Annotated in this window: 45 protein-coding genes, 1 pseudogene and 1 riboswitch (2 of these 47 only partly in view); of the genes and pseudogenes, 17 read left to right on the top strand and 29 right to left on the bottom strand. The window is 73.1% G+C overall.

Annotation, left to right across the window (positions count from 1 at the left end; all coding sequences use genetic code 11):
• The 10 genes and pseudogenes from gatA to ACQ614_RS23535 all read right to left on the bottom strand — a co-directional run.
• Positions 1-325: the 5' end (the start) of an Asp-tRNA(Asn)/Glu-tRNA(Gln) amidotransferase subunit GatA gene (gene gatA / locus ACQ614_RS23580; RefSeq protein ID WP_431680640.1), read on the bottom strand. Its footprint begins 1,169 nt before the window's first position; 325 of the gene's 1,494 nt are visible here — the first part of the coding sequence; its start codon is at positions 323-325; its stop codon lies off the left edge, out of view.
• A gap of 3 nt (positions 326-328) precedes the next feature.
• Entirely contained in the window at positions 329-625 is a 297-nt protein-coding gene (gene gatC / locus ACQ614_RS23575; protein ID WP_033820075.1) for an Asp-tRNA(Asn)/Glu-tRNA(Gln) amidotransferase subunit GatC, read from the bottom strand.
• A 138-nt stretch (positions 626-763) separates the two neighbouring features.
• Positions 764-1,597, bottom strand: coding sequence for a hypothetical protein (locus tag ACQ614_RS23570; RefSeq protein WP_431680639.1), 834 nt, complete (start codon positions 1,595-1,597; stop codon positions 764-766).
• A gap of 210 nt (positions 1,598-1,807) precedes the next feature.
• A pseudogene (locus ACQ614_RS23565) lies at positions 1,808-3,466 on the bottom strand (putative bifunctional diguanylate cyclase/phosphodiesterase); the annotation flags it as partial.
• A gap of 390 nt (positions 3,467-3,856) precedes the next feature.
• The gene (ligA, locus tag ACQ614_RS23560) at positions 3,857-6,115 is read right to left on the bottom strand and encodes an NAD-dependent DNA ligase LigA (protein WP_431680638.1); all 2,259 of its coding nucleotides are present in this window, start codon (positions 6,113-6,115) and stop codon (positions 3,857-3,859) included.
• A gap of 18 nt (positions 6,116-6,133) precedes the next feature.
• Positions 6,134-7,144: a methionine synthase gene (locus tag ACQ614_RS23555; RefSeq protein ID WP_431680637.1), complete on the bottom strand. Its 1,011-nt coding sequence runs from the start codon at positions 7,142-7,144 to the stop codon at positions 6,134-6,136.
• Positions 7,145-7,181: 37 nt separating this feature from the next.
• Positions 7,182-7,871 carry an SDR family oxidoreductase gene (locus ACQ614_RS23550; RefSeq protein WP_431680636.1) on the bottom strand — a complete coding sequence of 230 codons (690 nt, stop codon included), beginning with the start codon at positions 7,869-7,871 and terminating at the stop codon, positions 7,182-7,184.
• 15 nt (positions 7,872-7,886) lie between these two features.
• Positions 7,887-8,414 carry a TIGR00730 family Rossman fold protein gene (locus ACQ614_RS23545; RefSeq protein WP_431680635.1) on the bottom strand — a complete coding sequence of 176 codons (528 nt, stop codon included), beginning with the start codon at positions 8,412-8,414 and terminating at the stop codon, positions 7,887-7,889.
• A gap of 162 nt (positions 8,415-8,576) precedes the next feature.
• On the bottom strand, positions 8,577-9,704 hold the full coding sequence (mnmA, locus tag ACQ614_RS23540; protein WP_431680634.1) for a tRNA 2-thiouridine(34) synthase MnmA: 1,128 nt from the start codon (positions 9,702-9,704) through the stop codon (positions 8,577-8,579).
• An 88-nt stretch (positions 9,705-9,792) separates the two neighbouring features.
• On the bottom strand, positions 9,793-10,974 hold the full coding sequence (locus tag ACQ614_RS23535) for a cysteine desulfurase family protein (protein WP_431680632.1): 1,182 nt from the start codon (positions 10,972-10,974) through the stop codon (positions 9,793-9,795).
• A 134-nt stretch (positions 10,975-11,108) separates the two neighbouring features.
• Here ACQ614_RS23535 and ACQ614_RS23530 point away from each other — a divergent pair, with 134 nt between their 5' ends.
• Positions 11,109-11,924, top strand: coding sequence for an IclR family transcriptional regulator (locus ACQ614_RS23530; protein ID WP_431680631.1), 816 nt, complete (start codon positions 11,109-11,111; stop codon positions 11,922-11,924).
• Here ACQ614_RS23530 and ACQ614_RS23525 read toward each other — a convergent pair.
• On the bottom strand, positions 11,860-12,519 hold the full coding sequence (locus ACQ614_RS23525) for a trimeric intracellular cation channel family protein (RefSeq protein ID WP_363491599.1): 660 nt from the start codon (positions 12,517-12,519) through the stop codon (positions 11,860-11,862). The two genes, ACQ614_RS23530 and ACQ614_RS23525, sit on opposite strands and share 65 nt — an antisense overlap.
• Positions 12,520-12,650: 131 nt before the next feature.
• On the opposite strand from ACQ614_RS23525, the gene ACQ614_RS23520 reads away from it, so the two are divergent.
• Positions 12,651-13,079 carry an FHA domain-containing protein gene (locus tag ACQ614_RS23520; RefSeq protein ID WP_431680630.1) on the top strand — a complete coding sequence of 143 codons (429 nt, stop codon included), beginning with the start codon at positions 12,651-12,653 and terminating at the stop codon, positions 13,077-13,079.
• 36 nt (positions 13,080-13,115) lie between these two features.
• Here ACQ614_RS23520 and ACQ614_RS23515 read toward each other — a convergent pair whose 3' ends face one another.
• From ACQ614_RS23515 to ACQ614_RS23495, 5 genes are all read right to left on the bottom strand, one after another.
• The gene (locus tag ACQ614_RS23515) at positions 13,116-14,390 is read right to left on the bottom strand and encodes a protein kinase domain-containing protein (protein ID WP_431680629.1); all 1,275 of its coding nucleotides are present in this window, start codon (positions 14,388-14,390) and stop codon (positions 13,116-13,118) included.
• The gene (locus ACQ614_RS23510) at positions 14,387-15,538 is read right to left on the bottom strand and encodes a hypothetical protein (protein WP_431680628.1); all 1,152 of its coding nucleotides are present in this window, start codon (positions 15,536-15,538) and stop codon (positions 14,387-14,389) included. Before ACQ614_RS23510 ends, ACQ614_RS23515 begins: the two co-directional genes overlap by 4 nt.
• Before the next feature lie 59 nt (positions 15,539-15,597).
• Positions 15,598-16,377: a ferritin-like domain-containing protein gene (locus ACQ614_RS23505; RefSeq protein WP_431680627.1), complete on the bottom strand. Its 780-nt coding sequence runs from the start codon at positions 16,375-16,377 to the stop codon at positions 15,598-15,600.
• Positions 16,378-16,550: 173 nt separating this feature from the next.
• Positions 16,551-17,345 carry a methyltransferase domain-containing protein gene (locus ACQ614_RS23500; protein WP_431680626.1) on the bottom strand — a complete coding sequence of 265 codons (795 nt, stop codon included), beginning with the start codon at positions 17,343-17,345 and terminating at the stop codon, positions 16,551-16,553.
• Between the two features lie 38 nt (positions 17,346-17,383).
• Entirely contained in the window at positions 17,384-17,833 is a 450-nt protein-coding gene (locus ACQ614_RS23495) for a VOC family protein (protein WP_431680624.1), read from the bottom strand.
• 21 nt (positions 17,834-17,854) lie between these two features.
• Between ACQ614_RS23495 and ACQ614_RS23490 the strand changes: the two genes are divergently transcribed.
• Positions 17,855-18,454 (top strand): CGNR zinc finger domain-containing protein, encoded by a 600-nt coding sequence (locus ACQ614_RS23490; protein WP_431680623.1) that lies wholly within the window; start codon positions 17,855-17,857, stop codon positions 18,452-18,454.
• On the top strand, positions 18,451-18,882 hold the full coding sequence (locus ACQ614_RS23485; protein ID WP_431680622.1) for an SRPBCC family protein: 432 nt from the start codon (positions 18,451-18,453) through the stop codon (positions 18,880-18,882). Before ACQ614_RS23490 ends, ACQ614_RS23485 begins: the two co-directional genes overlap by 4 nt.
• 34 nt (positions 18,883-18,916) lie before the next feature.
• Here the strand turns inward: ACQ614_RS23485 and ACQ614_RS23480 are convergent, their stop codons facing one another.
• The 7 genes from ACQ614_RS23480 to ACQ614_RS23450 all read right to left on the bottom strand — a co-directional run bounded on the left by ACQ614_RS23480 (position 18,917) and on the right by ACQ614_RS23450 (position 27,500).
• The gene (locus ACQ614_RS23480; protein ID WP_431680621.1) at positions 18,917-20,017 is read right to left on the bottom strand and encodes an ABC transporter ATP-binding protein; all 1,101 of its coding nucleotides are present in this window, start codon (positions 20,015-20,017) and stop codon (positions 18,917-18,919) included.
• A 34-nt stretch (positions 20,018-20,051) separates the two neighbouring features.
• Positions 20,052-21,113: an ABC transporter ATP-binding protein gene (locus ACQ614_RS23475; RefSeq protein WP_431680620.1), complete on the bottom strand. Its 1,062-nt coding sequence runs from the start codon at positions 21,111-21,113 to the stop codon at positions 20,052-20,054.
• Positions 21,110-22,108 (bottom strand): ABC transporter permease, encoded by a 999-nt coding sequence (locus ACQ614_RS23470; protein ID WP_431680619.1) that lies wholly within the window; start codon positions 22,106-22,108, stop codon positions 21,110-21,112. Before ACQ614_RS23470 ends, ACQ614_RS23475 begins: the two co-directional genes overlap by 4 nt.
• Before the next feature lie 117 nt (positions 22,109-22,225).
• The gene (locus ACQ614_RS23465; RefSeq protein ID WP_431680617.1) at positions 22,226-23,995 is read right to left on the bottom strand and encodes an ABC transporter substrate-binding protein; all 1,770 of its coding nucleotides are present in this window, start codon (positions 23,993-23,995) and stop codon (positions 22,226-22,228) included.
• A 94-nt stretch (positions 23,996-24,089) separates the two neighbouring features.
• Positions 24,090-25,076, bottom strand: coding sequence for an ABC transporter permease (locus tag ACQ614_RS23460; RefSeq protein ID WP_431680616.1), 987 nt, complete (start codon positions 25,074-25,076; stop codon positions 24,090-24,092).
• A gap of 589 nt (positions 25,077-25,665) precedes the next feature.
• Entirely contained in the window at positions 25,666-26,553 is an 888-nt protein-coding gene (locus tag ACQ614_RS23455) for an enhanced serine sensitivity protein SseB C-terminal domain-containing protein (RefSeq protein ID WP_431680615.1), read from the bottom strand.
• A gap of 155 nt (positions 26,554-26,708) precedes the next feature.
• Positions 26,709-27,500: an enhanced serine sensitivity protein SseB gene (locus ACQ614_RS23450; RefSeq protein ID WP_431680614.1), complete on the bottom strand. Its 792-nt coding sequence runs from the start codon at positions 27,498-27,500 to the stop codon at positions 26,709-26,711.
• A gap of 115 nt (positions 27,501-27,615) precedes the next feature.
• Positions 27,616-27,717: riboswitch (glycine riboswitch) on the top strand.
• Between the two features lie 186 nt (positions 27,718-27,903).
• Here ACQ614_RS23450 and gcvT point away from each other — a divergent pair.
• The 4 genes from gcvT (at position 27,904) to ACQ614_RS23430 (ending at position 32,349) form a co-directional block, all read left to right on the top strand.
• Entirely contained in the window at positions 27,904-29,022 is a 1,119-nt protein-coding gene (gene gcvT / locus ACQ614_RS23445; RefSeq protein WP_431680613.1) for a glycine cleavage system aminomethyltransferase GcvT, read from the top strand.
• Between the two features lie 81 nt (positions 29,023-29,103).
• Entirely contained in the window at positions 29,104-29,478 is a 375-nt protein-coding gene (gene gcvH / locus ACQ614_RS23440; RefSeq protein ID WP_363491616.1) for a glycine cleavage system protein GcvH, read from the top strand.
• 77 nt (positions 29,479-29,555) lie between these two features.
• Positions 29,556-30,824, top strand: coding sequence for a serine hydroxymethyltransferase (glyA, locus tag ACQ614_RS23435; protein ID WP_363491617.1), 1,269 nt, complete (start codon positions 29,556-29,558; stop codon positions 30,822-30,824).
• A gap of 142 nt (positions 30,825-30,966) precedes the next feature.
• Entirely contained in the window at positions 30,967-32,349 is a 1,383-nt protein-coding gene (locus ACQ614_RS23430; RefSeq protein ID WP_431680612.1) for an L-serine ammonia-lyase, read from the top strand.
• 343 nt (positions 32,350-32,692) lie between these two features.
• Here the strand turns inward: ACQ614_RS23430 and ACQ614_RS23425 are convergent, their stop codons facing one another.
• From ACQ614_RS23425 to ACQ614_RS23410, 4 genes are all read right to left on the bottom strand, one after another.
• The gene (locus ACQ614_RS23425) at positions 32,693-33,241 is read right to left on the bottom strand and encodes an ATP-binding protein (RefSeq protein WP_431680611.1); all 549 of its coding nucleotides are present in this window, start codon (positions 33,239-33,241) and stop codon (positions 32,693-32,695) included.
• Positions 33,242-33,334: 93 nt separating this feature from the next.
• The gene (locus ACQ614_RS23420) at positions 33,335-34,540 is read right to left on the bottom strand and encodes a L,D-transpeptidase (protein ID WP_431680609.1); all 1,206 of its coding nucleotides are present in this window, start codon (positions 34,538-34,540) and stop codon (positions 33,335-33,337) included.
• A gap of 179 nt (positions 34,541-34,719) precedes the next feature.
• A complete protein-coding gene (locus ACQ614_RS23415; RefSeq protein ID WP_431680608.1) occupies positions 34,720-36,009 on the bottom strand; it encodes a L,D-transpeptidase in 1,290 nt (429 codons plus the stop codon).
• A gap of 213 nt (positions 36,010-36,222) precedes the next feature.
• Positions 36,223-37,443, bottom strand: coding sequence for a L,D-transpeptidase (locus ACQ614_RS23410; RefSeq protein ID WP_431680607.1), 1,221 nt, complete (start codon positions 37,441-37,443; stop codon positions 36,223-36,225).
• Between the two features lie 208 nt (positions 37,444-37,651).
• Between ACQ614_RS23410 and glgX the strand changes: the two genes are divergently transcribed.
• Positions 37,652-39,922, top strand: coding sequence for a glycogen debranching protein GlgX (gene glgX, locus ACQ614_RS23405; protein WP_431680606.1), 2,271 nt, complete (start codon positions 37,652-37,654; stop codon positions 39,920-39,922).
• Here the strand turns inward: glgX and ACQ614_RS23400 are convergent.
• Positions 39,903-41,318 carry a family 2B encapsulin nanocompartment shell protein gene (locus tag ACQ614_RS23400; RefSeq protein WP_431680604.1) on the bottom strand — a complete coding sequence of 472 codons (1,416 nt, stop codon included), beginning with the start codon at positions 41,316-41,318 and terminating at the stop codon, positions 39,903-39,905. The genes glgX and ACQ614_RS23400 overlap by 20 nt on opposite strands.
• Positions 41,319-41,573: 255 nt before the next feature.
• Here ACQ614_RS23400 and ACQ614_RS23395 point away from each other — a divergent pair, with 255 nt between their 5' ends.
• The 4 genes from ACQ614_RS23395 (at position 41,574) to ACQ614_RS23380 (ending at position 47,708) form a co-directional block, all read left to right on the top strand.
• Complete coding sequence (locus ACQ614_RS23395) at positions 41,574-43,373, top strand: ABC transporter ATP-binding protein (RefSeq protein WP_431680602.1); 1,800 nt, start codon at positions 41,574-41,576, stop codon at positions 43,371-43,373.
• Positions 43,370-45,202, top strand: a complete 1,833-nt coding sequence (locus tag ACQ614_RS23390; RefSeq protein WP_431680600.1) for an ABC transporter ATP-binding protein — start codon at positions 43,370-43,372, stop codon at positions 45,200-45,202. The genes ACQ614_RS23395 and ACQ614_RS23390 overlap by 4 nt, the downstream gene beginning before the upstream one ends.
• A 332-nt stretch (positions 45,203-45,534) precedes the next feature.
• A complete protein-coding gene (locus ACQ614_RS23385) occupies positions 45,535-46,542 on the top strand; it encodes an NADP-dependent oxidoreductase (protein WP_431680599.1) in 1,008 nt (335 codons plus the stop codon).
• A gap of 56 nt (positions 46,543-46,598) precedes the next feature.
• Positions 46,599-47,708: a lactate 2-monooxygenase gene (locus ACQ614_RS23380; RefSeq protein WP_431684004.1), complete on the top strand. Its 1,110-nt coding sequence runs from the start codon at positions 46,599-46,601 to the stop codon at positions 47,706-47,708.
• Between the two features lie 73 nt (positions 47,709-47,781).
• On the opposite strand, the gene glgP is transcribed toward ACQ614_RS23380, so the two are convergent.
• Positions 47,782-50,478 (bottom strand): alpha-glucan family phosphorylase, encoded by a 2,697-nt coding sequence (gene glgP / locus ACQ614_RS23375; protein WP_431680597.1) that lies wholly within the window; start codon positions 50,476-50,478, stop codon positions 47,782-47,784.
• A 998-nt stretch (positions 50,479-51,476) separates the two neighbouring features.
• On the opposite strand from glgP, the gene ACQ614_RS23370 reads away from it, so the two are divergent.
• The 4 genes from ACQ614_RS23370 to glgB all read left to right on the top strand — a co-directional run.
• The gene (locus ACQ614_RS23370) at positions 51,477-53,432 is read left to right on the top strand and encodes a maltotransferase domain-containing protein (protein ID WP_431684003.1); all 1,956 of its coding nucleotides are present in this window, start codon (positions 51,477-51,479) and stop codon (positions 53,430-53,432) included.
• A complete protein-coding gene (treS, locus tag ACQ614_RS23365) occupies positions 53,429-55,132 on the top strand; it encodes a maltose alpha-D-glucosyltransferase (protein ID WP_431680596.1) in 1,704 nt (567 codons plus the stop codon). Before ACQ614_RS23370 ends, treS begins: the two co-directional genes overlap by 4 nt.
• Positions 55,133-55,394: 262 nt before the next feature.
• Positions 55,395-56,888 carry a maltokinase N-terminal cap-like domain-containing protein gene (locus ACQ614_RS23360; RefSeq protein WP_431680595.1) on the top strand — a complete coding sequence of 498 codons (1,494 nt, stop codon included), beginning with the start codon at positions 55,395-55,397 and terminating at the stop codon, positions 56,886-56,888.
• Positions 56,837-57,671: the 5' portion of a 1,4-alpha-glucan branching protein GlgB gene (glgB, locus tag ACQ614_RS23355; RefSeq protein WP_431684002.1), read on the top strand. The gene runs 1,601 nt beyond the window's last position; 835 of the gene's 2,436 nt are visible here — the first part of the coding sequence; the start codon lies at positions 56,837-56,839; its stop codon lies off the right edge, out of view. Before ACQ614_RS23360 ends, glgB begins: the two co-directional genes overlap by 52 nt.

Genomic DNA, 57,671 nt, shown 5'->3' with positions numbered 1-57,671 from the left:
TCAGGGTGGCGTCGTACGGCGGCACCCAGCCCTCGAGGATCTTCGAGCCACACGTGGTCGGGATGCCCTTGGTGGTGAAGACGTCCTTGAGCGCGAGCGGGACGCCGGCCAGCGGGCCGAGCTCCTCGCCACGGGCGCGCTTGTCGTCGACGGCGCGGGCGGCCTTCAGCGCGCCCTCGGTGTCGACGTGCAGGAAGGCGTTGACCTTCTTGTCGACGGCCTCGATCCGGTCCAGGTGCGCCTGGGCGACCTCGACGGCCGAGACCTCGCCGGCGGAGATCGCGGCAGCGGTCTCGGCAGCGGTGTACTTGATCAGCTCGGTCATCGCTCAGTCCTCCCCGAGGATCTGGGGCACACGGAAACGCTGCTCCTCGCTCGCCGGGGCGCCGGACAGCGCCTGCTCGGGGGTGAGCGACGGCCGCACCTCGTCCGCGCGCATGACGTTGGTCAGCGGCAGCGGGTGGGAGGTCGGCGGGACGTCCTGTCCGGCGACCTCGGAAACGCGGGCGACCGCGCCGATGATCACGTCGAGCTGCTCGGCGAAGTGGTCCAGCTCTTCGGCCTGCAATTCGAGACGCGACAGCCGAGCGAGGTGGGCGACCTCCTCGCGCGTGATGCCAGGCATGCAGCGATCCTCAGGTTCGGGTTCGGGTGAGACCGGGGGCTTGCCCGTCCTCTTGGTCTAAGGACACATCCTATGGCGCACACGCCCGCACCCGGCGCCGCACAAGGCCCGGACCCGAAAGCGAGGCGCAAGGGCCAGTCACAGCGACATGGTTGCGGGGTCTGTCGGCTCGCCGCTGTCGCTGTTCAGGCGGTCCAGGTCGAGGGTCTCGGCCGGGGACGGCGCCTCGGCCCTGACCGGCACGCCGAACTCCTTGAGCTCCACCCGGCCGGTCTCCTCCCCGCCCGTCTTCTCCATCCGCAGCGGGTACGGCTCGCCGCGGGTGGCCACCGTCAGGGTGCTGGTGCCGTCGTCCGCGGTGCCGCTGACGGTGACCGCGGGGGTGCCGTCCACGGTGGCGGGGCCGCCGACCGCGAGGCTGTCCGGGGTCTGCTCGAGCAGGGCGCCGCCGAGCGCGTCCAGGTCGCACACGTCGCCGATCTGCGAGAAGTCGGTGTTGTCGGTGGTGGTCTTCAGGTACTTCTCGCCGACCAGGTCTTCGGCGGCGGCGCCGCCGTGGCTGCGCCAGAACACCGCGTCCGGCTTGACCCACAGTTCGGTGCCGAGCTTGACCAGGCGGAAGGTGCCCTGGCCGCTGAGGCCCATGGTGCCCGCGCAGGTGCCGGAGGTGTCCGTGGACAGGTCGAAGGTGACGGACTGGCCCTGGCTGCTGCCGCGGCCGGTGATCCGCACCGAGCCGGCCGCCTTGAGCGCCCCCACCGAGCGCTCGACGATCTCGCGGGCGGGGAGTGCGGCCACGCCGTTCTCGGGCCTGGCGGAGGCGGAGGCCGTCGGCCCGGAGGCGGAGCGGGCCGAGCCGCCGGAGGCGCTGCCCGGGGCCGCACCGGGCGCCCCGGCGCCGCCGTTGCAGGCCGCGGCGCCCGCCAGCAGGACGAGACCGGCCAGAACTGCGGCCGTCCGCTGCTCGCTCACGGCGGTTCTCCTTCGACGACGTCCGGTGGTGTGCTCAGAGGGTCACACTCAACCGGAATCACCGCATCCGCAACAAGGGGCGCGAACGAAGGAAGCCGCCGTCCGCCCCGGACGGCCGGCCGTGGTGGACCCGCGCGCACGTCTGCCCGCGGCCGCCGTCCGTACACGGCCGGGGGCGGGCGGATGCCGTGTGCGGGGCCCGCGGGCGGGTCACTGCTGGGTGGTCGGCGCGGGCAAGGGGGTGGTCGGGGCGGGCAGTTCGGCCTGGGCCGAGACGGTCGGCAGCGACCGCGGCTGCGGAACGGGCGGGGTGAGCGGCTGCTGGGGGGCGAGCCGCTCGACCCGGGCGGTGCCGGTCTGCCGCACCATCAGCCAGGCGGTCGCCTGGTCGGCGGGGAGTGCGGCCGACACCAGCCAGCCCTGCACGGCGTCGACGCCCATGCTGTGCAGCCGCTCCCAGGTCTCGTCGTCCTCGACGCCCTCGGCGACCACGGTGAGCCCGAGCGAGTGGGCGAGCTCGACCGAGCAGCGCACCACGGCGGCGTCGTGGTCGTCGGCGACCATCCGGGAGACGAAGGAGCGGTCGATCTTCAGCTCGCCGACCGGCAGGCTGCGCAGCCGGGCCATCGAGGAGTGGCCGGTGCCGAAGTCGTCCAGGGACATCCCGACGCCGTAGCGGCGCAGTTCGGCCAGGGTGTCGGCGGCGCGCCGGGAGTCGTCGAGGAGCAGCCGTTCGGTGATCTCCAGCTGGAGGGCGTGGGCGGGCACGCGGTGCCGGGTGAGGTGGCCGGCGACCCGGGTGGCGAAGCCCGGGTTGAGGACGTCCCGGGGCGAGACGTTGACGGCGACCGGCACCTGCAGCCCCTGTTCGCGCCAGGCGGCGAGCTGGCCGACCGCCGCCTCCAGCACGTAGTCGGTGAGCCGCGGCATCAGGCCGCTGGACTCGGCGAGGCCGATGAACTCGTCCGGGGGGACGCGGCCCTGGCCGGGCCGCTCCCAGCGCAGCAGTGCCTCCAGGCCGACCACCCGGCCGTCGAAGGCGACCTTCGGCTGGTAGTGCAGCTGCACCTCGCCGGTCTCCAGGGCACGGCGCAGGTCGCCGAGCAGGCCGATCCGGTACGGGGTGTCGGTGTCCTGGGCCTCGTGGTAGACCTCGACGCCGCTGCGGCCGCGCTGGGCGTGGCCCATGGCGACGTCGGCGCGGCGCAGAAGCGATTCGGCGTCCCGGGCGTGGGCGGGGTACACGCAGACGCCGGCGCTGGCCTCCAGGACGAGCAGCAGGCCGTCCAGGCGGATCGGGGCGGCCAGCTCCGCGATCAGCGCCTTGGCGATCCGCTCCAGCGTCTCGGGGCGGCCGACGCCGGGCAGCAGGACGGCGAACTCGTCGCCGCCCATCCGGGCGACCACTGGCCGGCCGCCGCGGTGCAGCGGGGAGGGCAGGGCGGCGGCGACCTCGTCGGGTCCGGTGCGGGCGGGCACGGCCGACGTCCGGGAATGGCCGGTCCGCAGCGCCCGGTGCAGTCGGCGGGCGATGTGCACCAGCAGCCGGTCGCCGGCGGTGTGGCCGAGCGCGTCGTTGAGCGAGCGGAACCGGTCGAGGTCGAGCAGCACGATGCCGACGCTGTAGTCCTCGTCGCCGTCGTGCCGGGCGATGGCGTCCTGGGCCGCCAGGAGTAACGCCTGACGGTTCGGCAGGTCGGTCAGCGGGTCGGTGAGCTGGTCCCTCGCCCGGTCCCTGGCGATCCGCCAGGCGGCGACCAGCACCGCCAGCGGGACGGCGAACAGCGGCAGCAGTTCCGGTTCGTACCGGTAGACCAGCACGGCCAGCGGGATGAGCGGCGCGGCACCGGCCAGCAGCACGCCGAGCAGCAGGACCGCCCCTGCCACCCCCTGCGGCGGGCGTGTGGGCGCGCCGCCGGTCGTACGATCCATATGCCCTGTCCTCCGTCGGGCCCGCCCCGACAGGCCGCCTCACGGTGAGGCACCTGGCGGTGCCGGTGGACGTCAGGTATCGGGGCGCCCCACGAGCGGCGGCCGGAACCGTCGCCATTTCACCCCTGCTGACACTCTGTTGCGCCAAGGGTAAGCCGGAGTCCGCCGACAGGGCGGACTTTCGGACAACCCTGGGCGCGCCACCGGCAGACCGATGCCGGACAGTGACACAATGCCCGGTTTCCGGCTCGGTGCACCCGTGACGCGGTGTCAGGACGATAACAGGATCGGGCCGTGGGACGCCGCCGGACTCCCCCGGCGGACGCGCTAGCCGGCGGCCTCGGCGTCACCCGTGCCGGCGAGGGCGCGGGCGGCCTCGGTGCCCTGTTCCAGCAGCACGGCGAAGCCCGCGTCGTCGAGGACCTGCACCCCGAGCTGGACGGCCTTGTCGTACTTCGAGCCCGGGTTGTCGCCGACCACCACGAAGTCGGTCTTCTTGGACACCGAGCCGGTGACCTTGGCGCCGCGCGAGGTGAGCGCCTCCTTGGCGCCGTCCCGGGTGTGGCCGGTCAGGGTGCCGGTGACGACCACGACGAGGCCCTCCAGCGGGCGCTCGCCCTCCTCCTCGGCGCCGGTCTCGGTGAACTGCACACCGGCGGCCCGCCACTTCTCCAGGATCTCCCGGTGCCACTCCTCGGCGTACCACTCCTTGACGGCCTTGGCGATCTTCGGGCCGACGCCCTCGGCGGCGGCCAGCTCCTCCTCGGTGGCGGCGAAGATCCGGTCCAGGTCGCGGAACTCGCGGGCCAGCGCCTGCGCGGCGACCGGTCCGACGTGGCGGATCGACAGGCCGTTCAGGTACCGCCACAGCGGCCGGTCGGTGGCCGCGGCGAGGTTGTCGAGCAACGCGGTGAGGGCCTTCTTGGGGGCTCCGGCGGTGGTGGCGAAGAAGAAGACCTCCTTCTCCTCGCCGGTCTCGTCGTCCAGCTTGGGCATGCCGGTCTTGGGATCGCGCACCAGCACCTTGATCGGCAGCAGCTGCTCCTCGGTGAGGCCGAAGATGTCCCCTTCGTTCTTGACAGGCGGCTCGGCGGGCTCCAGCGGCTGGGTGAGCGCGGTGGCGGCGACGTAGCCGAGGCCCTCGATGTCCAGCGACTCGCGACCGCCGAGGTACGCCAGGCGCTCGCGCACCTGTGCCGGGCAGTACCGGGCGTTGGGGCAGCGCAGGTCGATGTCGCCCTCGGACATCGGGCGCAGCTCGGTGCCGCACTCGTGGCAGTGCGTCGGCATCACGAACTCCCGCTCGGTGCCGTCCCGCAGGTCCTCCACCGGGCCGAGGATCTCAGGGATGACGTCGCCGGCCTTGCGCAGCACCACGGTGTCGCCGAGCAGTACGCCCTTGGCCTTGACCACCTGCTGGTTGTGCAGGGTGGCGTACTGCACCATCGAGCCGGCCACCTTCACCGGCTCGGCCATCACCGCGTACGGGGTGGCCCGGCCGGTGCGGCCGATGCCGATCTTGATGCTGGCGAGCTTGGCGGTGACCTCCTCCGGCGGGTACTTCCAGGCGATCGCCCAGCGCGGGGTCGAGGAGGTGGCGCCGAGCCTGCCCTGCAGGGCGATCTCGTCGACCTTGACGACCACGCCGTCGATCTCGTGCTCGACGGAGTGCCGCTGCTCGCCGTACTGCTTGATGAAGGCGCGGACCTCGTCGAGCGTGCCGACCACCTTGTTGTGCCGGGCGGTCGGCAGGCCCCACTCGCGCAGCAGGTCGTAGGCGTGCGACTGGCAGTCGATGTCGAAGCCGACCCGGGTGCCGATGCCGTGCACCACCATGTGCAGCGGGCGGGAGGCGGTGACCAGCGGGTCCTTCATGCGCAGCGAGCCGGCGGCGGCGTTCCGCGGGTTCATGAACAACTTGACCATCGCATGCGGGCGCCGGCCCTCCTTGGCCCGCTCCTCGTTCTCCTGCCTGCGCCGCTCGTTCTCGGCGGCGAAGGAGGCGTTGAGCGCCTCGAAGGCCTCCGTCGGGAAGTACACCTCGCCGCGGATCTCCACCAGTTCGGGGACGTTGTCACCCTGCAGCCGGTGCGGGATCTCCTTGATGGTGCGGATGTTGGCGGTGATGTCCTCGCCGACCCGGCCTGTGCCGCGGGTCGCGGCCAGCACCAGCTCGCCGCGCTCGTACGTGAGGTTGACGGCGAGGCCGTCCACCTTGAGCTCGCACAGGTAGTGGTAGTCGAGGCCGTCGAGCTCGCGGGCGACGCGCTCGGCCCAGGCCGCGAGCTGCTCGTCGTTCATCGCGTTGTCGAGGCTGAGCAGCCGCTCCCGGTGCTCGACCTTGGTGAAGCCCTCGGCGACGGCGCCGCCCACCTTCTGGGTGGGCGACTCGGGCGTGCACAGCACCGGGTGGTCGACCTCGATCGCCTGCAACTCCCGCATCAGGGCGTCGAACTCGGCGTCGCTGACGACCGGCGCGTCCTGCTCGTAGTAGCGGACGCGGTGGTCCTCGATCTCGGCCGCCAGCTCGGCGTGCCGCCTCCGGACCTCCGCGGGGACGTCCTCCCAGCCCTCGACCGCCGCCACCGTGCGCCTCCTAGCGTCTCACTCCGGGTTGTCCACCAGGCTCTGCGCGGCCCTCGCGCTGTACGACAGCGCCCGGCGCGCGTACGCGGGGGACGCCCCCGCCAGCCCGCAGGTCGGCGTCACCAGCACCCGGCGGCCCAGCAGCTCCGGGCCGAACCCGAGCCTCTTCCACAACGTCCTGACACCCTGGACACTACCGGCCGGGTCGGACAGTCCCCCGTCGATGGAGGGCACGACACCGGCAAGGATCACCGTGCCCGCCTCGACCGCCTCACCGAGGTCGTCGTCCTCACGCTCCGTCAGCAGCGAGAAGTCCAGGGACACTCCGGCCACCCCGGCCCGGCGCAGCAGCGGGATCGGAACGCCGGGGGCGCAGCTGTGCACCACCACGGGCACGTCCAGGGCGCGGATCACCGAGCGGAGCGCCTCCTCGGCGACCTGGCGGTCGACGGCGCGCAGCCGCTGGAAGCCGCTGGCGGTCTTCACCGCGCCGGCCAGCACGGCGGGCAGCGAGGGCTCGTCCAGCTGCAGGACGAGCTGCGCGCCGGGCACCCGCCGGCGGACGTCGGCGAGGTGGCGGCGCAGGCCCTCGGTGAGCGACTCGGCGATGTCCCGGCAGGCGCCGGGGTCGGCCAGCGCCTTCTCGCCGTGCTTGAGTTCGACCGAGGCGGCGAGCGTCCACGGGCCGACGGCCTGCAGCTTGAGCGCGCCCTCGTGGCCCTGGGTGAACTCCTCCAGGGCGTCGAGGTCCTCGCCGAGCCAGGAGTGGGCGCGGCGGGTGTCGCGGCCTGGCCGGTCGGCGAACCGCCAGCCGCTGGGCTCCACCTGGGCGAACAGCTCGACGAGCAGGCCGGCCCCGCGGCCGATCATGTCGGCGCCGGGACCGCGGGCCGGCAGCTCCGGCAGGTGGGGCAGCTGCTCGAGCGCGCCGACCGCCGTCCGGGCCGCCTCACGGGCGTCGGTGCCGGGCATCGACCCGACACCCGTGGCGGCGCCGTACAGCTCGGGGAAGGGGAATTCAGTGCTCACACCGCCCGAGCCTAGCCAGAACGGGCGTCCCCCGCGGCTACCGGCCCGGGCGGACGGTGATCTCGGTGAGTTCGGCGTCGCGCGGGAGGTCGATCGCGGTGAGGATCGCGGTGGCGACGGACTCGGGGGCGATCCACTGCGCGGGGTCGTAGTCGCGGCCCTCCTGGCGGTGCACCTTCTCCTGCATCGGGGTGGCGGTGCGGCCCGGGTAGACGGTGGTGACCCGGACGCCGTTGCCGTGCTCCTCGGCGCGCAGCGAGTCGGCGAGCGCCCGGACGGCGAACTTGCTGGCCGCGTAGGCGCTCCAGTTGGCGTGGGCGTACAGCCCCGCACCGGAGTTGACGAAGACCACGTGGCCGCGGGCCTGCCGCAGCGAGGGCAGCAGCAGCCGGGTGATCTCGGCGGGGGCGACCGCGTTGACGTTCAGCTGCTCCTGCCAGGCCTTGACCGGGAGGTCGCCGACGTTGCCGAGTTCGACCACTCCGGCGATGTGCAGCAGCGAGTCGAGTTCGACGGGCAGGCTCTGGTGGCCGAACGCCCAGGAGAGCTTCGCCGGGTCGGCGAGGTCGCCGACCAGGGTGGCGGCGCCCTGGAAGCGCTCGCGCAGCTCGGCTGCGCGCCGGGCGTCCCGGGCCAGCAGCAGGACGTCCTCGCCGCGGGCCAGCAGCCGCTCGGCGACGACCGCGCCGATGCCGGAGCCGGCACCGGTGATCAGGTGGGTTCCCATGGGGTGGTCCTGTCGTCAGAGGCGGTCGAGGGCCGCGAAGGCCTCGCCCGGGGTGGTGGCGAACACGACGAGCTCGTCCAGCGGGCGGGGCAGGAAGCCCTCGGTGTCCATCCGCTCGAGCTGGGTGCGCAGGCCGGAGTAGAAGCCCTCGGTGTCCAGGAAGACCACCGGCTTGTCGTGCAGGGCGTGCTTCTTGAGCTCCAGCACCTCGGTGACCTCGTCCAGCGTGCCGAGGCCGCCGACCAGCACCACCAGGGCGTCGGCGCGCTCCAGCAGCAGGGCCTTGCGGGTGGCGAGGTCGGGGGCGGTGACCAGTTCGTCGGCACCCTCGTAGGCCTTGTGCGCGAGGAGTTCGACGGAGATGCCGACGAGCCGGCCGCCGGCCTCCTTCACGCCGTCGGCGAGCAGGCCCATCAGGCCGGCGTGCGAGCCGCCCCAGACCAGGGTGTGGCCGCGCTCGCCGAGCAGCCGGGCGAACTCGGCGGCCGGGGCGGTGTAGCGCTCGTCGAGCGAGTACGCGGAACAGAAGACGGTGATGTTCATAGGGCCCCAGGTGTACACGGGCGGCGCCCGCCCCGCCGGGAATTCCGGTCCGTGGTCCGGACGGGTCCGGGCCGGGGCGCCGCAGTCGGCGGTCGGCAGTCGGCGGTCGGCGGTTGGCGGTCGGCGGTTGGCGGTGCGGTCGGAGGTCGGCGGTGCCGGCCGTCAGACGGTGACGGTGCGGCGCTCGGTGGTGGCGATGGTGGCCGAGCCGACCACCCGGGTGCCGTCGTACAGCACGACCGCCTGGCCGGGCGCGATCCCGCGGGCCGGGCTGTCCAGGCGCACCCGCAGCTCGTCGCCGTCCAGCTCGGCGGTGACCGGCACCTCCTCGCCGTGGGCGCGCAGCTGGGCGGTGTACCGGCCCTCCCCCGCGGCGGGCTCGCCGCACCAGCGCGGCTTGACCGCGGTCAGCGCCAGTACGTCCAGGCCCTCGGCCGGGCCGACGGTGACGGTGTTGGTGACCGGCGAGATGTCCAGCACGTAGCGGGGCTTGCCGTCCGCGGCCGGGCGGCCGATCCGCAGGCCCTTGCGCTGGCCGATGGTGAAGCCGTACGCGCCCTCGTGCTCGCCGAGCTTGGTGCCGTCGGTGTCCACGATGTCGCCGGTCGCGGTGCCCAGGTGCTTGGCCAGGAAGCCCTGGGTGTCGCCGTCGGCGATGAAGCAGATGTCGTGGCTGTCCGGCTTCTTCGCGACCGCCAAGCCGCGGCGCTCCGCCTCCAGCCGGATCTCGTCCTTGGTGGTGTCGCCCAGCGGGAACAGCGAGTGCGCGAGCTGGTCGGCGTCCAGCACGCCGAGGACGTAGGACTGGTCCTTGGCGGCGTCCACCGCGCGGTGCAGCTCGCGGCCGCCGCCCGGAAGGTCCACGATCCGGGCGTAGTGGCCGGTGCAGACCGCGTCGAAGCCCAGCGCGACCGCCTTGTCCAGCAGCGCCGCGAACTTGATCTTCTCGTTGCAGCGCAGGCAGGGGTTGGGGGTGCGGCCCGCCGCGTACTCGGCGACGAAGTCGTCGATGACATCCTCGCGGAAGCGCTCGGCGAGGTCCCAGACGTAGAACGGGATGCCGATCACGTCGGCGGCCCGGCGGGCGTCGCGGGAGTCCTCGATGGTGCAGCAGCCGCGGGCACCGGTGCGGAACGACTGCGGATTGGAGGACAGCGCCAGGTGCACGCCGGTCACGTCGTGGCCGGCCTCGGCCGCACGCGCGGCGGCAACGGCCGAATCCACGCCGCCGGACATCGCAGCGAGCACACGGAGGCGGGGGGTGTTCGGGTCACCGGCGAAGTCACTCATGATGCCCCCAAGCGTACGTGCTCGGGCCAACCACATTTCCGGGGTACGGACACGGCCAACCCGAACCGGCCCTGCCGGCCCGGAGGGGTCAGTGGCGGGCGGTGGCGAGGCCGGCGTTGCGGGCCCGCTCGACGGCCGGGGTGATGGCGGCGGTGAGGGCGTCGACGTCCCCGGGGGTGGAGGTGTGGCCGAGCGAGAAGCGGAGGCTGGCGCGGGCGAGCAGCGGGTCCGCCCCCATGGCGAGCAGCACGTGGCTGGGCTGCGGGACGCCCGCCGAGCAGGCGGAGCCGGTCGAGCACTCGACGCCCTGGGCGTCGAGCAGCATCAGCAGTGCGTCGCCCTCGCAGCCGGGGAAGGAGAAGTGGGCGTTGGCGGGGAGCCGTCCGGCCGGGTCGGGGTCGCCGTTGAGGACGGCGTCGGGGACGGCGGTGGTGACGGCGGCGACGAGGCCGTCGCGGAGTGCGCCGACGCTGGTGGCGAAGTCGGTGCGGCGTTCGACGGCGAGGGCGGCTGCGGCGGCGAAGCCGGCGGCGGCGGGCACGTCGAGGGTGCCGGAGCGGACGTCGCGTTCCTGGCCGCCGCCGTGCAGCAGCGGGACGGGTGCGGCGTTGCGGGCGAGCAGCAGGGCGCCGATGCCGTACGGGCCGCCGATCTTGTGGCCGGTGACGGTGAGGGCGGTGAGGCCGGAGTCGGCGAAGGAGACCGGGACCTGGCCGAGCGCCTGCACGGCGTCGGCGTGCATCGGGATGTCGAACTCGCGGGCGACGGCGGCGAGTTCGACGACGGGCTGGAGGGTGCCGACCTCGTTGTTGGCCCACATGACGGTGACCAGGGCGACGTCTGCCGGATTGCGTTCGATCGCCTCGCGCAGCGCGAGCGGGTGGACCCGGCCGTGGGCGTCGACGGGCAGGTACTCGACCTGGGCGCCCTCGTGCTCGGAGAGCCAGTGGACGGCGTCCAGTACGGCGTGGTGCTCGACGGGGCTGCACAGCACCCGGCGGCGCAGCGGGTCGGCGTCGCGGCGGGCCCAGTAGAGGCCCTTGACGGCGAGGTTGTCGGATTCGGTGCCGCCGCCGGTGAGGACGATCTCGCTGGGGCGGGCGCCGAGCGCCTCGGCGAGGGACTCGCGGGACTCCTCGACCACCCGGCGGGCGCGGCGGCCGGCCGCGTGCAGCGAGGAGGCGTTGCCGACGACCCCGAGGTGGGCGGTCATGGCGGCGACGGCCTCGGGCAGCATCGGGGTGGTGGCTGCGTGGTCGAGATATGGCATGGCGGCTCCCAGTGTAGGGGCCGTCACGGGGTGCGCCGGGCGGGAGGTCCGGCGGGGTCACGATTTGGCCATTGCAGCCTGTGCAACGCGCCGTTAGCCTCCTGCCTCACTGCCGTGCGTTGAGGGGTGGACGGATGTCGCAGACGGTGGACCGGGCGCTGACGATCCTCGCCTCGCTCGGGGACGGCCCTGCCTCGCTGGAGCAGGCGGCCGCGCGGATCGGGGTGCACAAGTCCACGGCGCTGCGGCTGCTGCGCACCCTGCAGGAACACGGTTTCGTGCACCGCCAGCCGGACCACCGCTACCGGCTGGGCGGTCGGCTGTTCGGGCTGGCGCAGCAGGCCCTGGAGGGCATCGACATCCGGCAGGTCGCCGCGCCGTACCTGGCGTCGTTGAACGAGCGGTACGGGCACACCGTGCAGCTGGCGGTGCTGGAGGACGGCGCGGTGCTCTACCTGGACCGGGTGGAGGGCCGGTACCCGGCGGTGCAGGCGGGTGCGCCGGAGGCGGCCGGGCGGATCGGCACGCGCATCCCCGCGGCGGCCTGCGCGGCGGGCAAGGTGCTGCTGGCGGATCTGCCGGAGGAGCAGCTGACGGCGTTTCTGGAGGACCTGGACGGCAGCGGTACGGGCACGGAGCCGCCGGACCCGCGGCTGCGGACCGAGCTGGAGGCCGTCCGCCGCCGCGGCTGGGCGGCGGACCAGGGCGGCTACCGGGAGGCGGTGGACTGCGTGGCGGCGCCGATCATCGGCGCCGAGGGCCGGTCGATCGCGGTGTGCACGATCTCCGCGCCGGCCCGGCTGGCCGTGGAGGCGGAGCTGAGCCGGCTGCTGCCGGAGCTGCTGTGCACGGCGGAGGCGATCTCGCTGGCGTACGGCGGTTCGCCTACTCCTCGCTGGTGCGAGAATCGTTGCGGTGCCAAGCACGTGGTGCGCGCCAGCCGTACCTGAGCGCGAGCATCCGGATGGCGAAGGCGCTGAGCGCGGCCGCGCCGGCGTTCAGCGGGGTGAGCCGGTTGCCGGCGATGAGCGCCGCGACGACGGTGGAGCCGACCAGGGCAGGCACCGCGTAGATCTCGCGGTCCCAGCGCAGCAGGGCGGGCGGTTCGAGGGCGAGCAGGTCGCGGACCACGCCGCCGCCGGCAGCGGTCAGCATGCCCAGGGCGACGGACGGGACGAAGCCCAGGCCGTAGTCGTGGGCCTTGATGGTGCCGGCGACGCAGAACAGGCCGAGGCCCGCGGCGTCCAGGGTCTGCACGGCGGTGTTGATCCGTTCGACCTGCGGGTGCAGGAAGAAGACGACGAGCCCGGCGGCGAGCGGGGTGGAGAAGTAGCCGAGGTTGGTGAAGGCCGCCACCGGTGTGGCCCCGATGACCAGGTCGCGCATGACGCCCCCGCCGAGGGCGGTCGCCTCGGCGAGGACGCAGATGCCGAAGATGTCCATGTTCTTGCGGACGGCCAGCAGGCCGCCGGACAGGGCGAAGACGAAGATGCCGACCAGGTCCAGGGCCTGCTGCAGCCCCGGGGAGAAGATTTGCGAGCTCACCGCCCCATCCTCCACGGTCGGATTGTCCGATCTTGCACCACCCACGCCTGTGGGTCCGCCCGGCCGTGGGATCGCACGGCTGCGCCGGGTTCCGGCAGACTCGTCCCCGAGGGGCGAGGGAGGGGGCGCGGGTGCCGTACACATCCGCCGACAGGTGCGTCTGCGGCACCGTCCGACCGGACGGGCGGCAGCTGGTGTGCCACGGCTGTCTGACCCCGTACGCGCTGCTGCGGCCCGGGCCCGCGCTGCGGCTGGTCTTCCCGACCGGCGCGGTCGAGCTGGCCGCCGGGGAGCAGGCGGTGCTCGGGCGCGACCCGGTGCAGTCGCCGTACTCGTACCTCTTCCGCGGACTGCCCACCATGTCGGGCCGCCATCTGCGGGCCGGGCTGGCGGCGGACGGGCCGGCCTGGGTGGAGGACCTCGGCTCCACCAACCGCACCAGGCTGAACGGACGGCGGCTGCCGCCGGGGGTGCGCCGCCTGCTCACCGACGGCGACCGGCTGCGGGTGGCCCAGGACATCCGGGTCGAGGTCCGGCTCACCGCCGGACACCCCGGCTGACGGGCCGTCGGCCGAGCGCCGCTGCGACCCGGCCGGTCAGTGCGGCGGCAGGCCGCGGACGGCGCGGGCGAGCGGGTGGTGCTCCGGCAGTGCGGCTGCGGTGTCGGCGGCGAGCGCGGCCAGCCGCTGGGCGGCCTCCTCGCGCCGGCCGAGTCCGCGCAGTGCGCGCACCGCGCCGAGCCGGGCGGCGAGCGCGGCCGGGCTGCGGCCCTCCCCCTCGGCGGCGAGCCGGTCGGCCAGTGCGGCGAACCGGTGCCCCGCCGCAGCCTGCCGCCCGGAGGCCAGCTCCCGTTCGGCGAGTTCGAGCTGCTCCCACGCCGCCTCGTGCCGCTGCCCCGCGGTGCTCTCCCGCGCCGGGACCGCGCCGGAGGCACCGGCCGCGGAGACCGGGGCGGAGGCCGCCGCGGCGCCGGTGGGCACGTCCCACTCGGCCGCGGCGAGCAGCCGGGCGGAGGTGGCGGTGATCTCCGCGGCCTCCCCCACGCCCTGCCGGAGGAGCCCGCCGAGGGTGTCCCGGACGGTGGCCGCGGTGGGCCGGTCGCCGGGCCGCTTGGCCAGCATGGCCAGTACGAGTGCGGCCAACCCGGCCGGCGCGGAGGGCGGTTCGGGCGCCTGGGCGAGCACCGCGCGGACGAAGTCCGCGTGGCCCCCGGTCGGCAGGAAGGGCGGCACGCCGGTGAGCAGGGTGTGCAGGACGGCACCGAAGGCGTACAGGTCGGCGGGGGTGTCCGCCTCCTCGCCGACCAGCTGTTCCGGCGCCATGTACAGCAGCGTGCCGAGCACGGTGCCGAGCCGCGTGTAGCGGGTGAGCCCGGCGGCCGGGGCGACCGCGATGCCGAAGTCGAGGACCCGGACCTCGCCGCGGCGGTCCAGCATGAGGTTGGACGGCTTGAGGTCGCGGTGCACGACCGGGGCGGGCCGGGTGTGCGCGTGGTCGAGGGCGTCCGCGACCCGGACGCCGTGGCGGAGCACCTCGGCCACCGGGAGCGGACCGCCGTGCTCCCGGAGCAGGACCTGCAGGTCGGGGCCGGGCAGGTACTCCATGACGATGAACGCGGTGCGGCCGTGCATGCCGCGGTCGAGCACGCCGACGATGCCCGGGTGGTCGAGCCCGGCCAGCAGCCTGGCCTCGCGGTCGAAGCGGCCGCGCACCACGGTGTGGCCGTCGCCGGCGGAGGGGTTGAGCACCTTCACCGCGATCTCGCGGTCCAGCACCCGGTCGTGGCCGCGGAAGACGGTGCCGAAACCGCCCCGGCCGCGCTCCTGCAGCAGCAGGTAGCGGCCGGCGAGCAGGTCGCCGGCCGCGGTCACCGCCGCCGTCCGGGTCTCCGCGGCGGCGGCTGGATCCAGGTGGCGCGCAGCGCCTCGCCCTGCGGCGGCGCCTGGCCGGCCTCCTCGTCGAAGGCGAACTCCTTCCCGCTGAGCAGGAGTTCGACGGTGTCGTGGAGCAGCACGACGTCCCCGCGGGCCAGCGTCCGGCTCTGGCCGCGGCGCAGCAGGATCTCCTGGCCGCCCTGGCGGCGGATGCGGGTTCCGTTGCTGCTCAGGTCCTCGACGGTGATCCGCGGGCCGGCCTGCCGGACGGCGACGTGGTCGCGGCTGATCCACTCCCGTGCGGCGCCGGAGAGCCAGGCGGCGAGCGGGACCCCGGGTTCCCGGGAGGCGCGGCCGACGGTGAGCGGCCGGCCCTCGGCCACCACCCGGCGGCAGCGCACGATGCCGTCGATCCGCACCTTGAGCTGGCTGCGGTGCGGCGCGTCGCCGAGGTCGGCGAGCGGCCGCTGGTGGGTGGGGCAGTGCGGGGTGCGGCGCCCCCGGCAGTCCGGCAGCGGGCCGGCGGCGGGCGCCCGCCGGCCGAAGGTGGGGCAGCCGTCGACGGGGCAGCGCCAGCGGCGGGAGAGCAGCTCGCGGCGCGGGCCGGCGCCGCGGCGGTCGTAGAGGCCGGCGGCGATCAGCGCACTCTCCTCCTCCTTGCGGGAGATCACCCAGTCCGGCGGGAGCTCCATGTACCGGGGCCGGACGGCGATGCCGGGCGGGGCAGGGGTCGCCACGGGCTGCAGGAAGCGGCGGCGGCTGCCGGCGATCCACCGGTACTGGCGGAGGTAGTCGTGGAAGTTGTCGCTGCTGACGACCGGCCGGCCGGTGCGGTCGGCGAGTTCGAGCACCCGGTCGTCGGCGACCGGGAGCACCTCGATCAGGGTGCGGCGCTCCCAGTCGGCGAGCGTCTCCCGTTCGGCGCGGGTGAGTTCGGGCAGGTCGAGCAGCGAGCGGTCGCAGACCGGGTAGACGTGCACGGCCGGGTCGCCGGTGTACCGGACGAGGGCGGCGAGGAGCGCGGTGAAGCGGCCGAGGTCGGCCTTGCGGCCGCTGCACAGACCGGTCTCGCGCACCACGTTGGAGAGGTCGACGACGACGGCGGCGGCGAGTACGTCGACGGCGAGGTGCGACTCCGGCTCCATGGCACGGAAGGTAGCACCCCGCCGTCGGACGGTGACGGGTCTTCGGGGAACGGCCCCGATCAGGCGAAGGACTCCACGGGGGCCGGGCCGCCGAGCGCATTGCGCCGCTCCGGCATCGCCAGGGTCGTCATCCGCCGCCAGCCCAGGGCCCGTTCGTACGCGTAGACGGCGTGGATGCCCGCGGCGAGGACGGCCGACTTGGCGCGCGGCCAGCGGAGGATCTCCCCCATGTGCGCCATGACGGCGAGGCTGACGTCGCGGTAGGTGCGGATCTCGGCCCGGGCGCTCTCCTGGAGGGTGTCCAGGATCGCCCGGCCGTGGCCGGCGGCGGCGAGGCGGAGCAACTCCTCGTGGCAGAAGGCCAGGTGGTTGTCCTCGTCGTTGGAGATCATCCGCACCGCGCGGCCGACCACCGGGTGGTCGCCGAAGACCTTCTTCAGCAGCTGCATCTGCTCGGCGGCCCGCTGCTCGGTGACCCGGCTGTGCGCGAGGTAGGTGATGACGTCCTGCTCGGTGAGCGGCTCGTCGCGGCGGAGCCGGCTGTGGGCGAGTCCGATGCCCTGGTGCTCCAGCAGCATCGTGTAGTCGGTGTCGTCGGGGACCTCGACCGGCGCCAGCCCGCGCTTGTGCAGCAGGGCGTTGAAGATCCGCCCGTGCTTGTCCTCGTCCGCACCGTGCCGGGCGATCTTGGGGGCGAGGACCTGGTCGGTGACGAGCGTGGAGATCCGCGCGTTCTCCCAGCCGCCCTGGTCCTCGCCCTTCGCCGCGATGCTGCAGAACAGGCGGAACGACTCGTCGTTGTCGTGGATCTCCTGGAACAGGCTGCGTGCTGAGAGCATCTGGCCCAACTCCCCCGGCCGCCCGGGCAGGCGCCGTCGTCGATCGGTCCGAACACCGTCAGTGAACGCAGCCTCCCGACGACCCGCAACACCAGACCCCGCCCACTGGTCCGGACGAAGGACCCGGGGACGACCCATGAGGGGCACGGGACAACCCTCGGGGGCTTGCCCCACTACCGCCGGGTGGCGCTCGCGACCAGGGCGGCCACCGGGAGGCCTTCGGCCGCGTACGGGGCGGCGAGGCGGAGGTACTCGGCGCGGATCAGGGCGACCGCCTCGGGCGGCCGGTTCTCGATCAGCGCGGAGGTGAGCACGGTACCGCCGAGCACGTGCTGCCACCAGGCCGCCGGGTCGACCCGGTGCGTCCAGCGGACCGGCCGGACCTCCACCTCGGCGAAGCCGGCCGCGTCGAGCAGACCGGCGAAGCCCTCGGGCGAGGCGTACCGGGAGAAGGGGGAGGCACCGGGCAGCCCCGCGGGATCGTCGCCGCCGACCGCGCGGACGGCGTCGAAGAACAGGCCCTGGGCGCGGTTGGCTGCCAGGCTGTCCCAGCAGGAGAGGGCGAGGCGGCCGCCGGGGGCGAGCACCCGGTGCAGGTCGGCGGCGGCGGCCGGCGGGTCGGGCACGTGGTTGACGACGAAGGCGCCCACCGCCGCGTCGAAGCTGCCTGCCGGGTAGGGAAGCCCGGGCAGGGCGGCCTGCTCGACCCTGGCGCCGGGCAGCGCCGCGGCGGCGACGGCGGCCATCTCGGCGACCGCGTCGGTGGCGACCACCTCGGCCCCGCGGGCCAGGGCGACCGCCGAGAGCCTGCCCGGGCCGCAGCCCACCTCCAGCAGTCTGGTGCCGGCGGTCACCCCGGCCGCGTCCAGCAGCACCGGGTGGACGCCGGCGGTCATGGCGCCGAAGCCCTCGTCGTAGCCGGTGCTGCGCCGGGCCCAGCCGCGCCGTTCGAACTCTGCGAAGTCCATCGCTCCCCCTGTACCGCTCACCGGAACCACCGTGCCGCTCACTGGACGCAGAACTCGTTGCCCTCGGGGTCCGCGAGGGTGACGTGCCGGCTGCCCGGCTCGTCGATGCGGGCGAGCACGGTGGCGCCGAGGGCGGTCAGCCGGTCGACCTCGGACTCGCGGCGCTCGGGGCCGGCGTGCAGGTCCAGGTGGAGGCGGTTCTTGACGCTCTTGGGCTCCGGAACGGCCTGGAAGAGCAGGCGCCGGCCGCGGCCGATGCCGGTGGCCGGGTCGAACGGGTCGTCGGGGTGCCGGACGGCGGCCATCGTGCGGAAGGCCTTGCGGCCGTCGACGACCGTCCAGGCCTCGGCGGGCAGGGCGCCGCCGGCGAGCAGGTGCTCCACGACGGGGCTGTTGTCCTCGACCAGGTAGCCGAGCGCCTCGGCCCAGAAGGCGGCCTGGCGGTGCGGGTCTGCGCAGTCGACGACGATCTTCCAGTCCAGTGTCATGCTACCGGTTATAGTGGTTACATGAACGACGCCGCAACCGGACTCGTGCTGCACTCCCCCGAAGGCACCGCGTGGCGTTTTGACCCCGGCGCGCTCTGCCTGGAGCTGCTGCCCACCGGCGGCCCCGGCCCCTACGCACGTTACGAGGTGCTGCACCGGCCCGCCGACCTCGCGGACTGGATCGCCGCGTGCCGCCTGGAGACCGGCGGGGTGGAGGTCGGCGAGGCCGAGGTGGGTGCCGCCCGGGAGCTGCGCGACGCGCTCTGGCGGCTCGCCGAGGCCCGCGCACAGGGCATGCCGGGCGCCCCCGCCGACTACGACGTGCTCAACCGGGCGGCCGCCGCGCCGCCGCCCGTCCCACGGATCGGCCACGACGGGCGGCCCGCCGCCCCGGCCCCGACCAGTGCGACCGCCGTGCTCTCGGCCGTCGCCCGGGACGCCGTCGCACTCCTCACCGGCCCCTTCGCCGGGCGCATCCGCGCCTGCGGGGCCGACGACTGCCAGCTGGTCTTCGTCGACACCTCCCGGCCCGGACGGCGGCGCTGGTGCTCGATGGAGCGGTGCGGCAACCGGCAGAAGGTCAAGGCGCTGCGCGCCCGCAGGGCCGGACAGGAGGGATGACCGTGTCCGCCGCGAATGCACGACCCACCGGGCTGACCGCGGACGCCGGCTGGGAGATCGGCGTCTCCCGGACGCTGCCGTACCCGCCCGAGGCGCTCTGGCGGCTCGTCACCTCGCCCGAGGGGCTGGCCCTCTGGCTCGGCGAGGGCACCGGGCCGCTCGGCGGGAAGGGCGCCGCGTACCGGACGGCCGACGGCACGGCGGGCGAGATCCGCAGCCACCACCCCGGTTCCCGGCTGCGGCTGACCTGGCGGCCGCCCGGCCGTGCGGGCGACACCACGCTGCAGGTGACCGTCTCGCCCGCGCCGCGCGGCGCGGTGCTGCGCTTCCACCAGGAGCGGCTGGCCGATGCGCAGGAGCGCGAGCGGCAGCGGGCGCACTGGGCGTCGGTCGTCGACGCCCTGGCACAGCTCGGCCCGGGTGCCTGAAACAGGCACCCGGGCCGGCCGGGGGTACTGCGGGTCAGCGGAGGTCGGTGCCCCGCTGGGCGTGGATGCCGCCGAGCCGCTTGGCGTGCGCGCCGGTGCCCGGCCCGGAGGTGTTCTCCGGGAAGTGGCAGGCCACCTGGTGACCCGGGGCGGCCGCGACCAGCGGCGGCTCCTGGGTGGCGCAGACGTCCTGCGCCTTCCAGCAGCGGGTGCGGAAGCGGCAGCCGCTCGGCGGGTTGAGCGGCGAGGGGACGTCACCGGTGAGCAGGATGCGCTCGCGGCGCTCCTTGCGGCGCGGGTCCGGCGTCGGGACGGCGGACATCAGCGCGTTGGTGTACGGGTGCATCGGCGCGCCGTACAGCGCGTCCCGGTCGGCGATCTCGACGATCTTGCCGAGGTACATCACCGCGACGCGGTCCGAGACGTGCCGGACGACCGAGAGGTCGTGGGCGATGATCAGGTAGGTCAGGCCCAGCTCGTTCTGCAGGTCGTCCAGCAGGTTGACCACCTGCGCCTGGATCGACACGTCGAGCGCGGAGACCGGCTCGTCCGCGACGATCATCTTCGGCTTGAGGGCGAGCGCGCGGGCGATGCCGATGCGCTGGCGCTGGCCGCCGGAGAACTCGTGCGGGTAGCGGTTGTAGTGCTCCGGGCTCAGGCCGCAGAGCTCGAGGAGCTCCTGCACGGCCCTCTTCACGCCGCCCTCGGTCGCCACCTTCTGCAGCCGGAACGGCGCACCGACGATGGTGCCGACCGTGTGCCGCGGGTTGAGCGAGGAGTACGGGTCCTGGAAGATCATCTGGATGTCCCGGCGGAGCGGGCGCATCGCAGAGACGCCGAGGTGCGTGATGTCGGTGCCCTCGAACTCGATCTTTCCGCCGGTCGGCTCGTCCAGACGGGTCACCAGGCGGCCCATCGTGGACTTGCCGCAGCCGGACTCGCCGACCACGCCGAGGGTCTCGCCGGCCCGGACCTCGAAGTCGAGGCCGTCCACGGCGCGCACGGCGCCGGACTGGCGGCGCAGCAGCCCCTTGGTGATCGGGAAGTGCTTGGTCAGCCCGGTCACCTTGAGCAGGGGCTGACGGTCGGAGGCGGGCGCGGGTGCGGGGATCGCCGCCGTCTTCGAGTCCGTCATCGGTTGTCTCCTGAGTGTGGTACTGGCGGCCGGGTCACAGCCGGGGCGCGATCTCTTCGGCGAAGATCCGGTGCCGTTCGGCGATCGGCAGGTGGCAGGCCGCGAGGTGCCGGGGGGCGGCCTCGGCCAGCACGGGCACCTCGGAGGTGGAGCGCCCGCCGGTCAGCTCGGCGTACGGGCAGCGCGGGTGGAAGGCGCAGCCGGACGGCACGTTGATCAGGCTCGGAGGGGTGCCCTTGACCGGGATCAGCCGGTCCTGGAGCTCCCGGTCGAGCCGGGGCATCGAGCCGAGCAGGCCCCAGGTGTAGGGGTGCTCGGGTGCCTCGAAGAGGGACGCGGCGGGGCCGCGCTCGACGGACTTGCCGCCGTACATCACCAGGATGTCGTCGGCGAGCTCGGCGACCACGCCGAGGTCGTGGGTGATGATGATGACGGCCGAGCCGAACTCCTTCTGCAGGTCCCGGATGAGGTCCAGGATCTGCGCCTGGACGGTGACGTCCAGGGCGGTGGTCGGCTCGTCGGCGATCAGCAGCGAGGGGTCGTTGACCAGGGCCATCGCGATCATGGCGCGCTGGCGCATACCGCCGGAGAACTCGTGCGGGTAGGCGTCCACCCGCTTGTCCGGCTGCGGGATGCCGACCCGGTCGAGCATCTCGATCGCCCGGGTGCGGGCCTGCTTCTTGGTGGCACCCGGGTGGTGCGCCCGGTAGCCCTCGATGATCTGCGCGCCCACCGAGTAGTACGGGTGCATCGCGGTCAGCGGGTCCTGGAAGATCATCGCCATCTTCTGGCCGCGGAGCTTGCGGACCCGGTCGGGGTCGGCCCCGACCAGCTCCTCGCCGTCCAGCCAGACCTCGCCGGTGATCCGGGGGGCGCCGCGCTTGGTGCCGGTGCGGTGCAGGCCCATGATCGACAGTGAGGTGACGGACTTCCCGGAGCCGGACTCGCCGACGATCCCGAGGGTCTTGCCCTTCTCGAGGTCGAAGGTGAGCCCGTCCACGGACTTGACCAGGCCGTCCTCGGTGGGGAAGTGGACCCGCAGGTCGCGCACCGAGAGGAAGGCCGAGGGCTTGGTGGTGTTCAGGGTCTTGCTCATGCCAGCCTCACCCGGGGATCGACAACTGCGTACATCACGTCAACCAGCAGGTTGGCCAGGATGATGAAGAATCCGGCGAAGAGGGTGACACCCATGATCACCGGCAGGTCGCTGGAGTTGACCGCGGTGACCGCCTCGTAGCCGAGTCCGCGGAAGTTGAAGGTCGACTCGGTGAGCACCGCGCCGCCGATCAGGGCTCCGAGGTCCATGCCGAAGACGGTGAGGATCGGGGTGAGGGTGGAGCGCATGGCGTGCTTGCCGATGACCGTCCGCTCGCCGAGGCCCTTGGCCCGGGCGGTGCGGATGTAGTCCTCGCCCAGCACCTCCAGGAGGGTGGCGCGGGTGAGGCGGGCGTAGGTCGCGGCGTAGAGGAACGCCAGGGTGACCCACGGCAGCACGAGGTTCTGGAACCACGCGACCGGGTCGTCGGCGAAGTTCACGTAGTCGTGCGGGAACCAGCCGAGCTGGTAGACGAAGATCGCGCTGGCGAGCATGCCGGTGAAGTAGATCGGCAGCGAGACGCCGGCCAGGGCGGTCGTCATGGTGAAGCGGTCCAGCAGGGTGCGGCGGCGCAGCGCGGAGACCACACCGGTGGCGGTGCCGAACACCAGCCACAGCACGGCCGCGCCGGCGGCGAGCGAGGCGGTGACGCCCAGCCGGTCGAGCAGGACGGGCCACACCTCCTGCTCGGTCTTGAAGGAGTAACCGAAGCACGGCGCGGCACAGTGGGTGAGGTCCACGCCGGTGCTGTAGTCGCGCCCGACAAACAGGCCCTTCAGGAACAGGAAGTACTGCTCGACGATGGACTTGTCGAGGCCCATCTTGTGTCGGATACCCTCGACGGCCACCTTGTCGGCGATCTTGCCGACGTAGAGCAGCGCGGGGTCGGTCCCGGTCAGCTTCGGCACCATGAAGAAGATGCCGAAGGTGACCGCGGAGACCACCAGCAGCATGGCGACGACATTGACGAGCCGTCGGATGAGATATACGAGCACTGCGGTCGGCCCCGCCCCGGGCCGGCCGCGTCCCTGTGGGGACGCCGACCGGCCCGGGCGGAGCCTTCACCTGCCCTTCGGACTAGCTGTGCGAACTACGGGTGCGGGAGGGGCAGGTCACTTGCCGTCGGAGACGCCCAGGGCCTGGAAGTCGACCTCGCCGAACGCGTCGTTGATGAAGACGTTGGTCAGGCGCGGGTTGCGGTAGTTGAGCGCCTTGTCGGCCACGATCGGCAGCCACACCGCGGTGTCGACGACCTTGTGGTTGATCTGCTTGTAGATCTCGGCGGCCTTGGCCGGGTCGGTCTGGGCGGCGGCCTCGTCGAAGAGCTTGTCGATCGCCGGGTCCGAGGTCTCCGGGTAGTTGCTGTTGCCCGTCTTGGTGATGAAGCGGCTGTCCATCAGGGGCTGCATGTAGCCCGCGCCGTTCGGGTAGTCGGCGCCCCAGCCGGCCACGATCAGGCCGTAGCCCTTCTGGTGGACGACGTCCGGCGAACCGGCGACGGAGGCGAGCAGCTTGCCGTCGTACTGGTCGACGTTGACGGTGACGTTGATGGCCTTGAGGGCGGTCTGCAGCGCGACGGCCGAGTTGACCTCCTTGGCCTTGTTGCCACGGACGGCGATGGTGGTGGTGAAGCCGTCCGCCTTGCCGCACTCCTTGAGCTCGGCCTTGGCCTTCTCCAGGTCCGGCTTGCCCTTGGTCAGGCCGAACGGGTCGTAGTCGTCCGAGCCGAGGATGTTCGGGGGCAGCATGTTGCCGTAGGTGGAGCCGGCGACCGAACCGCCGCGGGCGGTCTGCAGCGCGGTGGTGTCGGCCGCGTACAGCACGGCCTTGCGGCAGTGGATGTTGTCGAAGGGCGCGACCTTCTGGTTCAGCGCGATGAAGCGGATGAAGCCGTTGTACGGGTCGTCCGTGTTGGCCTTGAGCTTCTCGTCCTGGAGGACCTTGACCTGGGCGGCCTGGGAGAGACCGGTCTGGCCGAAGTCGACGTCGACGGTGCCGGCCAGCAGGCGGGCGTCCATGTCGTCGGCGTTGGAGGTGACGGTCAGCTTGACGGTGTCCGGCAGCGCCTTGCGGAACGGGTCGGTGGCCGGGTCCCAGTTCTCGTTGCGGACCAGCTCGTAGCCCTTGCCCGGCTCGACCTTGGCGAACTTGTACGGGCCGGAGGAGACCGGCTTGTCACCGTACTTGGCGCCGGTGTCCAGCTTCTGCGGGACGGGCGAGGCGGAGCCCATCGCGAGCAGGTACGGGAAGGAGGAGTCCGGCTTCGCCAGCTTGAAGACGATGGTGGTGTCGGACGGGGTCTCGACCGACTTCAGACCCAGCTTGTTGGGGTCGGTGTCGGTGTAGGGGCCCTTGTAGTCCTGGCCCTGGTCCAGCGACTGGATCAGGTAGGTCGGACCACCGGCGACGACGTCCTGCGCGAAGATGCGCTCGATGCCGTACTTGATGTCCTTCGAGGTGATCGGCGAGCCGTCCTCGAACTTCACACCCTGCTTCAGGTGGAAGGTGTAGGTCTTGCCGTCGGAGGAGACGGACGGCATGTTGGCCGCGAGGTCCGGGACGAGCTTCAGGCCGTCCTTGCCCGGCTTGGCGTCGTAGGACAGGAGGGTGCGGGCGTAGAACCGCTCGAAGTTCCACACCGAGGCGTAGTAGGCGCGACCCGGGTCGAGCGAGTCGACGTCGGTCGACGTCCAGAGGTTGAGCGTGCCGCCCTTCTTGTCGGAGGGGTTCAGCACCTTGTCAACCGCGGCGTTGAAACCGCCGGTCGAGCCCTTGCCGGCGCTGTCGCTCGTGCCACCGCCCTTGGTACCGCCGCAGGCCGCGGTGGTCAGGGCGAGCACAGCCACGAGGGAGGCTGCGGCAAGTGTCCTGTTGCGCTTCATGGGTACGGAGTCCTCCTGATGATGTGCGGGCACGAACGGTCCGCCGGGGGCGGGCAGGCTGAGAGGGACCTGCCGGGTCTGTGGGGGGTGCGGGCTAGTTGCCCTTGGGGTCGAGCGCGTCACGGAGGCCGTCACCGAAGAGGTTGAAGGCGAGCACCGTGACGAAGATCGCGAGACCGGGGATGACCATGTAGGTCGGGTCGGCCTGGTAGATCTTGGTCGCCTCGGAGAGCATCTGGCCCCAGGAGGGCGTCGGCGGCTTGACGCCCGCGCCCAGGAAGCTGAGCGCCGCCTCGCTGAGGATGTTGGTGGGGATGATCAGCGTCGTGTAGACGAGGATCGGTGCGACCAGGTTCGGCAGCAGCTCGCGGAAGAGGATGTGGATGCTGCCGGCGCCCAGGCTGCGGGCGGCGTCGACGAACTCCCGCTCGCGCAGCGACAGGGCCTGGCCGCGGACGATGCGGCCGATGTACGGCCAGCCGAAGAAGCCGATGACCAGCACGAGGATGCCCATGCGAAGGGCGGTTCCGCCGAGGCCCAGCAGCGAGTTCGGCATGACCGAGACCAGCGCGATGGAGAACAGCAGCTGCGGGAAGGCCAGCAGGACGTCCATCACCCGGCTGATCGCGGTGTCGATCCAGCCGCCGAAGTAGCCGGCCGCGGCGCCGAGCACCACGCCGATCACCACGGAGACGGCGGCCGCCAGGAAGGCCACGGTGAGCGAGATCTGGGCGCCGTAGAGGATCCGGCTGAAGACGTCGCGGCCGAAGGTCGGGTCGACGCCGAGCAGGAACTCGCCGCTCATACCGCCGTACGCGCCCCTGGGGAGGCCGAGGTCCGGGTTGATCTGGTCCGGGTGGGGCTCGTCGACCGGGTGGCCGAACAGCGCCGTCAGCACCGGCGCGAAGATCGCGGCGAGGATCAGCAGGAGCACCACGGCGCCGCCCGCGAGGGCGACCTTGTCACGCTTCAGCCGGTCCCAGGCGATCCGGCCCGGAGAGCGGCCCTGGATGCGCTTGGCCGGGGCGGCAGTTGCGGCCTCGGGCCGGGCAGAGCCGGTGGTCTCGGTGGGTGTGGTCATGAGTCAGTTCGTTCCCCTCGCCGACGGTGGCCGGCCCACGGCCCGGTCCGGCGGGGCGACCCGGGCCCGATCAGGGCCCGGACCCCGGTGCGGTCCGGAGTTCGCGACAGTGCGGTGCAGAGCGGTGCGGTGGTTCCGTACGCCGGTGCGGCGGTGCAGAGTTCGTTTTCGGGGTGCCGGAGCCGGCCGGCCGGACTCGGGGACCGGGGCGGCGGGTTCGCGGCGTTGCGGGGTGGAGCGGGTCCTGCGTGGTGCCGGTGCGCGGCATGCACATCGCGCGGTTCGGCGGGTTTCGGAGGGCGCGTTCACCTTTGTGGGGATCGGCTCGCGCACTGCGTTGGGCAGCACTCTCTGTCATCGGAGAGGCGTTCCGCCAGAGGGGGCAACCGAAGGATGCCTAACTGTGATCTGTCCGCATGCAGACCCGTCCGGCCTCGAATAGGCGTCTTCACACGGCTGAAACAAGCCTGTCAAGACGGGTACTGACGGAAGCCCGCCAACGGCGGGAAACCGCCACCACCTGGGCGCGACCCGCCACTGGCGGACCTCCGCCACAAGGCTCGGTAAAGCGCGGGAAAAGGAAAGTGGATCAGCGGCCGGGGTAGCCGGGCCACGGCTGCTGGGGCCAGGGCTGCGGCCCCGGCGCCGACTGCGGAGAGTAACCATAGGCCGGGTAGGGGGCCCCGCCCTGCGGGTGCCCGTACTGGGCGTCGCGGTCGAAGAACGGGCGGGCGTTGGCGCGCATCCACATCGCGACCGGGTCGAACTCGTCGGCCATCGCGACGGTGGAGACCGCCAGCCCCTCCGGGGCCAGCTGGGCGGCGCGCTGCACCAGCGCCCGCGCCGCCTCCACCGCGGGCGGGGAGTTGTCGTACAGGTCCAGCCCGACGGCCAGGTACGCCTCGCCCAGGGCAGGCTGCACCCAGGCCTGGCGCAGCGAGCGCAGCGGCCGGACCTGCACCGCCTGCTGCTCCAGCAGGCCGTAGAACTGCGGCGCGTGCAGGCGGGATTCGGAAATGCGCAGCGGGCCGGCCGGGAGCCGGTCCAGGCCCACCGCGATGCGTCTGAGGTCGGCCCACGGGATGCCGACGCCGCCGCCGGGCGCGTGCGGGTTCAGCCACAGGCCCCAGCGGGTGCGGAACAGCGCGGCGGCGATCTCGGTGCCGGAGATCACCTCGTGGCCGCGGGCCCAGCCGCTGGCGGCGAGCTGCTCGGCGGAGGTGACGGCGGGGGCGTAGCCGTGCCCGCCGATGTCCATGTTCCCGTACTGGGCGTCGGGGCTGCCGGGGGTGCCGTGCCAGAGCAGCATCCAGACCTGCCCCTGGGCGAGGGCCCGGAGCAGGTTCTCGTACGCGTCGTAGCGCTCCGGGGCGACCGCGCCGAGGGCGCGCTCGATGGCGCCCGGGTCTCCGCCCGCGGGCGCCACGGGTGCCCGGCCCCACTGGCCCGGCCCGCCGCCTGCCGCTGCCGCGCTCATGCGCCCGCCTCGCTCCGCTCGCTCACGTCGCCGTGCCCCGTCTTGTCCGTCTTCCGCCGCTCGCCCTCACTGTCGGGGAGCACCCTATTGCGCAAGGCCGACAGGCGTCATGCCGCATACCCCCCGGCCGCCCCGCCGCCGTGCGGCGCAGGCGGTCACCCCCGGACGTAGAACGGCGCCACGGCGGTGAGCAGCCACTCGACGACGGGGTCGTCGGCAAGATCGAGCAGCACCAGGTGGACGCCCCAGGGCGGCGGCGCGGTTCCCATCGCACGGCCGAGCGCCTCGTTGACCTGCGCGGGATCGGCCGGCCAGGCCGGGTCGAGCTGGATCCCGACGTACAGCTGCGGGGCGTCGGCCTCCACCCGGGCGAGCGCCCGGCGCGCCGTCAGCACGCCCGGCAGCGCCTGGAGTTCGGCGGTCGCCGCGGCGAGGAAGGCGTACGGCTCCTGGTGCGGCTCGGGCTCGCGCAGGGCCACCGCGGCGCCCTCGGAGACGGGCTCGGCGTCCCAGCGTTCGCCCTGCGGTCCGCGGCGCAGCTCGCCGACGCCCTCGGGCGGCACCGGGATGCCCACCGGCGCCTCCGGGTTGACCGCGATGCCGATGCCGAGCGGGAGGCCGCGGGCGAACTCCCAGACCGGTGCGATCGCGAACGGCATGCCGGGGGCGTGCTGCAGGAACTGCTCCTGCGAGGAGAACACCGGGACGTACGGGGTACCGGCCAGCTCGATGGTCGGCAGGTCCAGCGAGGTGCCCTGCGGGTCGGCGCCGGCCGGCAGCGGGATCCACACCTGGCTGCGGGCCAGCACCTCGATCACCCGGGGCGTCGCGCCGGGGTCGCCGAGGGCCGCGGTGAGCACCTGCTCCAGTTCGTTGGACGGCCAGCCGCCGCCCTCCGGCGCCGAGCCGGGACCGGCCCACGCCTGTGCCTCGCCCGGATAGCCCATGTACCGCCCCTTCGATCGACCGCTGTACAGAGCCTAGCGGGCCGCCCCCTCTCCCATCAGGCCCGGCGGCATGCCATGATGAGCGCGCTCGACCTCCAAGTTCATACTGGCCGCTCGAACCCGCGCGGGAGAGTCCGGAACGCCCCCAGGGCGCGGCCGGCGCCGAAGGAGCAAGTCCTCCCCGGAATCTCTCAGGCACCCATACCGCACGGGCGAGGCACATCTGGAAAGTGGACACGGCCGCGCCGTGCGCCCACCCACGGTGCAAGCCGCCATCCTTGAGGTGGCGGTGAAGCTCTCAGGTTGTTGACGACAGACGGGGAGACTCCACCAGCCCGTCCTGCCCGCCCCCGGGCAGGAGGGTCGCCCGCGTGCCCGCAAGCAGCCAAGGAGTCCTGCCGTCATGTCCCTCCGCCTCACCGCGCTCGACGCGCTGCACCGCTCGCTCGGTGCCACCATGACCGACTTCGCCGGCTGGGACATGCCGCTGCGCTACGGCAGCGAGCGCGAGGAGCACCTCGCCGTCCGGACGAAGGCCGGCCTGTTCGACCTCTCGCACATGGGCGAGATCACCGTCTCCGGCCCGCAGGCCGGCGAGATGCTGGACCACGCGCTGGTCGGCTTCATCTCCGCGCTCGGCGTGCTGCGCGCCCGCTACACCATGATCTGCCGCGAGGACGGCGGCATCCTCGACGACCTGATCGTCTACCGCACCGCGGAGGACGAGTACATGGTGGTCGCCAACGCCTCCAACGCCCAGGTGGTGCTGGACGCGCTGACCGAGCGCGCCGAGGGCTTCGACGCGGTCGTCCGTGACGACCGCGACGCCTACGCGCTGATCGCCGTCCAGGGCCCGGAGGCGAACGGCATCCTCGCCTCGCTGACCGACGCCGACCTGCCCGGCCTGAAGTACTACGCGCTGCTGCCCGCGACCGTCGCCGGCAAGCAGGTCTGGCTCGCCCGCACGGGCTACACCGGCGAGGACGGCTTCGAGGTCTTCTGCGCCCCGGCCGACGCCGAGCACCTGTGGCAGGCGCTGACCGCGGCGGGCGCCGACAAGGGCCTGGTGCCGTGCGGCCTGTCCTGCCGCGACACGCTGCGCCTGGAGGCGGGCATGCCGCTGTACGGCCACGAGCTGTCCACCGACCTGACCCCGTTCGACGCCGGCCTCGGCCGCGTGGTGCGCTTCGACAAGACCACCAACGAGGGCGCCTTCGTCGGCCGCAAGGCGCTGGAGCAGGCGGCCGCCGAGGCCGAGTCCGCGCCGCCGCGCAAGCTGGTCGGCCTGGTCTCCGAGGGCAAGCGGGTGCCGCGCGCCGAGTACGCGGTGGTCGACGCCCAGGGCAACCCGATCGGCCGGATCACCTCCGGCGCGCCCTCCCCCACTCTCGGCAGGCCGATCGCCATCGCCTACGTGGACGCGGCGCACGCCGAGCCCGGCACCGCCGTCGCCGTCGACGTGCGCGGCAAGGCCGAGCCGGTCGAGGTCGTGGCGCTGCCGTTCTACAAGCGCGCCCGCTGAGCGCCGAAAAGCCCCTTCCCCGAGCGGTCCGCCCAGCGGACGGCCACGCCCCTCCCCCTTGCGATCCTGGAGAATGACGCCATGAGCAACCCCACGCACCTGCAGTACACCGAGGAGCACGAGTGGCTGACCGCCGCCGTGGACGGGGTGTCGACGATCGGCATCACCGCGCACGCCGCGGACGCCCTCGGCGACATCGTGTACGTCCAGCTCCCCGAGGTCGGTGACACGGTCACCGCCGGTGAGACCTGTGGCGAGCTGGAGTCCACCAAGTCGGTCAGCGACCTGTACTCGCCCGTCACCGGCGAGGTCGTGGAGGTCAACCAGGCCGTCCTCGACGACAACGCGCTGGTGAACAGCTCCCCGTTCGAGGAGGGCTGGCTGTTCAAGGTCCGCGTCGAGGAGACCGGCAAGACGCTCGACGCCGACGCGTACACCGCCTTCATCGGCGGCTGACCGCCCGCTCTCCGGGGCGGCCGCAGCGCAGCGGCCGCCCCGCCCTGGCCCTTCGCTCCACGGGGAGACCCCACCTCATGACGGTTCTCAACCAGTCCCTGCACGCGCTCGACCCGGAGATCGCGGCCGCGGTCGACGCCGAGCTGCACCGCCAGCAGACCACCCTCGAAATGATCGCCTCCGAGAACTTCGCCCCCGTGGCGGTCATGGAGGCCCAGGGGTCGGTCCTGACCAACAAGTACGCCGAGGGCTACCCCGGCAAGCGCTACTACGGCGGCTGCGAGCACGTCGACGTCGCCGAGCAGATCGCCATCGACCGGGTGAAGGCTCTGTTCGGCGCCGAGCACGCGAACGTCCAGCCGCACTCCGGTGCGCAGGCGAACGCCGCGGCGATGTTCGCGCTGATCCAGCCGGGCGACACCATCCTGGGCCTGAGCCTGGCGCACGGCGGCCACCTCACCCACGGCATGAAGATCAACTTCTCCGGCAAGCTCTACAACGTGGCCGCGTACCACGTCGACGAGAAGACCGGCCAGGTCGACATGGCCGAGGTCGAGCGCCTGGCCAAGGAGCACCAGCCGAAGCTGATCATCGCCGGCTGGTCCGCCTACCCGCGCCAGCTGGACTTCGCCGAGTTCCGCCGCATCGCGGACGAGGTCGGCGCCCTGCTCATGGTCGACATGGCGCACTTCGCCGGCCTGGTCGCCGCGGGCCTGCACCCCTCGCCGGTGCCGTACGCGGACGTGGTCACCACCACCACCCACAAGACCCTCGGCGGCCCCCGCGGCGGCGTCATCCTCTGCAAGGAGGAGTGGGCCAAGAAGATCAACTCCGCGGTCTTCCCCGGCCAGCAGGGCGGCCCGCTGGAGCACGTGATCGCCGCCAAGGCCGTGGCCTTCAAGGTCGCCGCCTCGGAGGAGTTCAAGGACCGCCAGCGCCGCACCCTCGAGGGCGCGAAGATCCTGGCCGAGCGCCTGCTCCGCCAGGACACCGTGGATGCCGGCGTCTCGGTGCTCTCCGGCGGCACCGACGTGCACCTGGTCCTCGTCGACCTGCGCAACAGCGAGCTCAACGGCCAGGACGCCGAGGACCGCCTGCACGAGGTCGGCATCACGGTCAACCGCAACGCCGTCCCGAACGACCCGCGCCCGCCGATGGTCACCTCCGGCCTGCGCGTCGGCACCCCGGCCCTGGCCACCCGCGGCTTCCAGGCGGAGGACTTCCGCGAGGTCGCCGACGTGATCGCCGAGGCCCTGCTGCCGGGCTTCGACGAGGCCAAGGCCACCGCCCTCAAGGCCCGCGTGACGGCGCTGGCCGCGAAGTACCCGCTCTACCCCGAGCTGTAGTCCGTCTCCTCCCGGCGAACGGCCCCACCCCGGCCGTTCGCCGGGAATTCCGGGGCACCGAGCACACTGGACAGTGCGCACGGTGCCCCGAACCGTGTCACCCAGCAAGTCCTTCCACGAGACCAGACAAGGACGTCCCCCCGTGGCCATCAGCGTCTTCGACCTCTTCTCCATCGGCATAGGGCCGTCCAGCTCGCACACCGTCGGCCCGATGCGCGCCGCCCGGATGTTCGCGCGCCGCCTCAACTCGGAGGGGCTGCTGGACCGCACCGCCTCGGTGCGGGCCGAGCTGTTCGGCTCGCTCGGCGCCACCGGCCACGGCCACGGCACCCCCAAGGCCGTCCTGCTCGGCCTGGAGGGCAACTCGCCGCGCACCGTCGACGTCGACCAGGCCGACCTCGACGTCGAGCGCATCCACCGGGAGAAGCGGCTGCGCCTGCTCGCCCAGGACAAGGACGTCCAGCACGAGATCGCCTTCGACCCGGACAGCCAGCTGGTGCTGCACCGGCGCCGCTCGCTGCCGTACCACGCCAACGGCATGACCCTCGCCGCCTACGACGCGGCCGGCGTGCCCGTCCTGGAGAAGACCTACTACTCGGTCGGCGGCGGCTTCGTGGTCGACGAGGACGCGATAGGCGCCGACCGCGTCAAGCCCGACGACACCGTGCTGCGCTACCCCTTCCGCACCGGCGAGGAGCTGCTGCGGCTCACCCGCGAGACCGGGCTGTCGATCTCCGGCCTGATGCTGGAGAACGAGAAGGCCTGGCGCACCGAGGCGGAGATCCGGACCGGGCTGCTGGAGATCTGGCACGTCATGCAGGAGTGCGTGGCGGCCGGCATGGGCCGCGAGGGCATCCTGCCGGGCGGGCTGAAGGTGCGCCGCCGGGCCGCCGCGGGCGCCCGCGCACTGCGCGCCGAGGGCATCGGCCCGGCGAACGCGATGGAGTGGGTCACCCTGTACGCGATGGCGGTGAACGAGGAGAACGCCTCGGGCCGCCGCGTGGTCACCGCACCGACCAACGGCGCCGCGGGCATCGTCCCGGCCGTGCTGCACTACTTCATGAACTTCATCCCCGGCGCCGACGACGACGGCATCGTGCGCTTCCTGCTGGCGGCCGGTGCGATCGGCATGCTCTTCAAGGAGAACGCCTCCATCTCCGGCGCCGAGGTCGGCTGCCAGGGCGAGGTCGGCTCGGCCTGCTCGATGGCGGCCGGCGGCCTCGCCGAGGTCCTCGGCGGCACCCCGGAGCAGGTCGAGAACGCCGCGGAGATCGGCATCGAGCACAACCTCGGCCTCACCTGCGACCCGGTCGGCGGCCTGGTCCAGATCCCCTGCATCGAGCGCAACGGCATGGCCTCCGTGAAGGCCGTCACCGCGGCCCGGATGGCGCTGCGCGGCGACGGTCGGCACCACGTCTCCCTCGACAAGGCGATCAAGACCATGAAGGAGACCGGCGCCGACATGAAGATCAAGTACAAGGAGACCTCGCGCGGCGGCCTGGCGGTGAACGTCATCGAGTGCTGACCGGGCCGAGCACCGCCCCGACCCGGAGGCCGCTTCGGGCTGCAGCGCCGGACGGCAAGCATTCATAGGCCGTTCATCCGACTTTGGTAAGTCTTCGAAGGTTACGGGCCGCCCGCACCTTTGGATCGATTTGTCCAGACCGGTCCCGGCGTGCGAAAGTAGAGGCATTCCACGGCCTCCACCGACCCGGTTCGGCCGTTTCCACCGCGGGCGCGCACCCCCCTGGCCGCGCGGTGACGCGCACGGGCCCCCGACACCGCACACCGAGCGGAACGGGGGCCCTGCTCATCTCCGGGCACCTCGTCCCCGGGCGCCTCGTCTCCCGGCACCGCGCACCCGCCGGTCAGACGGCTCTCTCGCGGACCCTCAGCTCGCACCAGACGGCCTTGCCGCGGGGCATCAGGTCGGCGCCCCAGCGGTCCGAGACCGCGTCCACCAGGACCAGGCCGTTGCCGTTCTCGGTGCCGCCGCGCTCGGCCGCCACGATCATGCAGGGCAGCGCCCGCGAGGAGTCGCGGACCTCGATCCGCACCCAGCCCGGCCGGCGCGCCATCTTCAGGCCCACCGTGCGCCCCCCGGCGTGCCGGACGGCGTTGGCGACGAGCTCGGCGACCAGCAGCTCGCCCGCGTCCTGCTGCTGCGGCAGCTCCCAGCAGCGCAGCACGGCGAGCACCAGGCGGCGGGCGATCCGGGCCGACTCCGGCCGGGAGGGCAGCCGCACCTCCTCCTCGGCCGCCGGGTCGCGGAGCAGCTCGAAGGCGGCCTGCTCCAGCTCCCGCGCGGTGAGCCGCTCCAGGGCCGCCAGCGCGAGGGCGGGGCGGGCCGACGGATCGTCACCGGCCGTGCCGAGCACCCGATTCGACGCCTGGTCCGCCTCACGCCATCCCGCCATGGCCCACATCATTGCGGAACGCATGCGGGTGCGTACGGACAATGAGCAAACGATCACGGCGGGCGGACATATGACAGCGGCACGCCTGAGGGCCTACCAGGCAGTCCAGGGCACGTTCCAGCCGCTCAGGCCGTTCTCGCCGGAGACCTGCTCGCCCTTGGAATTCACCACGGTGACGACGTCGCCGATCATTGACGCGTTGTAGAAGCGGCCGGCGTCGGTGCCGTCGCTGCCGTAGCGGGTGTCGGCGATGCCGATGCAGCCGTGGCTGGCGTTGGCCCGGCCCATCGAGCCGATCGCCCAGGAGTTGCCGTGCACGTAGGTGCCGGTGTCGGTGAGGCGCAGGGCGTGCGGCACGTCGTCGAGGTCGTACTCGTCGCCGGCCCGGATCCCGCTGACGCCGTTCGAGGACATCCGGGTCTTGCGGGCCATCTCCTCGATGACCATCGTGCCGTTCCAGCTGTCGAAGCCGGCCTTGCCCGCGGTGAACTTCACGGTGTCCACGGTCTGCCCGTTCTCCACCACGGTCATCCGGTGGGTGGCCACGTCGGCGGTGCTGACCCGGGAGCGGCCGACGGTGAAGTGGTCGTCGCCCTGGAGGTCGCCGTACACGCCCGGGGCGACCTCGGCGCTCTTCAGCCGGTAGTGGACGGTGACCTTGGTCTGCGGCGTCCAGAACTTCTCCGGGCGGAAGTCGACCCGGGTCTTGCCGAACCAGTGCGGCTTGACCACCGTGCCGTCGGAGGTCTCGAAGACCACCGCCTTCTCGATCTCGGCGCGGTTCTCCACCGGCTTCCTGAAGCGCAGTGAGACGATCATGCCGACGCCGTAGGTCCCGTTGTCGTCGATGTTGACGTCCGCACCGATCTTCTTGCTCGGGGTGAGCGTGGTGAAGGTGCTCTCGGCGGTCGTCTCCAGGCCGTCGGCGTCGGTGGCCCGGGCCGTGACCCTGTACTGCTCGCCGACGGCGAGGGCGGCGGAGGGCGTCCAGCCGAGGCCGTCCGCGGAGACGGCGCCGGGGACCTCCTTGCCGCCTTGGCCGGTGACCTTGACGGCGGTGAGCTTCCCGCCGGTGGCGGTGACCTTGAGGGTGCCGGACGGCTTGACGTCGGTCGCGCCGTTCTTCGGCTCGATGGCGACCACGGCGGCCGGGACGGTGGGCCTGGGCCTGGCCGCCGTCGTACCTGCCTTGGACGCGGTGGCGTCCTTCCCCTCGCCGGACGGGCCGCAGGCCGCCGCCGCGAGCACCAGTGCTCCCCCGAGCACACCCGCCGTCAGACCTCTGCGCACCGACCCCATGGCAACTCCCCCCGTGTCCGGTCGCGCACTCCCTTGCGCGATCCCCACCTGTTGAACGCTCCGGGAGGCACCGCGGGTTGCGGCCGGGCGTGCGACGATCCGGTCACGAAGCAGCAACGGCCCGGCCGCTCGACGGGGAGCGGCCGGGCCGTGGCGGGTGTCCGGGTGGAGGGGCAGGCCTACCAGTTGCTCCAGGAGAGCGTCCAGCCGCTGAGGCCGTTGTCCGGGGAGACCTGGCGGCCCTTGGAGTTGACGATCTTCACCACGTCGCCGATCAGCGAGCTGTTGAAGAAGGTGCCGGCGGACGAGGACTCGCTGCCGCCCTTGACGTCCTTCAGGCCGACGCAGCCGTGGCTGGCGTTGGACTTGCCGAAGGCGTTGCCCCAGTAGTTGCCGTGGAGGTAGGTGCCCGTGGTGGTGAGGCGCATCGCGTGCGGCACATCCGGGACGTCGTACTCGTCGCCCTTGACGTTGGCCACGGTGGCCGAGTTCATCCGGGTCACCTTCTCCTTGCTGGAGATGACCATCGTGCCGTTCCAGGACGGGTTCTGGTCGTTGCCCGCGGTGATCGGGATGGTCCTGGCGGAGCCGTCGCCGCTCGCCACCGACATGGTGTGCTTCGCCGCGTCGACGGTGCTGACCTGGTAGCGGCCGATGGTGAAGGGCTCGTCGCGGTCCACGTCGCCGTAGATGCCGGGCGAGACCTCGACGCTCTTCAGCCGGTACTTGACGGTCACCTTGGTGCCGGGCTTCCAGTACTCGGCCGGACGGAAGTCCAGGCGCTGGCTGCCGAACCAGTGGCCCTTCACCGTGGTGCCGTTGCTGGTCTCGAAGGTGATGCCCTTGACGACGGCGTCCTTGTTCTTGACCGGCTTGTTGAAGGACACCGAGACGATCATGCCGACGCCGTAGGTGGCGTTGTCGGCGATGTTGTCGTTGGTGCTGACCTTCTTCGCCGGGGTCAGCGTGGTGAACGCGGAGGAGATCGCGGCGGGCAGGCCGGCGTCGTCCTTGGCCTGCGCGTTGACCGTGTAGGCCATGCCGACCGCGAGCGGCGCGTTCGGCTTCCAGCTGAGGCCGTCGGCGGCGATGGTGCCGGCGACCGCCTTGTCGTTCTTGTCCTTCACCTCGACGGAGGTGAGCTTGCCGCTCGCCACCGTCACGGTCAGGCCGCCGGGCTGGACGTCGGTGGCACCGTCCTTGGCGCTCACGCTGAGCACCGCGGCGGAGGTCTTGGGGGCGGCCTGGGTGGTGGAGCCGCCGGCCGAGGCGTCCGCGTTCGCACTGGCGCCGGAGCCGCCGGAGCTCTTGGAGCCGCCCGATCCGCCGTCGCCGTTGCAGGCGGCGGTGAACAGCAGGACGCCGCCCATGGCCAGTGCGACCGCCGCGGTGCGGGCGGTGCGGCGGGTGCGGTCCGATCCGGCCGCACCTCTGACTATCGCGGCCTCGGCCGCCTGAACCGCCTTCACGGTTGCTCCCCTCCCGGTGTTCACGCTGCATACACGCGCCGCCGCCCGGGTCGGTTTCACCGGGGCGCGGACTTCTTTCCGCGCGCACCCCCTCCGGGCGGACCGGCGGGCGCGGCACGCCAGGATAACTGGCCCGAATGAGTGAATCTTCGGCAGGTTCGGTGAATCCTGACGCAGCGCTGTGAGGGTGCCCCGTCAGGGGGCCCGACAGTCCTATCGGGTGTCCGGGGGACCGAGGGCGCTGCCGTCCAGCCAGGCGGGCCAGGGCATGTTCCAGCCGTTGAGGCCGTTGGAGGGCGGGACGGTCGCGCCGGTGTCGCCGTGCACCTCGACGACGTCGCCGACCAGCGAGTGCTCGAAGAACCAGCCGGCCGGGGACTCGGGGTCGCCGCCCCGGCGGTCGGCCAGGGCGATGCAGCCGTGGCTGGTGTCGGCCGTCCCGAACACGGCCTCGTCGGCCCAGTAGTTGCCGTGCAGGAAGGTGCCGGAGTCGGTGAGCCGCATCGCGTGCGGCACGTCCTTGATGTCGTACTCGTCGCCGAGGCCGACCGTCCGGGAGTTCATCCGGGTCTCGGCGAACTTCTCCGAGATCACCATGATCCCCCGGTAGGTGGGGTGCTGCGGGCCGCCCGCGGTGATCTTCAGGGTGCGCACCGGGACGCCGTCCTCACGGACCGTCAGGGTGCGGGCGGCCGTGTCGACGGTGGAGACCCGGGCCCGGCCCACGGTGAAGTCCGTGTCCTTGGTCTGGGTGCCGTACTCGCCGGGCGCGACCTCGACGTCCTTCAGCCGCAGCGAGACGGTGACCCGGGTGCCCGGCTCCCAGTAGTGCTGCGGCCGCACGTCCAGCCGCCGGTTGCCGAACCAGTGCGCGGCCAGCGGCACCGGCGGGTCGGCGGTCACCGTCACCGCCCGCTCCACCGCGGCGCGGTCGGCGATCGGCCGGGTGAAGCGCAGCGAGACCGGCATCCCCACCCCCACCGTGACGCCGTCCTCCGGGGTGAGGAAGGCGGCCACGCTGTGCGCCGGACCGGCCGTCACGAAGGTCGAGTGGTGGTCGGCCCGCAGCCCGTCGGCGTCCTGCGCGACCGCGTCCACGGTGTACGGGGTGGCCGGGGAGAGCGGCTCCTCCGGGATCCAGCGGCTGCCGTCGGGCGCCGTCCGCCCCGGCACGGCGACCCCGCGGTCGTCCGCCAGACGGACCGACAGCAGCTTCCCCTCGGCCACGGTGACGGCCACCTCGGCGTCGGAGTGCACGTCCTGGGTGCCGTCGGCCGGCACCGCGGCGATCGCCGCCCGGGAGATCCGCGGCCCGCCGCGGCCGGCGTCCGGCGACGCGCCGTCACCACCGGGCGGCGCACCGGTGCATCCGGCGAGCAGGACGAGCCCCGCCGCGGCCGCCCGCAGCGCCCAGCGCCGTGCCATGGCGGGCATGCCGCTCCCCCGTCCTCCGCCGTCCGGGCGCGGACCGCCCGCACCTGGTGCAACCATGCCGCGGAGCACCGGACACTCGGCCGCGCCACCCCGTGGACGTCCTCCCGTTCACCCAGCGTCACAACACGATCGGCCACGTGACACCTGCACGGGATCAGGGAACAACTGGAGAGCGGGTACGGGACCCCCGCGCAGGGAGGGTGCGGCGATGACGGCGTGGCAGGAGCTGGGACGGAGCACGCGCCCCGGGAGCGGCCGCCATCCGGCGGCCGGGCGCCCCACCGCCCCGCAGCCGGCGCCCCCCGACCCGTGGCCGGGCAGCTGGCAGCCGCTCGGCGCCCGCTTCCGCACCGCCCCGGACGGCGGCTGCGGCACCAACTTCGCGCTGTGGGCGCCCGGCGCCGAGGCCGTCGAGCTGTGCCTCTTCGACGAGGACGGCACCGAGACCAGGCACCGGCTGACCGAGCAGACCTTCCAGACCTGGCACGGCTACCTGCCCGGCGTGCTGCCCGGCACCTGCTACGGCTACCGGGTGCACGGCCGCTGGGACCCGTGGACGGGCGCCCGCTGGAACCCGGCCAAGCTGCTGCTCGACCCGTACGCCCGGGCGATCGACGGCCGGTACACCAGCCACGACGCCACCTGCACCGCGGTCCGCGGCTGGCCCGAGCCGGACGTCGCCGACACGGTGCGCGACAACCGGGACTCGGCGCCGTACGTGCCCAAGGCGGTCGTCGTCCACGACGACGACGACTGGTACGACGACCAGCGGCCGAAGACCCCGTGGGCCGAGACGGTTCTGTACGAGATGCACGTGCGCGGCTTCACCATGCGCCACCCGGACGTGCCGCCGGACCTCCGCGGCACCTACGCGGGCCTGGCGCACCCCGCCGCGATCGCCCACCTCACCCGGCTGGGCGTCACCGCGGTGGAGCTGCTGCCCGTCCACCACCACGTCAGCGAGGACCATCTGCAGTCCCGCGGCCTGACCAACTACTGGGGCTACAACACGCTCGGCTACTTCGCCCCGCACGCCGGCTACTCCGCCTCCGGCAGCCGCGGCGGGCAGGTCGGCGAGTTCAAGCGGATGGTGCGGGCGCTGCACGCGGCCGGCATCGAGGTGATCCTCGACGTGGTCTACAACCACACCGCCGAGGCCGGGGTGATGGGCCCGGCGCTGTCGCTGCGCGGCATCGACAACGGCGGCTACTACCGGCTGGACCGCAGCCGGCGCGGCTACGCCGACTACACCGGCTGCGGCAACACCCTGGACACCCGGCAGCCGCACGTGGTCCGGCTGATCACCGACTCGCTGCGGTACTGGGTGGGCGAGATGGGCGTCGACGGGTTCCGCTTCGACCTGGCCGCGGCGCTCGCCCGCGGCAGCGACGGGGTGGAGATGCACCACCCCTTCCTCGCCGCCGTCTCCCAGGACCCGGTGCTCAGCCGGGTCAAGCTGATCGCCGAGCCGTGGGACGTCGGCCCGGGCGGCTACCAGGTCGGCGGCTTCCCGCCGCTGTGGGCCGAGTGGAACGACAAGTACCGGGACACCGTGCGCGACTTCTGGCGCGGTGCCAGACCGGACGTCCGGGAGCTCGGCTACCGCCTCTCCGGCTCCTCCGACCTCTACCAGCGCGGCGGCCGCCGCCCCTACGCCTCGGTCAACTTCGTCACCGCGCACGACGGCTTCACCCTTCGCGACCTGGTCTCCTACAACCGCAAGCACAACGAGGCCAACGGCGAGCACAACCGGGACGGCACCGACGACAACCGGTCCTGGAACCACGGCGCCGAGGGCGAGACGGACGATGCGGCCGTGCGCGGGCTGCGCCACCGCCAGCTGCGCAACCTGCTCGCCACCCTGCTGCTGTCCAGCGGCGTGCCGATGCTCACCGCGGGCGACGAGTTCGGCCGCACCCAGCACGGCAACAACAACGCCTACTGTCAGGACAACGAGACCGGCTGGATGGACTGGTCGCTGCTGGACGACCCCGCCTGGGCCTCCCTCACCGACCTGGTGTCCACCCTGGTGCGGCTGCGCCGCTCCCACCCGGTGCTGCGCCAGCGGGCGTTCTTCTCCGGGCGGGAGACGGTGCCGGGCGGGCAGCGCGACCTCGCCTGGTTCACCCCGCGCGGCGAGCAGATGACCGAGGCGGACTGGTTCGCGCCGACCGCGGTGCTCGGCATGCTGCTCTCCGGCAGCGCGATGTCCGAGCGCGACCAGCAGGGCCGGGCGGTGACGGACGACAGCTTCCTGCTGCTGGTCAACGCCGGCGCCGAGCCGGTCGTCTTCCGGCTGCCCGGTGCACCGTGGGCGGACCGCTACGAGACGGTGGTCGACACCGCGGCCCCGGCGGACGGGGCCGGGCCGGCCCGCCACAGCGCGCCGGGCAGCGTCGTGCTGGGCGGGCGCTCGCTGCAGCTGCTGCGCGCACCCGCCCCGGACTGCGGTGGGGCGTTCAGCCGAGCGGGCGGTTGACCTCGACGTTCTCGAGGATTCCGAGCGCGTCCGGGACGAGGACCGCCGCCGAGTAGTAGGTGCTGACGAGGTAGTTGATGACGGCCTTCTCGTCGATGCCCATGAAGCGCACGTTGAGGCCCGGCTCGTACTCGTCGGGCAGGCCGGTCTGGTTGAGGCCGATGACGCCCTGCTCGGCCTCGCCCGCGCGCATGGCGATGATCGAGGTGGTGTGGCCGCCGGTGACCGGGATCTTGCCGCAGGGCAGCAGCGGCACCCCGCGCCAGGCGGGCAGGTGGTGGCCGCCGACCTCGATCGTGCCGAAGTACAGGCCGCGCCTGTTGCACTCGCGGCCGAAGGCGGCGATGGCCCGCGGGTGCGCGAAGAGGTGGGTGGTCTGGCGCCGCATGCTGAGCAGCTCGTCCAGGTCGTCCGGGGTGGGCGGGCCGGAGTGGGTCTGGATGCGCTGGTCGTAGTCCGCGTTGTTGAGCAGGCCGAACTCCGGGTTGTTGACCAGCTCGTGCTCCTGGCGCTCGCGCAGCGCCTCGATGGTCAGCCGCAGCTGCTGCTCGGTCTGGTTCATCGGCTTGTTGTAGAGGTCGGCGACCCGGGTGTGGACCCGCAGGACGGTCTGCGCCACGGACAGCTCGTACTCGCGGGGCGCGACCTCGTAGTCGACGAAGGTGGCCGGCAGGGTGTGCTCGCCGACGTGGCCGGCGGACATCTCGATCGCGGCCTCGCCGTGGCTGTTCTGCGGCCGGTGGCCGTTGCCCGACAGCCCCCGGACGTGGTCGTGCAGCTGCCGGTACTCGGCGGCGACCAGCTGGTACGCCTGGTGCGGCAGCGCCAGCACGGTGACCGCGGTGGCCGCCTTCGCGGTGAACTCCCAGTCGCCGTCCGGCCCGGCGAGCACGTGGCCGCCGAAGGAGGCGCCGTCGGCGAGCACGCCGAGCACCGTCTCCTCGCCGTACTTGCCGGCGCCGATCTGCTCGACCCGGCCGTGCGCGATCAGGAAGACGTGGTCGGCCGGGCGGCCGCGCTCGACGATGACCTGGCCGGGCTCGAACTCCTGCTGGACGAACCGGCCGGCCAGCGCCCCCAGCGCCGTCGGGTCCTCGAAGCCGCGCAGCAGCGGCAGCTCGCCGAGCTCGGCCGGGACGACCTGCACCCGGGAACCGGTCTTCACGAACGTCAGCCGGCCGTCGCCGACGGCGTAGCTCAGCCGCCGGTTCACCCGGTAGGTGCCGCCGGACACCTGGACCCACGGCAGCGACTTCAGCAGCCAGCGGGAGCTGATCTCCTGCATCTGGGGCTGGGACTTGGTGGTGGTGGCGAGGTTCCGCGCCGCCGCCGTGCTCAGGCTGAGCTGGAACTGCTCCTGGGCACCGGCCGGCTGGGGCTCCGTCTCGACCGTCATCGGGCACCTCTCGTGTCGTGGGGGGCCGCCATGGCAGATCGGCGACCACTCTCCGCATGCAGATGAAATCGGAGGGCGACACCCGGACGGCCGAGGCGCGCGCGGCGCGCGCAGGCGCCGGATGCACTCGAATGGCCGCGCGCCCCTGCCGTACCTCCCGCGCCGTGGACGCCCGCGGCGGCCTCGGCCGGATGTCGCCGTCAGGGGCAAAAAAGCAGATGAGAAATGACGGAACAGCGCCTACCCTCGGGCGCGATGTCCACGAACCAAGCCCCCGACGGCCACCGCCGGTCCACGGTGCGATCCCTGCTGCGCCTGTGGCCCTACGCCCGGATCGCCCGCTGGCGGATCGCCGGATCCGTCGCCGCCGCCCTGACCGCCTCGGCCAGCGTGCTCGCGGTGCCGGTGGTGCTCCGCCTGATCGTCGACGGCCCGATCGCCGACCACGACATGGCGGCCCTGTGGCCGCTCGCCGGGCTGCTCCTGCTGCTCGGCCTCGCCGAGGCCGGGCTGTTCGGCGTGCGCCGGGTGATCGTGGCCCGGCCGCTGGCCCGGGTCGAGGCGGCGATGCGCGGCGACCTCTACGGCAAGCTGCAGCGGCTCCCGGTCTCCTTCCACGACCGCTGGCCCTCCGGCCAGCTGCTGTCCCGGGCGACCTCCGACATGTTCACCATGCGGCTGTTCCTGGCCTTCCCGCTGGTCTTCCTGATCGTCAACACGACGGTCTTCCTGATCGGCACCGGCCTGATGTTCACCCTGGACTGGCGGCTCGCCCTGATCGCGCTGATCCCGATGGGCCCGCTGACCTGGCTCACCCACCACTTCGAGGGCCGCTACTCCGGCGCCGCCCGCCGCGCGCAGGACCAGAACGGCGACCTCGCCACGGTGGTCGAGGAGTCGGTGCTCGGCATCCGCATCCTCAAGGCCTTCGGCCGGCACCGCACCATGGCCGACCGCTTCGCCGAGCAGTCCCGCTCGCTGCGCCGCACCGAGCTCGGCAAGGCCGGGATGCTGGCCAACCTGTGGGCGGTCATCGTCGGCCTGCCCGAGCTCGCGCTCGGCGCGGCACTGGCGCTCGGCGCCGTCCGGGTCGCCCACGACGAGATGTCGGCCGGCACCCTGGTCGCCTTCCTGTCCACCGCACTCGCCCTGCGCTGGCCGGTCGAGTCGCTGGGCTGGCTGGTCGCGTACGCCAACGAGGCCGCCACCGCCACCGACCGCTTCTACGAGGTGATGGACGAGCCGGAGCCGACCGACACCACCGCCGCGGGCGGCACCGCGGCTGCGGACGGCGACCTCGGCATCCGGCTCACCGGGGTGCGCTACCGCTACCCCGACGCCCCCGCCGACAGCCCCGACCTGCTCGGCGGCGTCGACCTGCACATCCGGCCCGGCGAGACGATGGCCCTGGTCGGCGCCACCGGCAGCGGCAAGACCACCCTCACCGCCCTGCTCCCCCGGCTGTACGAGGCCACCGGCGGCACCATCACCCTGGACGGCCGGGACATCCGCGACATCCCCCGGGCCAGGCTGCGCGAACTGGTCGCCGTCGCCTTCGAGGAACCCACCCTGTTCTCCGCCTCGGTGAGCGAGAACGTGCTGATGGGCGCCCCGCACGCCGGCCCCGAGCAGCTCGCCTCCGCACTCGCCACCGCGCAGGCCCACTTCGTCGACAAGCTGCCCGCCGGCACCGCCACCCAGGTCGGCGAGCAGGGCCTCAGCCTCTCCGGCGGCCAGCGCCAGCGCCTCGCCCTGGCCCGCGCGGTCGTCGGCGACCCGCGCTTCCTGGTGCTGGACGACCCGCTCTCCGCCCTGGACGTGCACACCGAGGCGCTGGTCGAGCAGGCGCTGCGCCGGGTGCTGGAGGGCACCACCGCGCTGGTGGTGGCGCACCGGCCCAGCACCGTGCTGCTCGCCGACCGGGTCGCGGTGCTCGACGGCGGCCGGATCGCCGCCGTCGGCACCCACCACGAACTGCTGCAGAGCTCCGCCGTCTACCGCGAGCTGATGACGGGCGAGGCCGCCCCCGCACCGGAAGGGATCAGCGCCCGATGAGCACCACCGCCGTCGAACCGGCCGAGGAACTGGCCGAGGAGCTGCCGCACCCGGCCGAGGACGAGGACATCCCCGTCCCGCCGGGCGCCGCCCGGCGGCTGCTCGGCGAGCTGCTCGGCCCGCACCGCGGCCGGATCGCGCTGGCGATGCTGGTGATCCTCGTCCAGCAGGCGGCGCTGCAGTCCGGGCCGCTGCTGGTGGCCTTCGCCATGGACCGCGGCATCCCGGCGCTGCGCGAGCACGACAGCGGCCCGCTGATCGCCGTGATCGCCGCCTACCTGGGCTGCGCGGCGCTCAGCACGGTCCTGCAGCGCGCCTTCATCCGCTTCAGCGCCCGGATCAACCAGGACGTGCTGCTGGAGCTGCGCGGGCGGATCTTCCGGCACGCCCAGCGGCTCAGCCTGGACTTCCACGAGCGCTACACCTCCGGCCGGATCATCTCGCGCGCCACCAGCGACGTGGACGCGCTGCGCGAGCTGCTCGCCGAGGGCCTGCAGGAGCTGCTGTCGGTCGTCCTGTCGGTGTTCTACATCTCGCTGGTGCTGATGGTCATGGACTGGCGGCTCGGCCTGCTGTCGCTGCTGTCCTTCCTGCCGATGTACCTGAGCATCCGCTCGTTCCGGCGCCGCTCGCTGAAGGTCTACCGGCGCTCCCGCACGGCGGTGGCGTCGGTGATCGTCCGCTTCACCGAGACCATGAACGGCATCCGCCCGGTGCAGGCCTTCCGCCGCGAGCGCGCCAACGACGAGGCCTTCGGGACGGTCAACCAGCAGTACGCCGCGGCCACCGCGGACGGCCTGCTGGAGATGGCCCGGTACGTGGCGGTCTCCCGCACGATCGCCAATGTGTGGATCACCGGCGTGGTGGTGGCCGGCGCCCTGCTGGTCTCCGACGGCTCGCTGGAGCTCGGCGTGCTGACCGCCTTCGTGCTCTACCTGCGGCGGCTGTACGACCCGATCGACCAGCTGGCGATGTTCCTCAACAGCTACCAGTCGGCGGCCGCCGCCCTGGAGAAGATCGCCGGCCTGCTGGCGCACGAGCCCTCCGTGGCGGAGCCCGCCGAGCCGAAGCCGCTGCCGGAGCACACCGTGAAGGGCCGCACCGTCTCCTTCGACGGCGTCCGCTTCGCCTACCGCACCGGAAAGGAAGTCCTGCCGGCCTTCGACCTGGTGCTGCCCGCCGGTCGGACGACCGCCGTGGTCGGTGCCACCGGCGCGGGCAAGTCCACCCTGGCCAAGCTGCTCGCCCGTTTCTACGACCCCACCGACGGGCGGGTCGCCCTGGACGGCGTCGACCTGCGCGACCTGGCCGGAGACGAGCTGCGGCGCAACGTCGTGATGGTGACCCAGGAGTCCTTCCTGTTCTCCGGGACGGTCGCCGAGAACATCGCCATCGGCCGCCCCGGCGCGACCCGCGCCGAGGTGGAGCAGGCGGCGCGGGACATCGGGGCGTACGAGTTCGTCACGGCCCTGCCGGACGGCTTCGACACCGACGTGCGCAAGCGCGGCGGCCGGATCTCGGCCGGCCAGCGGCAGCTGGTGGCCTTCGCCCGGGCCCTGCTGGCCGACCCGGCGGTGCTGATCCTGGACGAGGCGACCAGCTCGCTGGACGTGCCCGGCGAACAGGCGGTGCAGCGGGCCATGCGGACGGTGCTGGCGGGCCGCACCGCCGTGGTGATCGCCCACCGGCTCTCCACGGTCGAGATCGCCGACCGGGTGCTGGTGATGGACCAGGGCCGGATCGTCGAGGACGGCACCCCGGCCGACCTGATCGGCGGCCGCGGCCGCTTCGCCGACCTCCACCGCGCCTGGCGCGACAGCCTGGTCTGACGGGCCCGCAGGAGCACGGGGCGCCCGGCGCGCAGGGGACACCCCAGGGGCGCTGGGGGCACCTCCCGGCCGAAGGCTGGGGCGGAACTGCGCGAAACGGAAGGCACCGGACCGCAACCTCCCGCCTCGCGCAGTTCCCCGCGCCCCCAGTGGTGACCCCTGTTCGGACGAGCGACCGCATCCCGCTTGCGCAGTTCCCCGCGCCTCTGGGGGTGTCCCCCGGTGGTGACCGGTGCTGGCGTCTAGCCACATGACTAAGCGCTTGCTTAGAATCCGGTCGAGAGCCCGGAGCCGCGCCGCTGCGGCACGGCCGCCAGCGACAGGAGCCCGCCATGACCGCCGCCAACCGCCAGATCCGCCTCGCCGCCCGTCCGCAGGGCGAGGTGAAGCCCGGCGACTGGGAGCACGCCGACGCGCCGCTCGCCGAGCCCGGCGACGGCGAGTTCGCCGGCCGCACCCGCTTCATCTCGCTGGACCCGGCCATGCGCGGCTGGCTGGACGACCGCCCCTCCTACCTGCCCCCCGTCGGCCTCGGCGAGGTCATGCGGGCCGGCTCGGTGGTCGAGGTGACCGCCTCCAACCACCCGCGCTACCAGGTCGGCGACTTCGTCGTCGGCACCTTCGGCGTCCAGGAGCACGTGGTCTCCGACGGCCGCGGCTCCCTGCGGGTCGACCCGTCCGCCGCGCCGCTCTCCACCTACCTCGGCGCCCTCGGCATGCCCGGCATGACCGCCTACTTCGGTCTGCTGGAGGTCGGTGCGCTGAAGGAGGGCGAGACGGTCGTGGTCTCCGGCGCCGCCGGTGCCGTCGGCAGCATCGTCGGCCAGATCGCCAAGGTGAAGGGCTGCCGGGTGATCGGCATCGCCGGCGGCGCCGACAAGTGCGCCCTGCTCACCGACGAGCTCGGCTTCGACGCGGCGATCGACTACCGCTCCGAGGACGTCCGCAAGGCGCTGCGCGAGCACGCCCCGGACGGCATCGACGTCTACTTCGACAACGTCGGCGGCCCGATCCTGGACGCCGCGCTGACCCGCCTCGCCATGCACGCCCGGGTGGTGATCTGCGGCGCGATCAGCCAGTACAACGCCGAGTCCAAGGTCGAGGGCCCGTCCAACTACCTGTCGCTGCTGGTGCGCCGCGCCCGCATGGAGGGTTTCGTGGTCTTCGACTACGCAGCACGCTACAAGGAGGCCGCCGCCGAGATGGCCGGCTGGATCGCCGAGGGCCGCCTGAAGGTGAAGGAGCACATCGTGCGCGGCACCGTCGACGACTTCCCCGGCACGCTGCAGATGCTCTTCCGCGGCGAGAACGTCGGCAAGCTCGTCCTGGAGCTGGTGTGACCGGCCCAGCCCCGCGGGACTGGGCTGCGTTCCAGTACGAGATCTACCTCAACGGCATGACCGGGGCCGTCCCCCGGCTGCCCACCGACCTGACCCGGCTGGAGCAGCTCGCCGAGCACCGGCTCGGCCCCGGCCCGTACGGGTACGTGGCGGGCAGTGCCGGCAGCGGCGCCACCGAGCGGGCCAACCGGGCCGCCCTGGACGCGCACCGGATCGTGCCGCGGATGCTGCGCGACGTCAGCGCGCGCGACCTGCGCACCGAGCTGCTCGGCCGCACCCTGCCGGCGCCGATGGCGCTCGCCCCGGTCGGCGTGCTGTCGATCGTCCACCCCGACGCCGAGCCCGCCGCCGCCCGGGCCGCCGCCGAGGAGGGCGTGCCGTTCGTGCTGTCCTCCGCCTCCAGCACCCCGATGGAGGAGGTGGCGGCGGCGATGGGCGACGCCGAGCGCTGGTTCCAGCTGTACTGGTCCAAGGACCGCGAGGTCACCCGGTCCTTCCTGGAGCGGGCGAGGGCGGCGGGCTTCACCGCGCTGTTCGTCACCCTGGACACGCCGCTGCTCGCCTGGCGCCCGCGCGACCTCGACCAGGCGTACCTGCCGTTCCTGCACGGCGTCGGCACCGCCAACTACTTCACCGACCCGGCGTTCCTCGCCGGGCTGGCCAAGCCCCCGCACGAGGACCCGAACGCGGCCGTCCTGCACTTCGTCTCGCTGTTCGCCGACCCGAGCCGGACGTGGCCCGACCTCGCCTTCCTGCGGGAGCACTGGGACGGCCCGATCGTGCTCAAGGGCGTCCTGCACCCGGACGACGCCCGGGCGGCCGCCGAGGCCGGCATGGACGGCGTGGTGGTCTCCAACCACGGCGGCCGTCAGGTGAACGGCGCGATCGGCGCCGCCGAGGCGCTGCCCGCGGTGGCCGCCGCGGTCGGCGACCGGCTGGCCGTGCTGTTCGACAGCGGCATCCGGACGGGCGACGACGTCCTCAAGGCGCTCGCCCTCGGCGCCGACGCGGTGCTGCTCGGCCGTCCGTACGCCTACGGACTCGGCCTGGACGGGCAGGCCGGGGTCTCCCACGTGATCCGCTCGCTGCTCGCCGAGTTCGAGCTGACACTGGCGCTCTCCGGCCGGCGCACGCCCGCCGAACTGGACGCCTCCGCGCTGGCCTGACGGCGGCACACGGGCAGGGCGGCCGAACGCCCGGGGTGCGGACGTGTCCGCACCCCGGGCGCCCGTTGCGGCGTCAGCGCAGCACGCCGGCGTCCATCCCGGCCGACTCGGCCGGCAGGGCGACCAGCCCCGGCTCGGCCGGCGAGGCCAGCAGGTGGTGCGTCGGCAGCACCCGCACGGTGTAGCCGAACGGGCCGGTGCGGCCGAGCTGCAGCGAGCCCTCGTAGCGGTGGCGGCCCTCCAGGTCCGGGCCGCCGGCCGGCTTCAGGGCGAGCACGGCGGCGTCCGAGATCCGGTCGGACTCGTCCACCCGGCCCGAGACCACCTGCACCTCGACGTCGGCGGGCTCCAGCGCGCCGAGCGAGACCTGCACCCGCAGCTCCAGCGCCGAGCCGAGCTCCTGCGCCTCACGGCAGCCCTCCGCCTCGACGTGCTCGACCCGGACGGCGGGCCAGGCCTCGCGGACCCGGGCCTTCCACTCGGCGAGCTCGCGGGCACCCGCGTGGCCGGTGCCGCCGACCGCGACGGCCAGCGCCCGCTGGGCGGTCGCCGCGGGGGCGTACAGCCGCTCGACGTAGTCGCGCACCATCCTCCCCGCCAGCACCTTGGGCCCGAGGGTCACCAGGGTGTGCCGGACCATGGAGATCCAGCGGTGCGGCAGGCCGTCCGCGCCCCGGTCGTAGAACCGGGCGGCGACCTGGTGCTCGATCAGGTCGTAGAGCGCGGCCGCCTCGATGTCGTCGCGCCGCTCGGCCTCCGGGCTGTCCGGGTCGAGGCGCTCGGGACCGGAGCCGTCGGCGGTGGGGATCGCCCAGCCGTTGCGGCCGTCGTACCACTCGTCCCACCAGCCGTCCAGGATGGACAGGTTGAGGCAGCCGTTGAGGGCGGCCTTCATCCCGGAGGTGCCGCAGGCCTCCAGCGGGCGGAGCGGGTTGTTCAGCCAGACGTCGCAGCCGGGGTAGAGGTGCTTGGCCATCGCCATGTCGTAGTCCGGCAGGAAGACGATCCGGTGGCGCACCCGCGGGTCGTCCGCGAAGGCGACCAGCTGCTGGATGAGCCGCTTGCCGCCGTCGTCGGCCGGGTGCGCCTTGCCGGCGACCACGATCTGTACCGGGCGCTCCGGGTCCAGCAGCAGGGCGCGCAGCCGGGCTTTGTCCCGCAGCATCAGCGTCAGCCGCTTGTACGAGGGGACGCGGCGGGCGAAGCCGATGGTCAGCACGTCCGGGTCGAGGACGCCGGACGTCCAGCCGAGCTCGGCGTCGCCGGCGCCGCGCTGGCGCCAGGAGGTGCGCAGCCGGTGGCGGGCCTCCTCGACGAGCTGGGCGCGCAGGGTGCGGCGCACCTCCCAGATCTCGTCGTCGCCGATCTGCTCGATGCCCGTCCAGCGGCGGGCCTCGCCGGTGGTGATGGCCTCCTCGGCGCGCTCGGCGCCGATCTGGCCGGCGCCGAGCCGGACGACCGCCGGGTCGATCCAGGTCGGTGCGTGGACGCCGTTGGTGATCGAGGTGATCGGCACCTCGGCGGAGTCGAAGCCGGGCCAGAGGCCGTTGAACATCTCGCGGCTGACCGCGCCGTGCAGCGTGGAGACGCCGTTGGCGCGCTGGGCGAGCCGCAGGCCCATGGCGGCCATGTTGAACAGCTTCGGGTCGCCGCCCTGCCAGGTCTCCGCACCGAGCGCCAGCACCCGGTCGGCCGGGACGCCGGCCAGCGCCGCGTCGCCGCCGAAGTGACGGGCGACCAGCTCCCGGTCGAAGCGGTCGATGCCGGCCGGGACGGGCGTGTGGGTGGTGAAGACCGTGCCGGCCCGGACGGCCTCCAGCGCGGCGGAGAACTCCAGGTCGCGGCCGCCCTGCTCGACGGGGGCGACCAGCTCGCGGATGCGCTCCACGCCGAGGAAGCCTGCGTGCCCCTCGTTGGTGTGGAAGACCTCGGGGGCGCGGTGGCCGGTGAGCCGGCAGTAGGTGCGCACCGCGCGCACGCCGCCGATGCCGAGCAGCATCTCCTGCAGCAGCCGGTGTTCGCTGCCGCCGCCGTACAGCCGGTCCGTCACGTCCCGGTCGGCCGGGGCGTTGGACTCGATGTCGGAGTCGAGCAGCAGCAGCGGGACGCGGCCGACCTGGGCCTTCCAGATCCGTGCGCCCAGGGTGCGGCCGGCCGGCAGCGCGAGGTCGACCCGGCAGGGGCTGCCGTCCTCCTCGCGCAGCAGGCTGACGGCGAGTTCGTCCGGGTCGAGCAGCGGATAGCGCTCCTGCTGCCAGCCGTCCCGGTCGAGCGACTGCCGGAAGTACCCGTGCCGGTAGAAGAGCCCCACGCCGATGATCGGGACGCCCAGGTCGCTGGCGGCCTTGAGGTGGTCGCCGGCCAGGATGCCGAGCCCGCCGGAGTACTGCGGCAGCGCGGCCGCGATGCCGTACTCGGGCGAGAAGTAGGCGATCGCCTCCGGTAGCGGGCTGCTGCCGTCGCCGACCGGTGGCGCCGACTGGTACCAGCGCGGCCCGGCCAGGTAGTCCCTCAGGTCGTCGTGGAGGTCGCCGAGTCGGCGTAGGAAGCGGCGGTCGGCGGCGAGCGCGGCAAGCCGGGCGGCCGGCACCTCGCCGAGCAGCCGGACCGGGTCCTCCCCGACGGCCGCCCAGACCTCAGGATCGACGGAGCGGAAGAGCTCCCTCGTCTCGGGGTGCCAGGACCAGCGGAGGTTGAGCGCGAGCTCGTGCAGCGGCTGGAGTTGTTCGGGCAGGACGGTGCGGACGGTGAATCTGCGGATTGCCTTCACATCGTGAAGCCTAGAGCCTGATGGCCGCGTGAATGGCTGTCAGCTGACGCATTGCACACCCGTTCGGCCTATTGATGAGATCGCAATCGGCGCAGTGCTGCGAACGGGGGGCGCACGGGGCGCACGCGGCCGAAAAGGCGCGCACCTGGCGCGTGAATATCCCGCAACGGCTGCGTTTCCACTGGCCGATATGCCCCTGCATACCGTCCGAAATCGCGCGATTACCGGCCCGTAGGTCTTGCCGGTGGTGCGAGGATGCAGAAAGGTCGTTGGTGCGGCAGGGAGTGCGAGCCGGATGGCGCCCCCTGCTGTTCCATGTCCGGAACATGTCCTGCTGACGAGCCCTCACCCTCCATCGCCCATTCGGCCGCTGCCGTCGCCCACTGGCGTGTCCTCACACCTCACCCGGTCGTTTTTCGGGTGGGTCGGGTCGCTCCGGGGCGCGCCCCACAGGGCGCGCGCCGGGACGCACGTGCCTTGTGGCGGCGTGTCACGACGCCGGGCCGGCGGTCGGGTCGCCGGGTCCGCCCGCACGGGCACCGTTCCGAACGCACGGCCACCCCACCCCACAGTCCTCCCGGTACTCCCCCGGCGCCACAGCCGCCGACGGGAGCCGCCGCCGATTCGGGCAGGAGTTTGGCATGCAGGGCGACACGCGGGACCAGTCCACCGCAACGACGGAGGGCCCCGAGACACCGCCGACCACGGAGCCGCCGCTGCCGGCCCCGCGCGCCGCCCGCAGCACCGCCCCGGCCGCCCCCGCGGCCAAGCGGACCGCGGCACGCAGGGCCGGCACCACCAAGGTCGCGGCCGGCAAGACCACCACCACCAGGAGCACCGCGGCCAAGACCACCGCGGCCAAGAGCGCAACGGCCGGGAGCAGCGCGGCCGGGGAGGCCGCCGGCGCGGCGGCCGCGAAGAAGACCGCCGCCAAGAAGACCGCCGCACGCAAGACCACCACCCGCAAGAGCACCGCCCGCAAGACAGAGAGCGACACCGTGATCGGCCGCATCCCCGTCCTGGACGTCACCCCCCTCGTCGACTCCGGGCGGCGCCCGGCCAAGGCGGTGGAGGGCGAGAGCTTCCAGATCACCGCCACCGTCTTCCGCGAGGGCCACGACGCGGTCAACGCCAACGTCGTGCTCCGCGACCCGCGCGGCCGCAGCGGCCCCTGGACCCCGATGCGCGAACTCGCCCCCGGCTCCGACCGCTGGGGCGCCCACGTCACCCCGACCTCGCCCGGCCGCTGGTCGTACCTGGTGGAGGCGTGGAGCGACCCGGTCGCCACCTGGCGGAAGACCGCCGCGGTGAAGCTCCCGGCCGGCATCGACACCGCGCTCGTCCTGGAGGAGGGCGCCCAACTGCTGGAGCGGGCGGCCGGCGGGGTGCCCAAGAAGGACGGCCGGGCGCACGTGCTGGCCGCGGTGGACGCGCTGCGCGACCCGGGGCTTCCCCCGCTGAGCCGGTACGCGGCAGCGCTCGCCCCCGAGGTGCTCGCCCTGCTCGAGCGTCACCCGCTGCGCGAACTGGTCAGCGCCAGCCGCCCGCTGCCGCTCCAGGTGGACCGCAAACGGGCGCTGTACGGCGCCTGGTACGAGTTCTTCCCGCGCTCGGAGGGCGCCGTCGTCGACCCGTCGGGCCTGCAGCCGCCGGTCTCCGGCACCCTGCGCACCGCCGCCGAGCGGCTGCCCGCGGTCGCCGCGATGGGCTTCGACGTGGTCTACCTGCCGCCCGTTCACCCGATCGGCCGCGCCTACCGCAAGGGCCCGGACAACTCCCTGACGGCCGGTCCGCACGACGTGGGCTCACCCTGGGCGATCGGCTCGCCGGAGGGCGGCCACGACGCCGTCCACCCGGACCTCGGCACCCTGGAGGACTTCGACCGCTTCGTCGCCGAGGCCGAGTCGCTGGGCCTGGAGATCGCACTGGACTTCGCCCTGCAGTGCTCGCCGGACCACCCCTGGGTCAACAAGCACCCCGAGTGGTTCAGCCACCGCGCCGACGGCAGCATCGCGTACGCCGAGAATCCGCCGAAGAAGTACCAGGACATCTACCCGATCAACTTCGACCAGGACTTCGACGGCCTGGTCAAGGAGACCGTCCGCATCCTGCGCTTCTGGATGGGCCACGGGGTGCGGATCTTCCGGGTCGACAATCCGCACACCAAGCCCGTGGTGTTCTGGGAGAAGGTGCTCGGCGACATCGCCCGCACCGACCCGGACGTGATCTTCCTGGCCGAGGCGTTCACCCGCCCGGCAATGATGCACACCCTGGGGAAGATCGGATTCCACCAGTCGTACACCTATTTCACCTGGCGCACCACCAAGCACGAGCTCACCGAATACCTCACCGAGCTCACCGGCGACGCGGCCTCGTACATGCGGCCGAATTTCTTCGCCAACACCCCGGACATCCTGCACGAGTACCTCCAGCACGGCGGGCCGGCCGCGTTCGCCGTCCGCGCCGTGCTGGCGGCGACCCTCGCGCCGAGCTACGGCGTCTACGCGGGCTACGAGCACTACGAGAACGAGCCCGCGCACCCCGGGTCGGAGGAGTACGCGCGCTCCGAGAAGTACGAGCTGCGCCCGCGCGACTGGAGCCGGCAGGACACCCTCGCCCCGCTCCTCACCGCCCTCAACCGGCTCCGCCGCCGGCACCCGGCCCTCCAGCAGCTGCGCGGCCTGCGCTTCCACCCCACGGACAACGAGCAGGTCATCGCCTACTCCAAGCGGGCGACCAGCGAGGACGGCATCGAGGACCACGTGATCACCGTGGTGAACCTGGACCCGCACCACGTCCAGGAGGCCACCGTCACCCTCGACACGGAGCTGCCGCTGGCGGTGCACGACGAGCTCACCGGCGCCACCTACCACTGGGGCCGCCACAACTACGTCCGGCTCGACCCATCCGCCGAGCCGGCCCACCTCCTCACCGTCCGGAGGCACCCTCAGTGACAGTCAACGAGCCCGTTCCCGACACCTTCGCCGAGACGCCGGCCAGGGACCGCGACCCCGAGTGGTTCAAACGCGCGGTCTTCTACGAGGTCCTGGTCCGTTCCTTCCAGGACAGCAACGGCGACGGTGTGGGTGACCTCAAGGGGCTCACCTCGAAGCTCGACTACCTGCAGTGGCTGGGGGTGGACTGCCTCTGGCTGCCGCCCTTCTTCGCCTCACCGCTGCGGGACGGCGGGTACGACGTGGCCGACTACAAGTCGGTCCTCCCGGAGTTCGGCGACCTCGCCGACTTCGTGGAGTTCGTCGACGCCGCCCACGCCCGCGGCATGCGGGTGATCATCGACTTCGTGGTCAACCACACCAGCGACCAGCACCCGTGGTTCCAGGCGTCGCGCACCGACCCCGACGGGCCGTACGGCGACTTCTACATGTGGGCCGACGACGACAAGCAGTACCCGGACGCCCGCATCATCTTCGTCGACACCGAGACCTCCAACTGGACGTACGACCCGGTCCGGAAGCAGTACTTCTGGCACCGGTTCTTCTCCCACCAGCCGGACCTCAACTACGACAACCCGCGGGTGCAGGAGGAGGTCGTCGCCGCCCTGCGGTTCTGGCTGGACCTCGGGATCGACGGCTTCCGGCTGGACGCGGTGCCGTACCTGTACGCCCGGGAGGACACCAACTGCGAGAACCTCCCGGAGACCCACGAGTTCCTCAAGCGGCTCCGCAAGGAGATCGACGCCGACTACCCGGACACGGTGCTGCTGGCCGAGGCCAACCAGTGGCCCGAGGACGTCGTCGACTACTTCGGGGACTTCGCCTCGGGCGGCGACGAGTGCCACATGGCGTTCCACTTCCCGGTGATGCCGCGGATCTTCATGGCGGTCCGCCGGGAGTCGCGCTACCCGGTCTCGGAGATCCTCGCCAAGACGCCGGCGATCCCCTCCGGCTGTCAGTGGGGCATCTTCCTGCGCAACCACGACGAGCTGACCTTGGAGATGGTCACCGACGAGGAGCGCGACTACATGTACGCGGAGTACGCGAAGGACCCGCGGATGCGGGCCAACGTGGGCATCCGCCGGCGGCTCGCACCGCTGCTGGAGAACGACCGGAACCAGATCGAACTCTTCACCGCCCTGCTGCTCTCGCTGCCCGGTTCGCCCGTGCTGTACTACGGCGACGAGATCGGCATGGGCGACAACATCTGGCTCGGCGACCGGGACGGCGTCCGCACCCCGATGCAGTGGACCCCGGACCGCAACGCGGGTTTCTCCTCCGCCGACCCGGGCAGGCTCAGTCTGCCGCCCATCATGGACCCGGTGTACGGCTATCAGGTGACCAACGTCGAAGCGCAGCAAAGCAGTTCGAGTTCGCTGCTGCACTGGACGCGTCGCATGATCGAGATCCGCAAACTCAACCCTGCGTTCGGCCTCGGCAGCTACACCGAGCTGCCCTCCAGCAACCCCGCGGTGCTGGCCTTCGTGCGCGAGTACGAGGGAGACCTGGTCATGTGCGTGAACAACTTCTCGCGGTTCGCGCAGCCGACCGAACTGGACCTGCGGCGGTACGGGGGGCGGTACCCGGTCGAGCTGATCGGCGGCGTGCGCTTCCCGTCCATCGGTGAGTGGCCCTATCTGCTCACCCTCGCCGGGCACGGCTTCTACTGGTTCCAGCTGAGGAAGCCCGGAATCAAGTAGCGGCGGCCGCCCGGCGCCCGAAGTAACGATCCACCAGGTCGCCAGGCGACAACCCTGCGGGGGCGCGAGAGTCACCACCCCCGCGCCCCCGCAGGGGTCTTCGCACCATCGCGTACGGAGAACAGCCCAACGGCCACCCACACTATGGCGTGACACCCGAGCCCCGCTCGCGTGCCTCCGCCGCCGCGCCGCCGAAATCCGGAAGACTGACAGGCCCGGTGACGACCTCGGGCAGCCGGCCCGCTTCCGGGGAAAGGGAGTCATGTCCGAAACCTCCCGTTCTCAAGCCCACGTGCACCGCGACCTACCCGACGGCGCCCCCGGGCCCGTCGGCACGCGCGGGACCACGGGGCGGAGAACCACCGCCGGGATCAGCGAACTCGTGGGCGCCGCCCTGCCGCTGATCGCCGACTGGCTCCCCACCCAGCGCTGGTACGCCGGGAAGGGGCGCCCGATCAGCGGGCTCACCCCGGTGGTCGGCACCCCGCTCCAGGTCGGCGACCCGACCCTGCTGCACCTGCTGCTGCGGGTGGAGCACGGCACCGGCGCGGCCGCCCAGGGCGACATCTACCAGCTGCTGCTCGGCATCCGCTCGCAGGACCCGTCCGGGATCGGCCCGGCCGCCGTCCTCGGCCGGCTCGCCGGCGGCGGGCCGCACGACGGCGCGGTGCTCTACGACGCGGTGCACGACCCCGAGCTGACCGGGCGCCTGCTGGAGCACCTGGCCACCGGCGACCGGTTCGGCGCCCTGTCCTTCCGCCGCACCCCGGGCCCGGGCCTGCCCGGCAACCTGCCCGGCCGGGCCTCCACCGCCGAGCAGTCCAACAGCTCGGTGATCTACGGGACGTCCTTCATCCTCAAGCTGTTCCGGCGGATCAGCCCCGGCACCAACCCGGACCTCGAGCTCTCCCTGGCGCTCTCCCGGGCCGGCTCCACCCGCATCCCACGGGTCGCCGCATGGTTCGAGTCCCGGCTGGAGCGCTCGGAACCGGCCACTCTCGGCCTGCTCCAGCGCTACCTGCCGGACGCCGAGGACGGCTGGGAGCTCGCCCTCGACCAGGTGGCCCGGCTGAAGGGCGACCCGACGCCGGGCAACTTCGCGGTCGAGGCGCACCGGCTAGGCCGGGCCACCGCCGAGGTGCACCGGGTGCTGGCCCGCTCCATGCCCACCACCCGGCTCGACCGCACCGAGATCGGCCTGCTGGCCGGCGCCATGGCCGACCGGCTGGACAGTGCCGTTGCCGCCGTGCCCGGCCTGCTCCGCTACCGCTCGGCCCTGCGCGCCGCCTTCCAGCAGCTCACCGCCGACCACCTGGAGGGCCTGTCCGTCCAGCGCATCCACGGCGACCTGCACCTCGGCCAGGCGATGCGCACCCCCCAGGGCTGGGTGCTGCTGGACTTCGAGGGGGAGCCGGCCAAGCCGCTGGCCGAGCGCCGGCTGCCGCAGCCCGCGCTGCGGGACGTCGCGGCGATGCTCCGCTCCTTCGACTACGCGGCCGCGCACCTGCTCGCCGGGGCGCCAGGCCCCGACCCGGAGCTGGCCCACCTCGCCAATGCCTGGGCGGCCCGCAACCGGGCCGCGTACTGCGCCGGCTACACGGCCGGCGGCGGCATGGACCCGGCCACCGCGCCGGAGCTGCTGCGCGCCCTGGAGATCGACAAGGCGGTGTACGAGGTCGTGTACGAGGCCCGGCACCGCCCGAGCTGGCTGCCGATCCCGCTGGCCGCCATCAACCGTCTGGCCCTGACCGTCTGACGCCCGCATTCCCGCCACCAGGAGGACCCGACGTGACACCGCTCGGACCCACGCCCGACAGCTCCACCACCCCTCCGCCCGCCGCCGTCCGGGCGGGCTCCGGAGCGTCCGCGCCGGCCCGGCGGGCCCGGGCGGCCCGGCGGCGCGAGCCCGTGGCACCACCGCGGGGAGGGAAGTCGGCTTCCTCCCCGCTGCGGCTGCCGGAGGCCCCGCTGCCGCCGGCCGAGGTGGACCGGCTGGTCTCCGGCGTGCACCACGACCCGCACTCCCTCCTCGGCGCGCACGCCGCCCTGGAGGGCACCGCGATCCGGGTGCTGCGCCCGTTCGCGGAGCGGGTCGTGGTGGTGACGGAGTTCGGCCCGGCCGAGCTGACCCACCAGCAGTCCGGCCTGTTCACCGGGCTGCTGGCGGGCCGGGAGTACCCGCCGTACTCGCTCCGGGTGACCTACCCGGGCGGCGAGCCGCTGGAGCAGGAGGACGGCTACCGCGCCGCGCCGACCCTCGGAGAGCTGGACCTGCACCTGATCTCCGAGGGCCGGCACGAGCAGCTGTGGCGGGTGCTCGGCAGCCACGTCCGCGAGGTCGGCGGGGTGGCCGGCACCTCCTTCGCGGTCTGGGCGCCGAACGCGGTCGGCGTCCGGCTGGTCGGCGACTTCAACCACTGGGACGGCACCGGCCACCCGATGCGCTCGCTCGGGTCCTCGGGCATCTGGGAGCTGTTCGTCCCCGGCCTCGCCGAGGGCACCACCTACAAGTACGAGATCCGCACCCGGCAGGGCTGGG

It is taken from the genome of Kitasatospora dryopteridis (genome assembly GCF_050749075.1).
Classification (GTDB): domain Bacteria; phylum Actinomycetota; class Actinomycetes; order Streptomycetales; family Streptomycetaceae; genus Kitasatospora.
The sequence above is the reverse complement of the archived record's forward strand: the minus strand, read 5'-3'. Positions and strand labels throughout refer to the sequence as shown.

Coding starts and splice junctions, on each gene's coding strand:
- gatC (WP_033820075.1), bottom strand. CDS start 625: ATGCCTGGCATCACGCGCGAGGAGGTCGCCCACCTCGCTCGGCTGTCG.
- ACQ614_RS23550 (WP_431680636.1), bottom strand. CDS start 7,871: ATGGGAACCCACCTGATCACCGGTGCCGGCTCCGGCATCGGCGCGGTC.
- ACQ614_RS23545 (WP_431680635.1), bottom strand. CDS start 8,414: ATGAACATCACCGTCTTCTGTTCCGCGTACTCGCTCGACGAGCGCTAC.
- mnmA (WP_431680634.1), bottom strand. CDS start 9,704: ATGAGTGACTTCGCCGGTGACCCGAACACCCCCCGCCTCCGTGTGCTC.
- ACQ614_RS23535 (WP_431680632.1), bottom strand. CDS start 10,974: ATGCCATATCTCGACCACGCAGCCACCACCCCGATGCTGCCCGAGGCC.
- ACQ614_RS23530 (WP_431680631.1), top strand. CDS start 11,109: ATGTCGCAGACGGTGGACCGGGCGCTGACGATCCTCGCCTCGCTCGGG.
- ACQ614_RS23510 (WP_431680628.1), bottom strand. CDS start 15,538: ATGGAGCCGGAGTCGCACCTCGCCGTCGACGTACTCGCCGCCGCCGTC.
- ACQ614_RS23505 (WP_431680627.1), bottom strand. CDS start 16,377: ATGCTCTCAGCACGCAGCCTGTTCCAGGAGATCCACGACAACGACGAG.
- ACQ614_RS23500 (WP_431680626.1), bottom strand. CDS start 17,345: ATGGACTTCGCAGAGTTCGAACGGCGCGGCTGGGCCCGGCGCAGCACC.
- ACQ614_RS23495 (WP_431680624.1), bottom strand. CDS start 17,833: ATGACACTGGACTGGAAGATCGTCGTCGACTGCGCAGACCCGCACCGC.
- ACQ614_RS23490 (WP_431680623.1), top strand. CDS start 17,855: ATGAACGACGCCGCAACCGGACTCGTGCTGCACTCCCCCGAAGGCACC.
- ACQ614_RS23485 (WP_431680622.1), top strand. CDS start 18,451: ATGACCGTGTCCGCCGCGAATGCACGACCCACCGGGCTGACCGCGGAC.
- ACQ614_RS23480 (WP_431680621.1), bottom strand. CDS start 20,017: ATGACGGACTCGAAGACGGCGGCGATCCCCGCACCCGCGCCCGCCTCC.
- ACQ614_RS23475 (WP_431680620.1), bottom strand. CDS start 21,113: ATGAGCAAGACCCTGAACACCACCAAGCCCTCGGCCTTCCTCTCGGTG.
- ACQ614_RS23465 (WP_431680617.1), bottom strand. CDS start 23,995: ATGAAGCGCAACAGGACACTTGCCGCAGCCTCCCTCGTGGCTGTGCTC.
- ACQ614_RS23460 (WP_431680616.1), bottom strand. CDS start 25,076: ATGACCACACCCACCGAGACCACCGGCTCTGCCCGGCCCGAGGCCGCA.
- ACQ614_RS23455 (WP_431680615.1), bottom strand. CDS start 26,553: ATGAGCGCGGCAGCGGCAGGCGGCGGGCCGGGCCAGTGGGGCCGGGCA.
- ACQ614_RS23450 (WP_431680614.1), bottom strand. CDS start 27,500: ATGGGCTATCCGGGCGAGGCACAGGCGTGGGCCGGTCCCGGCTCGGCG.
- gcvT (WP_431680613.1), top strand. CDS start 27,904: ATGTCCCTCCGCCTCACCGCGCTCGACGCGCTGCACCGCTCGCTCGGT.
- gcvH (WP_363491616.1), top strand. CDS start 29,104: ATGAGCAACCCCACGCACCTGCAGTACACCGAGGAGCACGAGTGGCTG.
- glyA (WP_363491617.1), top strand. CDS start 29,556: ATGACGGTTCTCAACCAGTCCCTGCACGCGCTCGACCCGGAGATCGCG.
- ACQ614_RS23425 (WP_431680611.1), bottom strand. CDS start 33,241: ATGGCGGGATGGCGTGAGGCGGACCAGGCGTCGAATCGGGTGCTCGGC.
- ACQ614_RS23420 (WP_431680609.1), bottom strand. CDS start 34,540: ATGGGGTCGGTGCGCAGAGGTCTGACGGCGGGTGTGCTCGGGGGAGCA.
- ACQ614_RS23410 (WP_431680607.1), bottom strand. CDS start 37,443: ATGCCCGCCATGGCACGGCGCTGGGCGCTGCGGGCGGCCGCGGCGGGG.
- glgX (WP_431680606.1), top strand. CDS start 37,652: ATGACGGCGTGGCAGGAGCTGGGACGGAGCACGCGCCCCGGGAGCGGC.
- ACQ614_RS23400 (WP_431680604.1), bottom strand. CDS start 41,318: ATGACGGTCGAGACGGAGCCCCAGCCGGCCGGTGCCCAGGAGCAGTTC.
- ACQ614_RS23395 (WP_431680602.1), top strand. CDS start 41,574: ATGTCCACGAACCAAGCCCCCGACGGCCACCGCCGGTCCACGGTGCGA.
- ACQ614_RS23390 (WP_431680600.1), top strand. CDS start 43,370: ATGAGCACCACCGCCGTCGAACCGGCCGAGGAACTGGCCGAGGAGCTG.
- ACQ614_RS23385 (WP_431680599.1), top strand. CDS start 45,535: ATGACCGCCGCCAACCGCCAGATCCGCCTCGCCGCCCGTCCGCAGGGC.
- ACQ614_RS23380 (WP_431684004.1), top strand. CDS start 46,599: ATGACCGGGGCCGTCCCCCGGCTGCCCACCGACCTGACCCGGCTGGAG.
- ACQ614_RS23360 (WP_431680595.1), top strand. CDS start 55,395: ATGTCCGAAACCTCCCGTTCTCAAGCCCACGTGCACCGCGACCTACCC.